This window comes from Sphingobium sp. C100, from assembly GCF_000508185.1.
Taxonomy (GTDB): domain Bacteria; phylum Pseudomonadota; class Alphaproteobacteria; order Sphingomonadales; family Sphingomonadaceae; genus Sphingobium.
In genome coordinates this window covers 1-42,415 of record NZ_AYOY01000153.1, presented here as the reverse complement: position 1 = coordinate 42,415, position 42,415 = coordinate 1, and the positions used below count along the sequence as shown (strand labels likewise).

General features: G+C 65.0%; 37 protein-coding genes and 1 tRNA gene. 20 read left to right on the top strand and 18 right to left on the bottom strand.

From position 1 onward, the window contains the following. Both C100_RS38100 and C100_RS38095 read left to right on the top strand, forming a co-directional pair. On the top strand, window positions 1-385 hold a 385-nt coding region (locus C100_RS38100), incomplete at its 5' end, for an OmpA family protein (RefSeq protein WP_037530613.1). Between the two features lie 917 nt (window positions 386-1,302). Continuing rightward, on the top strand, window positions 1,303-1,578 hold the full coding sequence (locus C100_RS38095; RefSeq protein WP_024020349.1) for a hypothetical protein: 276 nt from the start codon (window positions 1,303-1,305) through the stop codon (window positions 1,576-1,578). A gap of 153 nt (window positions 1,579-1,731) precedes the next feature. Here C100_RS38095 and C100_RS38090 read toward each other — a convergent pair whose 3' ends face one another. Next, window positions 1,732-3,036 carry a dicarboxylate/amino acid:cation symporter gene (locus C100_RS38090; protein WP_024020348.1) on the bottom strand — a complete coding sequence of 435 codons (1,305 nt, stop codon included), beginning with the start codon at window positions 3,034-3,036 and terminating at the stop codon, window positions 1,732-1,734. Between the two features lie 183 nt (window positions 3,037-3,219). Between C100_RS38090 and C100_RS38085 the strand changes: the two genes are divergently transcribed. Next, complete coding sequence (locus tag C100_RS38085) at window positions 3,220-4,587, top strand: M20/M25/M40 family metallo-hydrolase (RefSeq protein WP_031309654.1); 1,368 nt, start codon at window positions 3,220-3,222, stop codon at window positions 4,585-4,587. 86 nt (window positions 4,588-4,673) lie between these two features. On the opposite strand, the gene leuA is transcribed toward C100_RS38085, so the two are convergent. The 7 genes from leuA to miaA all read right to left on the bottom strand — a co-directional run bounded on the left by leuA (window position 4,674) and on the right by miaA (window position 12,204). Then, on the bottom strand, window positions 4,674-6,347 hold the full coding sequence (leuA, locus tag C100_RS38080) for a 2-isopropylmalate synthase (protein WP_024020346.1): 1,674 nt from the start codon (window positions 6,345-6,347) through the stop codon (window positions 4,674-4,676). 250 nt (window positions 6,348-6,597) lie between these two features. Then, on the bottom strand, window positions 6,598-7,221 hold the full coding sequence (locus C100_RS38075; protein ID WP_024020345.1) for a YceI family protein: 624 nt from the start codon (window positions 7,219-7,221) through the stop codon (window positions 6,598-6,600). 113 nt (window positions 7,222-7,334) lie between these two features. Further along, window positions 7,335-8,354: a ketol-acid reductoisomerase gene (gene ilvC / locus C100_RS38070; RefSeq protein ID WP_024020344.1), complete on the bottom strand. Its 1,020-nt coding sequence runs from the start codon at window positions 8,352-8,354 to the stop codon at window positions 7,335-7,337. Window positions 8,355-8,536: 182 nt separating this feature from the next. Continuing rightward, window positions 8,537-9,052, bottom strand: coding sequence for an acetolactate synthase small subunit (gene ilvN, locus C100_RS38065; RefSeq protein ID WP_024020343.1), 516 nt, complete (start codon window positions 9,050-9,052; stop codon window positions 8,537-8,539). Beyond that, entirely contained in the window at window positions 9,052-9,411 is a 360-nt protein-coding gene (locus tag C100_RS38060) for a hypothetical protein (protein WP_024020342.1), read from the bottom strand. Before C100_RS38060 ends, ilvN begins: the two co-directional genes overlap by 1 nt. Then, window positions 9,408-11,159: an acetolactate synthase 3 large subunit gene (locus C100_RS38055; RefSeq protein ID WP_031309653.1), complete on the bottom strand. Its 1,752-nt coding sequence runs from the start codon at window positions 11,157-11,159 to the stop codon at window positions 9,408-9,410. The genes C100_RS38060 and C100_RS38055 overlap by 4 nt, the downstream gene beginning before the upstream one ends. A gap of 100 nt (window positions 11,160-11,259) precedes the next feature. Continuing rightward, window positions 11,260-12,204 carry a tRNA (adenosine(37)-N6)-dimethylallyltransferase MiaA gene (gene miaA / locus C100_RS38050; protein ID WP_024020340.1) on the bottom strand — a complete coding sequence of 315 codons (945 nt, stop codon included), beginning with the start codon at window positions 12,202-12,204 and terminating at the stop codon, window positions 11,260-11,262. On the opposite strand from miaA, the gene serB reads away from it, so the two are divergent. The 3 genes from serB to C100_RS38035 all read left to right on the top strand — a co-directional run bounded on the left by serB (window position 12,203) and on the right by C100_RS38035 (window position 14,984). Then, window positions 12,203-13,081 (top strand): phosphoserine phosphatase SerB, encoded by an 879-nt coding sequence (serB, locus tag C100_RS38045; protein WP_024020339.1) that lies wholly within the window; start codon window positions 12,203-12,205, stop codon window positions 13,079-13,081. The genes miaA and serB overlap by 2 nt on opposite strands. 155 nt (window positions 13,082-13,236) lie before the next feature. Further along, window positions 13,237-13,491, top strand: a complete 255-nt coding sequence (locus tag C100_RS38040) for a hypothetical protein (RefSeq protein ID WP_024020338.1) — start codon at window positions 13,237-13,239, stop codon at window positions 13,489-13,491. A 23-nt stretch (window positions 13,492-13,514) separates the two neighbouring features. After that, window positions 13,515-14,984: a L,D-transpeptidase family protein gene (locus C100_RS38035; RefSeq protein WP_024020337.1), complete on the top strand. Its 1,470-nt coding sequence runs from the start codon at window positions 13,515-13,517 to the stop codon at window positions 14,982-14,984. A 28-nt stretch (window positions 14,985-15,012) separates the two neighbouring features. On the opposite strand, the gene C100_RS38030 is transcribed toward C100_RS38035, so the two are convergent. Then, on the bottom strand, window positions 15,013-15,765 hold the full coding sequence (locus C100_RS38030; protein ID WP_031309651.1) for a MauE/DoxX family redox-associated membrane protein: 753 nt from the start codon (window positions 15,763-15,765) through the stop codon (window positions 15,013-15,015). Window positions 15,766-15,863: 98 nt separating this feature from the next. On the opposite strand from C100_RS38030, the gene C100_RS38025 reads away from it, so the two are divergent. Then, window positions 15,864-16,247 (top strand): MerR family transcriptional regulator, encoded by a 384-nt coding sequence (locus tag C100_RS38025; RefSeq protein ID WP_024020335.1) that lies wholly within the window; start codon window positions 15,864-15,866, stop codon window positions 16,245-16,247. A 37-nt stretch (window positions 16,248-16,284) separates the two neighbouring features. Here the strand turns inward: C100_RS38025 and ruvX are convergent, their stop codons facing one another. Together ruvX and C100_RS38015 are read right to left on the bottom strand one after the other, a co-directional pair. Beyond that, entirely contained in the window at window positions 16,285-16,758 is a 474-nt protein-coding gene (gene ruvX / locus C100_RS38020; protein WP_024020334.1) for a Holliday junction resolvase RuvX, read from the bottom strand. Window positions 16,759-16,770: 12 nt separating this feature from the next. Further along, entirely contained in the window at window positions 16,771-17,889 is a 1,119-nt protein-coding gene (locus tag C100_RS38015; protein ID WP_024020333.1) for a DUF3089 domain-containing protein, read from the bottom strand. A gap of 125 nt (window positions 17,890-18,014) precedes the next feature. Between C100_RS38015 and gatC the strand changes: the two genes are divergently transcribed. The 7 genes from gatC to C100_RS37985 all read left to right on the top strand — a co-directional run bounded on the left by gatC (window position 18,015) and on the right by C100_RS37985 (window position 23,275). Then, complete coding sequence (gene gatC, locus C100_RS0124840) at window positions 18,015-18,302, top strand: Asp-tRNA(Asn)/Glu-tRNA(Gln) amidotransferase subunit GatC (protein ID WP_031309649.1); 288 nt, start codon at window positions 18,015-18,017, stop codon at window positions 18,300-18,302. A gap of 117 nt (window positions 18,303-18,419) precedes the next feature. Beyond that, window positions 18,420-19,904, top strand: coding sequence for an Asp-tRNA(Asn)/Glu-tRNA(Gln) amidotransferase subunit GatA (gatA, locus tag C100_RS38010; protein ID WP_024020332.1), 1,485 nt, complete (start codon window positions 18,420-18,422; stop codon window positions 19,902-19,904). A 43-nt stretch (window positions 19,905-19,947) separates the two neighbouring features. Then, the gene (locus C100_RS38005) at window positions 19,948-20,241 is read left to right on the top strand and encodes an AbrB/MazE/SpoVT family DNA-binding domain-containing protein (RefSeq protein ID WP_024020331.1); all 294 of its coding nucleotides are present in this window, start codon (window positions 19,948-19,950) and stop codon (window positions 20,239-20,241) included. Beyond that, entirely contained in the window at window positions 20,238-20,654 is a 417-nt protein-coding gene (locus C100_RS38000; protein ID WP_024020330.1) for a type II toxin-antitoxin system VapC family toxin, read from the top strand. Before C100_RS38005 ends, C100_RS38000 begins: the two co-directional genes overlap by 4 nt. After that, complete coding sequence (gatB, locus tag C100_RS37995) at window positions 20,654-22,156, top strand: Asp-tRNA(Asn)/Glu-tRNA(Gln) amidotransferase subunit GatB (protein ID WP_024020329.1); 1,503 nt, start codon at window positions 20,654-20,656, stop codon at window positions 22,154-22,156. The genes C100_RS38000 and gatB overlap by 1 nt, the downstream gene beginning before the upstream one ends. 99 nt (window positions 22,157-22,255) lie before the next feature. After that, window positions 22,256-22,798, top strand: coding sequence for a hypothetical protein (locus tag C100_RS37990; RefSeq protein ID WP_024020328.1), 543 nt, complete (start codon window positions 22,256-22,258; stop codon window positions 22,796-22,798). A 21-nt stretch (window positions 22,799-22,819) separates the two neighbouring features. Beyond that, on the top strand, window positions 22,820-23,275 hold the full coding sequence (locus C100_RS37985; RefSeq protein WP_024020327.1) for a DUF2846 domain-containing protein: 456 nt from the start codon (window positions 22,820-22,822) through the stop codon (window positions 23,273-23,275). Between the two features lie 162 nt (window positions 23,276-23,437). On the opposite strand, the gene C100_RS37980 is transcribed toward C100_RS37985, so the two are convergent. The 4 genes from C100_RS37980 to C100_RS37965 all read right to left on the bottom strand — a co-directional run bounded on the left by C100_RS37980 (window position 23,438) and on the right by C100_RS37965 (window position 30,692). Next, window positions 23,438-26,653 (bottom strand): autotransporter domain-containing protein, encoded by a 3,216-nt coding sequence (locus C100_RS37980; RefSeq protein ID WP_024020326.1) that lies wholly within the window; start codon window positions 26,651-26,653, stop codon window positions 23,438-23,440. 110 nt (window positions 26,654-26,763) lie between these two features. Next, a complete protein-coding gene (locus C100_RS37975; protein WP_024020325.1) occupies window positions 26,764-29,196 on the bottom strand; it encodes a TonB-dependent receptor domain-containing protein in 2,433 nt (810 codons plus the stop codon). After that, window positions 29,180-30,124 (bottom strand): FecR family protein, encoded by a 945-nt coding sequence (locus tag C100_RS37970; RefSeq protein WP_024020324.1) that lies wholly within the window; start codon window positions 30,122-30,124, stop codon window positions 29,180-29,182. The genes C100_RS37975 and C100_RS37970 overlap by 17 nt, the downstream gene beginning before the upstream one ends. Before the next feature lie 55 nt (window positions 30,125-30,179). Then, on the bottom strand, window positions 30,180-30,692 hold the full coding sequence (locus C100_RS37965; RefSeq protein WP_031309648.1) for an RNA polymerase sigma factor: 513 nt from the start codon (window positions 30,690-30,692) through the stop codon (window positions 30,180-30,182). 139 nt (window positions 30,693-30,831) lie between these two features. On the opposite strand from C100_RS37965, the gene C100_RS37960 reads away from it, so the two are divergent. The 6 genes from C100_RS37960 to glgX all read left to right on the top strand — a co-directional run bounded on the left by C100_RS37960 (window position 30,832) and on the right by glgX (window position 41,453). Further along, complete coding sequence (locus C100_RS37960) at window positions 30,832-32,028, top strand: serine hydrolase domain-containing protein (RefSeq protein WP_024020322.1); 1,197 nt, start codon at window positions 30,832-30,834, stop codon at window positions 32,026-32,028. A 110-nt stretch (window positions 32,029-32,138) separates the two neighbouring features. Beyond that, a complete protein-coding gene (locus tag C100_RS37955) occupies window positions 32,139-34,625 on the top strand; it encodes a glycogen/starch/alpha-glucan phosphorylase (RefSeq protein ID WP_024020321.1) in 2,487 nt (828 codons plus the stop codon). Window positions 34,626-34,645: 20 nt separating this feature from the next. Further along, window positions 34,646-36,805 (top strand): 1,4-alpha-glucan branching protein GlgB, encoded by a 2,160-nt coding sequence (gene glgB, locus C100_RS37950; RefSeq protein ID WP_024020320.1) that lies wholly within the window; start codon window positions 34,646-34,648, stop codon window positions 36,803-36,805. A gap of 51 nt (window positions 36,806-36,856) precedes the next feature. Continuing rightward, window positions 36,857-38,116, top strand: coding sequence for a glucose-1-phosphate adenylyltransferase (glgC, locus tag C100_RS37945; protein ID WP_024020319.1), 1,260 nt, complete (start codon window positions 36,857-36,859; stop codon window positions 38,114-38,116). A gap of 8 nt (window positions 38,117-38,124) precedes the next feature. Continuing rightward, the gene (glgA, locus tag C100_RS37940; protein WP_031309647.1) at window positions 38,125-39,576 is read left to right on the top strand and encodes a glycogen synthase GlgA; all 1,452 of its coding nucleotides are present in this window, start codon (window positions 38,125-38,127) and stop codon (window positions 39,574-39,576) included. Further along, window positions 39,573-41,453 (top strand): glycogen debranching protein GlgX, encoded by a 1,881-nt coding sequence (glgX, locus tag C100_RS37935; protein WP_024020317.1) that lies wholly within the window; start codon window positions 39,573-39,575, stop codon window positions 41,451-41,453. The genes glgA and glgX overlap by 4 nt, the downstream gene beginning before the upstream one ends. Here the strand turns inward: glgX and C100_RS37930 are convergent. From C100_RS37930 to C100_RS37920, 3 genes are all read right to left on the bottom strand, one after another. Then, on the bottom strand, window positions 41,434-42,003 hold the full coding sequence (locus C100_RS37930) for an NUDIX domain-containing protein (protein WP_024020316.1): 570 nt from the start codon (window positions 42,001-42,003) through the stop codon (window positions 41,434-41,436). The genes glgX and C100_RS37930 overlap by 20 nt on opposite strands. A gap of 50 nt (window positions 42,004-42,053) precedes the next feature. Next, a tRNA-Lys gene (locus C100_RS37925) sits at window positions 42,054-42,129 on the bottom strand. A gap of 42 nt (window positions 42,130-42,171) precedes the next feature. Continuing rightward, the coding region (locus tag C100_RS37920; RefSeq protein WP_024020315.1) for a 2-amino-4-hydroxy-6-hydroxymethyldihydropteridine diphosphokinase at window positions 42,172-42,415 on the bottom strand (244 nt) is incomplete at its 5' end.

Here is a 42,415-nt window from a genome sequence, read left to right as displayed (position 1 = left end):
GCCGCCGCCTCCGCCGCCCCCGCCGGCAGTGGAATGCTCGCCTGGGCCGTACATCGTGTTCTTTGAATGGGACAAGTCGGACATCACGCCTGACGCCGCCACCATTCTGGACAATGCGGTTTCGGCTTACAGCAGCTGCGGCAGCGCTCAGGTCATGCTTGCCGGTCACGCTGACCGTTCGGGCTCGGCCTCGTACAATGTCGGCCTCTCGCAGCGCCGCGCTGACGCCACCAAGGCTTATCTGGCTTCGAAGGGTATCCCCGACGGCGTCATGACGACCCAGGCCTTCGGTGAATCGCAGCCGCGCGTCGATACCGCTGACGGTGTTCGCGAAGTCCAGAACCGTCGGGTGGAAATCACCTACGGTCCGGGTTCGGGCATGTAATCAGATTGTCCCTCCCTCGGGATGGACGACATAAGAGGGGCCGGTCGCAAGACCGGCCCCTTTTTTATGGGTTTTGCGTCGCTTGGCGGCAGAGCCGTCGCGCCACCGGCGGCCGCGGGGCCGCGGGGCCGTCGCGCCACCGCGCCGACGGAGTTGGCAGGAAGGGATGAGGGCGGGGCAGGGACGAACCCAGCGCCGGTACGACTGGCAGGAGGGTGCGCTATCCCCCCATCTTCGGGCGGATCATGCGTGGGCGTGCCGCAGCGAAATCCTCAACCTATCGCGCCGATTGCCATGCGTTTTGTTGAAACCGCACGGCATCAGAAAGCCGGCGGGCGCCGTGGACAGATCCCGATGGTGTGACACAAGCGGAATCGGCCATAAGCGCATCGTCGCCCTGACCTGTTTCAGGGGTCGTTTCTTGACATGGAGCGGAGGGTCGGGCGGGCAGATGGAGGCTGACACAGGTTCGGCGTGACGCATGAAGCCGCTATTTTCGACCCGTGCAGGCCTATGGTCCCTTCCCGTTGACGGAAGGGGAGAAAATAGCGACGCGGCTGCTCTCTTCTCCCATCGCGGACAGGTGAGGCCTCGGACAGGTGAGGCTTCGGACAGGTGAGGCTTCGGACAGGCACGGCCTCGGACAGGGCCGTATCAACAGGGGAATTTGGCTATGCCCCCCGCCAGCTTGCCTTTCGGCAGCAACCATTCCACCTCAGTTGGGCCGAATGTTCAGATGAGGATGACTTGATCCGTAATCGCCCGTGCGCTCGCAATGGACGATGAAGGTCAATTCTGAATTAACCCGCTTCAAATCCTCTTTGCGCGTCCTCTTTCGCGACCTTTTTAATCTGATTTTGGTCATCACGTCGAAACCCTTGCTTGCTCACGTCGGTCCGTGATCCATATGATCGGGAATGAGCGAGGGCGGCTATAGAGGTGGATCGACGGTCGAGGGCCGATGGGGGTGTATTGCTTCCGTTATCCTGGGCGCTCCGGTCTTCCTGTTTCTGCTGATCTTTGACGCGATGGGCGATTGCGTGCCGGACACCGCGTGCAGGAAGGGCTTTTTGACCCAGGTTCTGCTGCCCTCCATGATCGTCGCGCTGTGCGTCGGCCTGCTGGTTAGATGGGCCGTTGGGGCTGCCAGGGACGCCGATCGCCAGCGTCGAGGGGAGGATGATCCGCCATAGTCGATAGCGTTTCGGCTCACTCCAACGCGGCGAGACGTCATCGCCCCGGGTTTTAGCCACGATCCTTCCTGCGCCGGATCGCACGCCGACTTGCCGGCCCAGTCTGGATACGCGCGCTCGATCCTTTCAGCCCATCATCCGGGATCGGCCGTTTCAGCCAGCGAGCACCGGCACGCCGTCGCCATTATAGGCGGCTTCGTCCAATATGCCTTCGCGCTTGGCGACGATGGTGGCCACCAGCACCTGGCCCGCGACATTGACGGCGGTGCGGCCCATGTCGAGGATCGGGTCGATGGCGAGCAGCAGGCCGGCGCCTTCGAGCGGGAGGCCGAGCGTGGACAGAGTGAGCGTCAGCATCACGATCGCGCCGGTCAGGCCCGCGGTCGCGGCCGATCCGATCACCGAGACGAAGACGATCAGCACATAGTCGATGAAATGCAGCGGGATGCCGTAGAAGCCGGCGACGAAGATCGCGGCCAGCGCGGGATAGATGGACGCGCAGCCATCCATTTTCGTCGTCGAGGCGAGCGGGATGGCGAAGGCGGCATAGGCTTTGTCCACGCCCATGCGCTCGGTCACGGCCTCCGTCATGGGCAGGGTGCCGACCGAGGAACGGGAGACGAAGCCAAGCTGGATCGCGGGCCATGCCTTGGCGAAGAAGGGGCCGGGTTTCAGGCCGTTCGCGATCAGCAAGGTCGGGTAGACGACCAGCAGCACCAGCGCGAGGCCGAGATAGATGGCGGCGGTGAAGGTGCCGAGCTGGGCCAGCGCGCTCCAGCCATAGGTCGCGATGGCGGTGCCGATGAGGGCGGCCGAGCCGATCGGGGTCAGGCGGATGATCCAGCCGAGAATGGCGCGGACGACCGCGAGCATCGAGCGCACGAAGGCAAGGAAGGGTTCGGCCTTGTCGCCGACCTTCAAGGTGGCGAGGCCGACCACGATCGAGATGACCAGTAATTGCAGGATGTTGAAGGAAACGCTGGTGGTTGCCGCGCCATCCGTAATGGTGGTGCTGCCCGACAGCGCCAGGCTGTTGCCGGGGACCAGCCCTTTCAGGAAATCGAGCCAGCCGCCATAGGAGTCCGGCTTGCCCACCGGCAGGGCGGCGCCGTGCAGACCCGTGCCGGGTTGAAGAACAAGGCCGATGGCAAGCCCGATGCTGACCGCGATCAGGGCGGTGATCGCGAACCAGAGCAGGGTCTGGCCGGCCAGCCGCGCGGCATTGTCCAGCGCGCGCAGATTGGCGATCGATGCGACGATGGCGGCGAAGACGAGCGGCGGCACCACCGCCTTGAGCAGGGAGACGAAGATCGCGCCCGTCGTCTTGAGCGCGGTTGCGAGCCAGTTCAGGTCGCCATCGGGCGTCGCACCGATCTGGCGCGCGACCAGGCCCAGCACCAGCCCGACGACCATGCCGGCAAGAACCTGAAATCCGAAACTGCGATAATGAAGGGCCATCTGCTTTTTCCCTGGGGCAACCGGTCGTCTATATCGGAGGCAATCCGTCCGATTGCGCGCAAGCAATTCTTTCAGGGGGTGGCAACCGAGATGAGGGCGCGCCGCCCGGTGAAGCTCCGCCAAAGCGATTGGCCCGGCCGATCGGCTATGCCACACAGGGCGTGAATGGCGCAGGGAGGATATATGGATTTTCGGGGTGCATGTCTGGGACTGGCGCTGCTGGCCGCGCCGCACGGCGCGCAGGCGGCGGCCGATGCGGGGGCGGCGAAGGCCATATTGATGCGATCGGTCGCCTATCGCACGGTACAGGGGGCGGGGCAGGTGCCCAGGCTGGCGGCCTATTATGCCGATGTGCTGAAAAGCGCGGGCTTTGCCGACGGGGACATCGTCATCACGCCGATGGGCGAGACGGCGACCTTCGCCGCGACGATCAAGGGGCGCGATCCGGCGCTGAAACCGCTGTTGATGATCGGGCATATGGACGTGGTGGCGGCCGACCCCAAGGACTGGACCCGCGACCCCTTCGTGCCGGTCGAGGAAAATGGCTATATTTTCGGGCGCGGCGCGGAGGATAATAAATATGACGTCGCGATGATGATCGCGACGATCGCCCAGATGAAGAAGGAGGGCTGGACCCCGCGTCGCACCATCATCCTGTTGCTGTCAGGCGACGAGGAAACCGACATGGTCACGACGCGGGCGCTGGCGGCCAGATATAAGGACGCGGAGTTGCTGCTGAACGGTGATGGCGGCGGCGGATTGCTGAACGAAGAGGGGGAGCCGGTCCTTTACCAGTTGCAGGCGGGCGAGAAGACCTATGCCGATTTCGAGATCGGCTTTACCGATCCGGGCGGTCATTCGAGCGCGCCGACGCCCGGCAATCCGATCTATCGGCTGGCCAGGGCGATCGACCGGATCGCGGCCTATGCATTTCCCGCGACCCGCAACGAATTGACCAAGGCGTCGCTGGCGCTGTCGGCCGAGCGGATCGGCGGGGATGTCGGGGCGGCGATGCGGCGCTTCGCCGAGACGGGGGACGCGAAAGCGGCCGAGCTGCTGTCGAGCAAGCCGGAATTTGTCGGGCAGGTCCGCACCACTTGCGTCGCGACGATGGCGCAGGCGGGCCATGCGCTCAACGCCCTGCCGCAAAGCGCCAAGGTGAACGTCAATTGCCGGATATTTCCCGGCGTGGAGATTGCAGCCGTGAAGGCGCAACTGATTGCGGTGGTGGATGATCCCGGCGCGACTGTGACGATGCTGGGCGATCCGACGGGCAGCGACGCATCGCCGTTGCGCGCCGACGTGATGGATGCCGTCAGGGACGCGGTGACGGCGCGGGCGCCCGATGCGGTGGTGATGCCCGGCATGTCGGCGGGCGCAACCGACAGCGTGCATTTCCGGGCGCTGGGGCTCCCGAGCTACGGCGTGTCGAGCCTGTTCATGAAGGCGCAGGACGGGTTCGCCCATGGCCTGAACGAGCGGGTGCCGGTGGCGGGCATCAGGGAATCGCTGGAACAGTGGGACCGGGTGATCCGGGCGCTGGCCAAGTAGATTTTTTTCCCGTTCAGTTCGAGCGTATCGAGAAGCGTTCTCGACACGCTCGAACCGAACGGGGGGACAGGCATAAGCGGGCGCTATTACCCCCGCACCGCGATGCCGTTGGCGGCCGATAGAATGGCCTTGACCGAAGCGGTGGCGACGTCGCTGTCAGTGCCGATGCCGAAGATGGTGCGGCCATCGGGCGTGCGACATTCGACATAGGCGGCGGCATTGACGTCGCTGCCCGCGCCGATGGCATGTTCGCTATAGTCGGCGATTTCGAGCTGCACGCCAAATTCGTCGCGCAGCGCGGCCAGCACCGAGGAGAGCAGGCCGTTGCCGCGCCCGGAAATGGAGCGCTCCCCGCCCTTGTGCGCGATTTTGCCGGTGAAGATGCGGTCGCCGGCCTGACCGGCTTCCTGATAATCGATCAGCGCATAGGGCTGGTCGTCGGTCAGGCAATAATGATCCTGGAACGCGCCCCAGATGTCGGCGGCGTTGAGTTCGCGGCTGCTGTCGTCGGCCAGCGCCTGCACTACCTTGGAAAATTCCGCCTGCATCCGCTTGGGCAGTTTCAGCCCCTTATCCTGTTGCAGCACCCAGGCGACGCCGCCCTTGCCCGACTGCGAATTGACGCGGATCACCGCTTCATAGTCGCGGCCCAGATCCTTGGGGTCGATCGGCAGATAGGGGACGTTCCAGACGAGATCGTTGCGGGCCTCCTGCGCGGCGAAGCCCTTCTTGATCGCGTCCTGATGGCTGCCGGAAAAGGCGGTGAACACCAGCTCGCCCGCATAGGGATGACGCGGGTGGACAGGCAACTGGTTGCAATATTCGACGGTCTGAATGACCTCATCAATGTCGCTGAAGTCCAAGCCGGGATGGATGCCCTGCGTGTAGAGATTGAGCGCGACCGTCACCAGATCGCAATTGCCGGTGCGCTCGCCATTGCCGAACAGACAGCCTTCGACGCGATCGGCCCCGGCCATGATGCCCAGTTCCGCCGCCGCCACGCCGGTGCCCCGGTCATTATGGGTGTGCAGCGAGATGACGACGCTGTCGCGCTTCGAGATATTGCGGCAGATCCATTCGATCTGGTCGGCATAGATGTTGGGGGTGGCGCACTCGACCGTGGCGGGCAGGTTTAGGATCAGCGGCCGCTCCGGCGTCGGCCGCAAAATCTCCATCACCGCCTCGCAACATTCCAGGCTGAAATCCAGCTCGGCGGTGGAAAAGGTTTCGGGCGAATATTCGAAATGCCAGTCGGTGTCGGGCTGCCTGGCGGCATGGTCGCGCAGCAGCTTGGCGGCGTTCACGGCGATTTCGCGCACCTGGGGCCGATCCATCTGGAACACGATGTCGCGCCAGGCGGGCGAGATGGCGTTATAGACATGGACGATCGCCTGGCGGGCGCCGCGCAGGCTTTCGAAGGTGGTGGCAATGAGGTCCGCGCGCGCCTGGGTCAGCGCCTGCGGCATGACGTCGTCGGGGATGGCCCCGTCGCGCACCAGGCCGGAGATGAAATCGAACTCGGTCGCGCCGGCCGACGGAAAGCCGACCTCGATCTCCTTGACGCCGACGCGCACCAGCAGGTCGAAGAAGCGGCGCTTCTTTTCCGCGTTCATCGGGTCGATCAGCGACTGGTTGCCGTCGCGCATGTCGGTCGACAGCCAGCGGGGCGGAGCGGTGATGACCCTGGACGGCCATTGGCGGTCGGGCAGATCGACTTGCGGGAAGGATCGGTATTTCAGCGAGGGATCGGTCAGCATCATGGGATCAAACTACTTCCTGGCCAGCGGGAACGCATCCGCATGCCCGTGGGTACGACTTGACTGTGATGGATGCCCTTAGGCGGATCGACGCTGCCCTTAGCCGGAAGGCAGCACAAAAGCCACGCCTAAGGGCGTGTAAGTCGTAGCAGGGGAAGAAGCGCGCGGCTCTGCATGATGCATGGTCCATAACGCAAAACGGGGCCGACATGCAAGCCGGCCCCGCATTTTGTAATTTTATGTCGAGACGTGGTTACTGCTTTTCAAAACCGGCGATGATCTTCAGTTCGATCGCGTCGCCGACCATCGGCACGCCATAGCCCATGCCGAAATCGCTGCGCTTGATCGTGGTGGTGGCGATGAAGCCGATATTTTCCTTCTTGTTCATCGGCTGGACGCCCGCGCCGTAAAATTCGGTGTCCAGCGTCACCGGCTTGGTCACGCCCTTGATGGTGAGATTGCCGCTGATTTCCGCGCCGGTAGCGCCGTCGGGCTTGACCCCGGTCGATACGAAGGTCGCGGTCGGGAATTTGGCGGCGTCGAAAAAGTCGGCCTTCATCAGATGTTCGTCGAGCTTGGCGACGCCGGTGCGCAGGTTGGCGATCGGGAATTCGACCGAAACCTTCGAGGCGGCGGGGTTCGCCTTGTCGAGGGTCAGCGTGCCGGTGGGTTCGGCGATCACGCCCATATTATTGGTGAAGCCCATATGATCATAGGCGAAGACCACCTGGGTATGGCCGGGATCGATCTTGTAGGAGCCGCCGGTGACATTGGCGACGTCCTTGGCGCCGGGCGCCGCGGTCGGCATCTGGGCGACGAGGGCGGTGCCGCCGGCAAAGGCGAGGAGAGCGGCGGCGGGGATCAGGAACTTGCGCATGAGAAATAGTCTCCGAAAAACGTTCAAGGGGCGCGGCAACAATATGCCGCGCCCCTGACAAGTTCCAGAGCCGAAACCGGAAACGGATCGTTCTGATGCCGATTTATAAAAGGTCAGTTCTTGTCCTTGTCCACCAGCTTGTTGGCGCCGATCCACGGCATCATGGCACGCAGTTGCTGGCCGGTCTTTTCGATCGGATGCTCGGCCTGGAGCTTGCGCTTCGCCTTCATTTCAGGATAGCCGGTCTTGATGTCGGTCAGGAAGCGCTGGACGAACTTGCCCTGCTGAATGTCGGTCAGCACGCGCTTCATTTCCGCCTTTGTCTCGTCGGTGATGAGGCGCGGGCCGGTATGATAATCACCATATTCGGCGGTGTTGCTGATCGAATAGCGCATGTTGGCGATGCCGCCTTCATACATCAGGTCGACGATCAGCTTGGTTTCGTGCAGCACTTCGAAATAGGCCATTTCGGGCGCGTAGCCGGCTTCCACCAGCGTTTCGAAACCCGCCATGATGAGGTGGGTCAACCCGCCGCACAGCACCGCCTGCTCGCCGAACAGGTCGGTTTCGCACTCTTCCTTGAAATCGGTTTCGATGATGCCGCTGCGGCCGCCGCCGACCGCCGAAGCATAGGACAGGGCGATGTCATGGGCGTTCCCGGTCGCGTCCTGATGGATGGCGATCAGGCAGGGCACGCCGCCGCCCTTCACATATTCGCCGCGCACGGTGTGGCCCGGCCCCTTGGGCGCGATCATGATGACATCGACATCGTTGCGCGGTTCGATCAGGCCGAAATGGACATTGAGACCGTGGGCGAAGGCGAGCGCGGCGCCCGGCTTCATGTTGGCGTGAATGTCGGCGGCATAGAGATCGGCCTGATTCTCGTCGGGCGCCAGGATCATGAGCACGTCGGCCCAGGCGGCGGCGTCGGCGTTGGACAGCACCTTGAAACCGGCGCCTTCGGCCTTCTTCGCGCTGCCCGAACCGGGGCGCAGGGCGATCGCGACTTCAGCGACGCCGGAATCGCGCAGATTCTGCGCATGGGCATGACCCTGCGAACCATAGCCCAGAATGGCGACCTTCTTGCCCTTGATCAGGCCGATGTCCGCGTCGCGATCGTAATAAACCTTCATGATGTCTCTTCCCGTCCAAATATCCTCCTCCCCTGGACAGGGGAGGATATGAAATCTTGGCTCGGCGCGGCCGGGCCTAGATGAAGTTGGAGAGGGGTTGAGTGGCGCCGCCCCCTCACCTAGCTGCGACCAGGCAGCAGGCTGCCAAGTCTCGCTACCTCTCCCCCGAGGGGAGAGGGAATTCAGTTCGCGTCCTTGCCCCGGATCAGGCCGACGACGCCGGTGCGCCCCACTTCGACCAGACCGATCTGGCGCATCAGCGCCACGAAATTGTCGATCTTTTCGGTGGTGCCGGTGATTTCGAAAATGAAGCTGCCGATCGTCGTGTCGACCACCTTGGCGCGGAACACGTCGGCCAGGCGCAGCGCCTCGATCCTGTCCTCGCCCGTGCCCGCGACCTTTACCAGCGCCAGTTCGCGCTCGACGAAGGGGCCGGCTTCGGTGAGGTCGGTCACCTTGTGCACCGGCACCAGCCGGTCGAGCTGGGCGATGATCTGGTCGATCACCTTGGGGGGGCCGCCGGTGACGATGGTGATGCGACTGATCGCATGATCGTCGGTGATGTCGGCCACGGTCAGGCTGTCGATATTATAGCCGCGCGCGGTGAACAGGCCCGCGATGCGCGCCAATATGCCCGCTTCGTTGGAAACGGTCAGCGACAGGACATGGCGCTGGCTATATTCTTCCTGGATATGCATCAGATGCTGGTCCCATTATCCTGGTCTTCGCGCCGGTGCGTGTCGTCGTGGCGCTGCGAAATCGTGGCGACGAAGGCGAAATGCCATTCGCCATCAACGCGGTGGGCGAGGCGGACCGGAAAGCCGGTGACCGTGTCGAACATCCGGTCGAGCCGTTCGCCGACATAGCGGGGACCGGCCAACAAGGTGCCGATATGTCGCTTGTCGAAGTCGAGCCCATGGTCCAGATGCACTTCCCATTCGCCGTTTTCAGGATCGACATGATCGATGGTCCAGCCGGTGAGTTCGGCCGTGCCCGCGATCCGTTCGAAATCCCATGGCTCCGTCACATGAATGCGGAGCTTCAGATGTTGCGTCACACCAGCGCTTTCGCTTCGTCCGACATGACGCCTTCGACCTGGCTGGGGTCGAGCAGCATTTCGGTATGGGCCGCGCCCGATGGGATCATCGGGAAGCAGTTGCTGAGTTTCGCCACGCGGCAATCGACGATCACCGGGCCGGGGGTTTCGATCATCTGGCGGATGCCGGCTTCCAGTTCCTGCGGCCCTTCGATGCGGATACCGGTCCAGCCATAGGCTTCGCCCAGCTTCACAAAGTCGGGCAGGCTGTCGGAATAGCTGTTGGAATAGCGGCTTTCATAGGTCAGTTCCTGCCACTGGCGCACCATGCCCATATATTCATTGTTGAGAATGAATATCTTGACCGGCAGGCGATATTGCGTGGCCGTCCCCATTTCCTGGATGTTCATCTGGACCGAGGCATCGCCCGCGACGCAGATGGTGAGGCTGTCGGGATTGCCCATCTGCGCGCCGATGGCCGCCGGAAAGCCATAGCCCATGGTGCCAAGCCCGCCCGAGGTCAGCCACTTGTTGGGCGCTTCGAACCCGAAATGCTGGGCCGCCCACATCTGGTGCTGGCCCACTTCGGTGGTGATGATGACATCCTTGCCGGTGGCGCGGCACGCCTTGTAGAGATCGGCAATCGCGCGCTGCGGCATGATCTCCGCGCCGTTTTCGGCGAAGTCCAGGCTCTTGCGCGCGCGCCAGCCGGCGATCCGCGCCCACCATTCGCCGAGGTCGGCCTGCTGGTGGCCGCGCTGTTTCCACAGCGCGATCATGTCATCGAGGGCGCTGGCGACATCGGCGACCACCGCGACATCGACATCGACGATCTTGTTGATCGAGCTGCGGTCGATGTCGATATGGACCTTCTTGCTGTTGGGCGCGAAGGCGTCGAGCCGGCCGGTGACCCGGTCGTCGAACCGGGCGCCGATGCACAGGATGAGGTCCGCCTGGTTCATCGCCCAATTGGCTTCATAGGTGCCGTGCATCCCCAGCATCCCCAGCCATTGGTCGGAGGAAGCGGGAAAAGCGCCCAGGCCCATCAGCGTCGAGGTGACCGGCGCGCCGGTCAGCGCCACGAGTTCGCGCAGCAGCGCGGACGCCTGCGGCCCCGAATTGATCACGCCGCCGCCGGTATAGAGGATCGGCCGTTCCGCCGCCGCCAGCATCTCGACCGCGGCGTCGATCGCGGCGGCATCCGCCTTTGTCTGCGGGTGATAGCTGGCATGGACCTTGAGTTCCGGCCGGGCATAGGGCGCGGTCGCGATCTGGACATTTTTGGGAATGTCCACGACGACGGGGCCGGGGCGGCCGGTGGTGGCGATATGGAAGGCTTCATGCACGACGCCGGCCAGTTTGCCGGGGTCTTTCACCAGATAATTATGCTTGGTGCAGTGGCGCGTGATGCCGACCGTGTCGGCTTCCTGAAAAGCGTCGGTGCCGATCAGTTGCGTGGGCACCTGGCCGGTGATGACGATCATCGGGATGGAATCGAGCAGCGCGTCGGTGATGCCGGTGACGGCATTGGTCGCGCCGGGGCCGGACGTGACCAGCACGACGCCGGGCTTGCCGGTGGAGCGGGCATAGCCCTCCGCCATGTGCGTCGCGCCCTGTTCGTGGCGCACGAGCACGTGGCGGATCGTGGGATGATTATAGAGCGCGTCATAAATGGGCAGCACGGCGCCGCCCGGATAGCCGAACACGACCTCAACGCCCAGATCGACCAGGCATTCGACCAAAATGTCCGCGCCGCTCTTTTCGGCCACGATGGAACTCCTCTTTTTCTGCAAGCCCGGTGCTTTGCGTCAGTGCGCCAGCAATGGCAAGGCGCCTGCCTCTAGTGGACATAAAATGGCTGGTCAAGCGCTAATGTTGTAACTTAATTGCTAATTCATCGGCTATTTTATCATCTATTTGTCGCGCTTCGCGCGGCCAGGACGCCGGCGGCTGGTTGGCGAACCAGGTATATTGGCGCTTGGCATATTGGCGGGTGGCGCGCTGGCCGCGCTCGATCATCGCCGCGCGATCGCTGTCCCCCGCCAGAAAGGCGGCGATGTCGGGGACGCCGATGGCGCGCATCACCGGCAGAGCGGGATCGAGCCGGCGGGCGAGCAGCGCCTCCACCTCGGCAATCGCGCCCTGATCGAGCATCTGGACGAAGCGCCGGTCGCACCGATCCACCAGCCAGTCGCGCGGCGGCAGGAGGATGAGCGGGGAGAGGGCGATGCGATCGCCGATCCCGCCTTCCTTATGCCGTTGCCAGTCCTTGAGCGGGCGGCCGGTCGAGCGGATCACTTCAAGCGCGCGGGCGACGCGGGTCGTGTCGGCCGGGGCGAGGCGGGCGGCGGCTTCGGGGTCTTCGCGGCGGAGCGCGTCGTGCGCGTGCGCCACTGGCAGAGCGCGGACGGCGGCGCGCACGTTCGGGTCGATGTCCGGCACCGGGGCGATGCCGTCGAGCAGGGTGCGGATATAAAGGCCAGTGCCGCCGACCAGCACGGGCAATCGGCCAGCCGCATGGGCGACGTCGATTTCCGCCTTCGCCTCGGCCGCCCAGCGCGCGGCGGTGCAGGCCTGCGCGCCGTCGACATGGCCGAAGAGGCGATGGGGCACGTCGCCCATCTCCTCGGCCGAAGGGCGGGCGGACAGCAGGCGCAGGTCGGCATAGACCTGGCTGGCGTCGGCGTTGATGACGATGCCGTCGGAGAGGCGGGCGAGGCGAATGGCGAGCGCGCTCTTGCCGCTGGCGGTCGGCCCGGCAATAAGCGCGACCGGTGGGCGGGATTCGCCCGGCTGATGTGCGGGAGTGTTCATGTTCGTCGCGACCTTAGTGGCAAGTGGATCGATGGGGCAGGGGGATATTGCGGCCGCCGCCGACCGGCTGCGCGAGGCGGGATGCCAGCCGGGCGATAAAGCCTGGCTGGACGCGGACAAGGCGGCGGACCTGTTTTTCGCCGCCGATCCGGTGGCGGCGCGGGCGGCGCTGGCCGATGTCGGGCAGGGCATCGACGTCATCGTCCAGCCCGCCGCGACGCGCGAGAAAAAGCTGCTGATCGCGGACATGGATTCGACCATGATCACGGTCGAGTGCATCGACGAACTGGCCGACTATGCCGGCATCAAGCCGCAGATTGCCGAGATCACCGAGCGGGCGATGCGCGGCGAACTCGACTTTGCCGGGGCGCTGCATGAGCGGGTGGCGCTGCTCAAGGGGCTGGAGGATGCGGCGATCGACCGTTGCCGCGCCGAACGCGTCGTCATCATGGGCGGGGCCAGGGCGCTGGTCCGCACGATGAAGGCGCGCGGCGCACGTACTTTGCTGGTGTCGGGCGGCTTCACCCGTTTCACCGGGCCGGTGGCGCAGGAGATCGGCTTCGACGCGGCGGTGGCCAATGTGCTGGAGATCGCCGACGGCGCGCTGCTGGGCAGCGTGACCGTGCCGATCGTCGATGCCGCGCGCAAGCGGGCCGAACTGGAGGCGGCGATCGCGGGCGGGATCGACCGTGCGCTGACCATGGCGGTGGGCGATGGGGCCAATGATATTCCGATGATCGAAGGCGCGGGACTGGGCGTTGCCTATCATGCCAAGCCCAAGACGCGCGCGGCGGCCGCGGCGGAGATCGTCCATGGCGACCTGTCGGTGCTGCTTTATGCGCAGGGCCTGGCGTCGGCCGCGTGGGCGGCGGCATAACGGCCTGACGCTGAAAAACAACGGTTGGCCGTCATTTCGATCGGGTAATGGATTCGTTCCGCCGTCTGGCACGTTGGGTCGAGGTCGCACGGGTCGCGGCGAAGAGGTCTAACGGCGCGAGGCGGCTCTGCCGCCGCTGCGTCTAGGGAGATGTTATGCAACTGAAATATATGGCTTTGGCCGCCGGTGGGCTGCTGGCCTTGAGCGCCTGTTCGAAGAATGAGGCGCCGGTCACGAGCGCGCCGCCCGTCGGCCCCGGCGCGATCGCCGGCACCGTCGCCGCCGATCGTGACGGCGACGGCTATGTCGACGGCTATTATACCGCCGATGGCATTTATCACGCAGTCCAGGGTCCGCCCTGTCCGCCGCCGCCCCCGCCGCCGCCGCCGCGCGCGGGAGAACGCGGCTGATCCCCTGCCTGCTGGTCGCCGCCATGATGCCCCAGGCGGTGAAAGCGCAGGTCGATGCCGCGCAGGCCGCAAGATCCAGCGTCGCGGCCGAAATTCGTGCGCAGGTGGGCGGGAAGTATAAGGATTTCTATGGCCGGCGCGGCTATTGGCCGCTCTGGGTGGAGAAGGACCGGATCGGCCCGCAGGCCGATGCGCTGATCGCCATCATCGAGGATAGCGAGGCCGATGGGCTGGACCCGCGCGATTATGACGCGCGCGATCTGAGACGCCGGATCGCGGAAGCCGATGTCGGTGGCGATCCCAAGCTGCTGGCGCGCGCCGATCTGGCGCTGTCGCGCGCATTTGCCGAACTGGTCGCCGACATGCGCCGGCCGTCGCGCAGCGTTAAGATGCGCTATCTCGACAAGGAGGTGGAGCCGCGCGACGCCGGGCCGACGGAGATATTGCGTTCCGCCGCGCTGGCGCCGTCGCTGGCCGACTATATCCAGACCGCCGGCTGGATGAGCCCGCTCTACATGCGGCTTCGCAATGCGCGGCGGACCTATGCCGACACATGGGCGGACCTGCCCGCGCTCACCATCCCCGATGCCCGGATGCGTCCGGGCGGCAAGGGGGCGGAGATCGCCATGTTGCGCGAGCGGTTGGGGCTGAAACCCGGCGGCGGCTATGACAAGGCGCTCGTCAACCGGGTGAAGGCGTTTCAGGGCGACCATGGGCTGAAACCCGACGGCATAGCCGGCGCGATGACGATCGCCGCGCTGAACCACGGGCCTGACTATTATCGCCGGCAACTGGCGATGAACATCGAACGCGCCCGGCTGCTGCCTGGCCCGTGGACGCGCAATGTGGTGGTCGACGCTGCGTCCGCGCGCCTGTGGTATTATAGCAAGGGATCGCTGGACGGCACGATGAAGGTCGTGGCCGGCACGAAGGAGACGCAGACTCCGTTCATGGCGGGCATGATCCGCTATGCGACGCTGAATCCCTATTGGAATATCCCCCCGGACCTGGTCGAGAACAAGGTGGCGCCCAAGATATTGAATGGCGGGTCGCTCAAGGGAATGCGCTATGAGGCGCTGGCCGACTGGAGCGCGAACCCCGCGCCGCTGGCGCAGAGCGCGATCGACTGGAACGCGGTGGCGGCCGGGAGGCAGGAAGTGCGCGTGCGCCAGTTGCCGGGGGGCGGCAACGCGATGGGGAAGATCAAGTTCATGTTCCCCAATGACCTGGGCATTTATCTGCACGACACGCCGCAGCGCAATTTGTTCGCCAAGGATGACCGGCATTTCAGCAATGGCTGCGTCCGGCTGGAGGATGCGCAGCGGCTGGGTCGCTGGTTCTTCGGCGAAACGCCCAAGGCGAAGAGCGACGCGCCGGAGCAGCATGTGCCGCTGCCGCAACCGGTGCCGGTCTACCTCACCTACCTGACCGCCGTGCCGACCGCGCATGGGGTGCAGTTCCTGCCCGATGTCTATGCGCGGGACGAGGAGTAGGGCTGGCTTTCCTCACCTCCATGCGTCTTCAGGGCGCGGCCCCGGCCAGCATCCAGAGCGCCATCGCCACCATCATGACATTTTCGGTCAGCGATACGAAGCCGAGCGGCAAGTTGCTGCCGCCGCCGACACAGGCGCATTTGAGTTCACGCTTGTCGATGTAGACGGCCTTGAACACCGACACCATGCCGACGCCGCCGATGAACAGGGCGATCGGAATCGACAGCCAGTCAAAGACGCGCGTCAGCATCAGCAGGCCGGCGGCCAGTTCCAGCACGGGATAGGCCTGGCCATAAGGCGGCAGGCGGCGGGCGAGCAGGTCGTAGTTCAGGAACATGGTCGAAAAACGATCGACATCCTGAAGCTTCAGCATCGCCAGCAGCATCATGGTGATGGCGATGAACCGTTCGATTGTGACGAGCGAGAGCAGCGGGAGGAAAGTGAGCCAGTTCAGCGCCAGCGCCAGCAGCGCCGCGACCGCAAAGACGGTGAGCACCGGGACATAGCTGGTCGCTTCGGGATTGCGCACCGAGAGGCCCAGATAGCGGCGCAGGTCGTCATGGCCGCCGATACGTTGCCCGTCGATGAAGGTCTGGGGCGTGGTCTTGACGTCATGTTCGGCCTTGAACGCGTCGGTTTCGGCGCGGCTTCCAAGCCAGTGATCGTCCACCGCGAAGCCATGACGTTTCAGCAGCCAGCGCGATTTGATGCCATAGGGGCAGATATGGTCGGGCATCACCATGCGATAGAGGCTGGCGCGTCTGGGGGCTGGACTGGTCATGGTCGCATCCTCGAAAATTGGCTTGGACATGGGCGGGCGCTTAAAAGATCAGCGGATGCAGCCCATATAGGTTCCGTACCATGGTACGGAGTCAAGGGATGGACATGACGATTTCCGGTCTGGCGCGGTCGGCGGGCGTGAATGTGGAAACGATACGCTATTATCAGCGGCGCGGGCTGCTCGACACGCCGCTGCGCGGCGCGGGCGTGCGGCGCTATGGTGCGGCCGATGCGCGGCGGCTGGGCTTCATCCGGTCGGCGCAGGCGGCGGGCTTTACCCTGGAACAGATTGACGAGTTGCTCAGGTTGGACGCCGGGCAAGACCGGGCGCGGGCGCGCGAACTGGCCGCCGAGCGGATCGCGGCGCTGGACGTCAAGATCGCGGAACTGGCAGGCGCAAGGGCTGCGCTGGCGCGGCTGGCGCGGCAATGTGATGCGTCAGAGGGCGGGCCATGCCCGATCATCGCTGCGTTCGAGGGATGAGGCGGGGCCGGGATGAAGGCCCCTGCGTCGTGCGCGGCTATTCCAGCCCTGCAACCAGCCCGTCGATCGCGCCCTGAAGGATGTAGCTGGCCGCCAGCTTGTCGACCAGTTCATCGCGGCGGGCGCGGCTGGCGTCGGCTTCCAGCAGGGTGCGCGTCACCGCTTGCGTTGACCAGCGTTCGTCCCACAGCAGGATAGGGAGATCGAGGTCGGCGAGATTATGGGCGAAGGCGCGGCTGGCCTGCGCGCGCGGCGACGAACTGCCATCGAGATTGAGCGGCAGGCCGATGACGATGCCCTTCACCTGCTGCTGCGCGATGAAGGCGGCGATCACAGGCTTGTCCTTGCTGAACTTGCCGCGGCTGATCGTATGGGCGGGGCTGGCGATCGACCATCCCGCGTCGCACAGGGCGAGGCCGATCGTCTTGGTGCCGACATCCATGCCGATCAGGCGGCCGCCCTGCGGCAGTGCGGTGCGAAAAACCACGCGATCCGTTGTTACCAATGTCATGGCGCCGCCCTGTCACGTCCCGACGAAGGCCGCCAATCTTTTCTGCGCATCGTCACGCACATTCGCCCAGAACAGGCTGTAGTCATAGACGTGGTAATTATTGCCGGGGAGGGTGAACGGCCCCATGTCGACCGGCTCCCCGATCATCAGCACGCCGCTGGTGTCACAGCGCGCCGGGACGATGCCGGGGACCAGCTTGGGCGGCTGGCCCTGTTCGCGCGCGTCGAGCGTGCCCTTGTTGGCGCTGGCCGGGGCGGCGCCGTTGAACGCGCCGGTGATGGGATTGGTGCACAGCATATGCGTGCCTTTGTGCGGCATTCCGGTGAAACCGGTCTTGCGTTCGAAACTTTCCACCACAGCGGACGGATCGGCCGGTTCGGCATAGCTTTGCCAACTGACGATGCAATGCGCCTGGTCACGGCGGGCGCAGGCGGGGAGGCCGAGCGCAGGCAGGTCCGCTTCCACCGATACGGGCCAGCCGACGGCATAGATGGCGGCGATCCGGTCGGCCACCGGCCTGCCCGCAACCTGTTCGCGCAGCAGCTGGAGCAGGTGGCGCGACCCCTGGCTATGGCCCGCCAGGATCAACGGGCCGGTCGGATTGGCCTTCAGGAAGGCGGCGAACGCCTGGGCGACGTCGCGATAAGCCGCTGCCAGCGCCTTGTCGCCTGCCGGTTCGCCGGTCAGGAAGGCGCCATAATTGGCCTGACGGTAACGCGGCGCCCACACCGCGCCGGCGGCGTTGAAGGCGCTCGCCTGGCTCATGACGAAGCGCCGGGCGGTGGCGTCGGTTTCCTTGTCGTCCAGTCGCGCATTCCAGTGCGCGTCGCCGAATGTGGTGATGTAGCTGGTGGGGTGGATGAAGAAGATCGCGGCCTTGGGCGAGGCCGCCGGCCTGGTCGCGCCGGCGGGCGTCCACAGGGCGGGATTGTCCTTCACGATGTCGGGGCGGGCGATCCACATCTTTGCGTCGACATAGGCATTGTCGGGCAGCGGTTGCAGCTGGGTGAATGGCTCGCGCGGCACCATCACCATGCGGATCAGCGCATTTCCCCATATCGCATATATGGCAAAAGCGGCGATCACCAGCACCACCAGCCCCGCCACCACATAGAGGAATTTGCGCGCCACCCTTGTCTCTCCGACCCACGGGAGCATCGGCCCCCTTTGCGCTCCTGTCTGGCGCAAGGGACGGATGCGCGCAAGGGGCGCGAAAGCCGCTTGAAGCGGACGGGCGCGGGTGGTAGCGGCGGCCCATGTCGATAGACCTTCAGACCGTGAAAAAAATCGCCAGCCTCTCGCGCATTTCGGTGAGCGATGCCGAGGCCGAGGCAATGGTGCCCGAACTCAACAACATCCTGGGCTGGGTGGAGCAACTGGGCGAAGTGGACGTGACCGGCGTCGAGCCGATGACCGCCGTCATCCCCAATCATCAACGGCTGCGCGACGATGTCGTGACCGACGGCAATGTCCGCGACAAGGTGCTGGCCAATGCGCCGCAGGCCGAACATGGCTTTTTCGCGGTGCCCAAAGTGATCGAGTGACGCCTGAGGCGTCTGTCGATCGTCCTGAACTTGTTTCAGGATCTCGCGCCCCACGGGGAAGGCCGGTTTGCCGGATCAAATGGATGCTGAAGCAATTGCAGCATGACGGGTTGGAAAATGACTGAACTGACCGATCTTACCGTAGCCGAAATCCGCGATGGCTTCCGCGCGGGCGATTTTTCCGCGCGCGACGTGGCGGAAGGCTTCAACGCCAATGTCGCCGCTGCCAAGGCGCTGAACGCCTTCATCGTCGAAACGCCGGACAAGGCGCTGGAAGCGGCCGACGCGGCCGACAAGGCGAAGGCCGCAGGCGTGCCGCTGGGTCCGCTGGCGGGCGTGCCGATCGGCATGAAGGATTTGTTCTGCACCCAGGGCGTGCAGACGACCGCCGCCAGCCATATGCTGGAAGGCTTTGTGCCGACCTATGAATCGACCGTATCGGGCAAGCTGTGGGCGGCGGGCGCGGGGATGCTGGGCAAGCTCAACCTCGACCAGTTCGCCATGGGCTCCTCCAACGAGACGAGCTATTTCGGCAATGTCATCAGCCCGTGGAAGCGGGGCGGCGGCGACAATGCCGCGCTGGCGCCGGGCGGATCGTCCGGCGGGTCGTCATCTGCCATCGCCGCGCGGCTGTGCCCGGCGGCGACCGGCACCGACACCGGCGGCTCGATCCGCCAGCCCGCCGCCTTCACCGGCATTAGCGGCATCAAGCCGACCTATGGCCGCTGCTCGCGCTGGGGCATCGTGGCGTTTGCGTCCTCGCTCGACCAGGCGGGGCCGATGGCGCGGACGGTGCGTGACAATGCGATCCTGCTGGAGGTGATGGCGGGCTTTGACTCCAAGGATTCGACCAGCCTCGATTTGCCCGTGCCGCAGTGGGAAGCCAGTTTGTCGAGCGATTTGCGTGGCAAGACGGTCGGTATTCCCAAGGAATATCGTCCCGATGGCCTGAACGCCGAAATCTCCGCCATGTGGGATCGCGGCGTTGCATGGCTGAAGGATGCGGGCGCTGATGTGGTGGAGGTGTCGCTGCCCCACACCAAATATGCGCTGCCGGCCTATTATATCATCGCCCCGGCCGAGGCTTCATCGAACCTCGCCCGCTATGACGGCGTGCGTTATGGCCAGCGCGACCTGCCCGATGGGGCGGGCTTGCAGGACATGTATGCCGCGACCCGCGCCGCCGGTTTCGGGCCGGAGGTCAAGCGTCGCATCATGATCGGCACCTATGTGCTGTCGGCGGGCTTCTACGACGCTTATTATACCCAGGCGCAGAAGGTGCGGGCGCTGATCGCGCGCGACTTCGAACTGGCGTTCGAACAATGCGACCTGCTGCTGACGCCGACTGCGCCGAGCGCATCCTTCGCCCTGGGCGAGAAGCAGGCCGATCCGCTGGCCATGTATCTGAACGACGTCTTCACCGTGCCGGCTTCGCTGGCCGGGCTGCCGGCGATGAGCGTGCCGGGTGGCCTCGACGCAGGCGGCCTGCCGCTCGGCCTTCAGATCATCGGCAACGCGCTGGACGAACAGACCGTGCTGAACGCGGGGCTGGCGCTGGAAGAGCGCGCGGGCTTTACTGCGCGCGCGGACAAGTGGTGGTAATGATTTGACCAAAGTGTTACCTTGGTAACACTGGAGAAGGCAGATGAACGCGCCGATCAAGATTGAAACCGGAACCATGACCAGCAAGGGTCAGATATTGATCCCCAAAGCCATGCGTGACCTGGCGGGATTGGCGCCTGGCCAGCCCTACAAGGTTCAGGTCAATGAGGCAGGACAGGTTGTGGTGGCGCCGTTGGGCTTTACCCCGGAAGAAGCGGCGGCGCGAAGCCGGCGTGTGCGCGAGGCCATCAATGCGATTGCCGGAAAATACCCCAATCCTGACGGCATGAGCACGGACGAGTATATGCGGGAGATACGGGGTAGTTACGAACCGTGATCCTTATCGACTCAAACGTGCTCATTGATGTTTTGGACCGTGATCCCCGCTGGTTTGAATGGTCTGCTGCCAATATCGATCGTGCCGCATTGGGCGCTTATCTATTCGTGAACCCGGTGGTGATCGGCGAAATGGCGCCCAGGTTCGAAGTTTTGGATGAGTTGCGCACCCTTCTTGCTGCCATGCTTATAGACGTCGAACCCCTGATGCCGGAGGGGGCATTCTTGGCTGGACAAGCCTTTGAGGCTCATCGCCGTAGAAAGCAGCCGGGGGCGGCCAAATCTATCCTAGCCGACTTTATGATCGGCGGCCACGCCCAATCCATCGGCGCAACCATCCTGACGCGCGACCCGCGTTTTTATCGTAGCTATTTTCCCGGCGTGACTTTGATTACGCCATCGAAGGACGACTGATGACCGAATCAACCTATCGCATCCAGGGCGCAACCGGCGAGTGGGAGGTCGTGATCGGCCTGGAAGTCCATGCGCAGGTGACGTCGAACGCCAAGCTGTTTTCGGGCGCCGCGACGGCGTTCGGCGCGGAGCCGAACACGCAGGTCAGCTTGGTCGATGCGGCCATGCCGGGCATGTTGCCCGTGCCCAATCGCGAATGCATTCGTCAGGCGGTGCGCACCGGCATGGCGATCGACGCGCAGATCAACAAATGGTCGCGCTTCGACCGCAAAAACTATTTCTACGCCGATCTGCCGCAGGGCTATCAGATCAGCCAGCTCTATCACCCGATCGTGGGTGAGGGACAGATCGAGATCGTGCTGGACGAGAAGAACCCGGAAACCAGCACCAAGGTGATCGGCGTCGAGCGCATCCATGTCGAACAGGACGCCGGCAAGCTGATGCACGACCAGCATCCGACCAGCTCCTATATCGACCTCAACCGGTCGGGCGTGGCGCTGATGGAAATCGTGTCGAAGCCGGACATGCGTTCGCCCGCCGAAGCCGGGGCTTACCTGTCGAAGCTGCGAACGATCCTGCGCTATGTCGGGTCGTGCGACGGCAATATGGATCAGGGGTCGATGCGCGCCGACGTGAACGTGTCGGTGCGCAAGCCCGGCGAGGAATTTGGCACCCGCACCGAGACGAAGAACGTCAATTCGGTCCGATTTGTCATGGCCGTGGTCGAGCATGAGGCCAGCCGACAGGTCGATGTGCTGGAGGCTGGCGGCAAGATCGTTCAGGAAACGCGCCTCTACGATCCCGACCGCAACGAAACCCGGTCGATGCGGTCGAAGGAGGATGCACATGACTATCGCTACTTCCCCGATCCCGACCTGCTGCCGCTGGAGCTGGACGACGCCTTTCTTGAGGCGTGTCGCCAGTCGCTGCCCGAGCTGCCCGACGCCAAGCGCAAGCGCTACGAGCAGGATCTGGGCCTGTCCGCCTATAATGCCGCGACCCTGACCGCCGACGCCGATACGGCCCGCTGGTTCGAAGCGCTGCTGGCCGAGGCTGCGCGCATCCAGAAGAAGAGCGAGGGCGAGGTGGCCAAGGCGTCGGCCAACTGGTTGTTGTCCGAGCTTTATGGTGCGCTCAACCGGATTGGCAAAAGCCTGGAAGATAGCCCGGTAAGCCCCGAAGAAGGCGCCGAATTGCTGGCGTTGGTGGCAGACGGCACGATCAGCGGAACGATCGCCAAGCAGGTGTTCGAGATCATGCTGGAAACCGGCGAGGGTGCGGCGAAGATCGTCGAGGAAAAGGGTCTGAAGCAGACCAGCGACACCGGCGCGATCGAAGCGGCGGTGGCCAAGGTGCTGGCCGACAATCAGGACAAGGTCGCCCAGTATAAGGGCGGCAAGGAAGCGCTGTTCGGCTTCTTCGTGGGCCAGACGATGAAGGCAATGCAGGGCAAGGCCAACCCGCAGGTGGTGAATGAAGCAGTGAAGAAGGGGCTGGCGTAAGCCGGTCCGCTTCTTCGCTCTATACGCCTGTAAAATCACGCGATAAACGCGTGTTCAGGTCCATGCGAATCGGGGGGATTCGGGGCCTGAGGGGGTAGGATGTCGCGCATCTGGCTGTGTGCCGCTGCGTTGTTTGGCGTGGGCCTTGGCACTGCCGTGCAGGCCGCCACTGATCCGGCCATGGCGCCATCATCGCCGATAGCGACCTACGTCCCGGCGGGGACTTATGTATATTTCGAGATATTGGACTCGCTCAATTCCAAGCTGTCCAAACCGGGCGATCGGTTTCGCATTCGCACGACGGTGCCTGTAGCGCTGGGCGGCGCCGCAGTTGTCCCGGTCGGTGCATTGGGTGAGGGCGAAGTGATCCACGCGGCGCGTGCGCGTGCCGCAGGCAAGGCCGGGGAACTGATTCTGGCGGCGCGTTTCATCGAGCATCAGGGTCGGAAGATTGCCCTACGGGGCTTTCACTTCGCGCAGACAGGGACGGGTCGCACGGATGAAGCAGCCCTGGTCGGCTTGATCGCGGTGCCGGTCGTGCTGTTCATAGGGGGCGGCGACGTCGATGTGCCGGTCGGTGCGAGAGGGCAGGCCAAACTGGTGGCCGATCTTCCATATGTGCTTCCAGCAGATGGCAACTGAATTTCAAGTGGAGGGTATAGAATGAAGAGCCATGTGATTCTGGCGCTAATGGCGCTCGGCTGCGCGACATCGGTTGCAGCGCAGGATGTCCCGGTTGAGGCGGCAGATGGTGCTGCGCCGGAGGCGCCGATCGCCGATATTCCCGAAGGCAAGGGAAAGATCATATTCTTCCGCAAGGGGGGCCTGGTGGGCGCCGCGATTTCCTGCGCAGTGCATGAAAAGGGCGAAAGGCTGACCAGCTTGCCGCCGGGCAGGTTTGCGATCGTCTATGCTGATCCGGGCATTCACGAATATTCGGTCAAAAGCGAGGCTACCGACATGTTGCGGCTGGAGGTTGAGCCGGGCGAAACCTATTATTCGAAGTGCAATATTTCGATGGGCATCATGGCCGGCCGTCCCAATTTGTCGCCATCCGACAAGGCCAATTTCGAGAGCGTGAGCGCCAAGTTGAAACCGGTCGAGGTGAAGGCCGATTAATTACGGCGTTTTTGCCACAAAAATAAGGGGCGCCGTCGGGGTCTAACCCTGACGACGCCCCTCTTTTATGCGCGGCGCCCTTGGGGAGGGATATATGCCGCGGCGGAACAGGCGGACCGGGAGGGTCTGTGGGGTGTGGCCCGCCTGTTCATGTTCAAGACGTCACAGGACGAAGTTAACCGTCGCCCTAAATGAGATGGCGACGTGATCCTGTTGTTCTTCCGCGCCGAACTCGCCGCCGATGCGGAATGTGTCCGTGCCGCCATAGAGGCGGGCGCGGCCGGTCCAGCCATTGGTCCGGTCTTCCGACACCAGGGTGAACTGGTCCCCATCCTTGAAATAGGCGGTGGTGTCGCCCAGCGATCCGCCGATGATCTGGCGACGACCGCCTTCCAGTTCCAGCCGGACCCAGCCATCGACCGGGTTCAGGCTGCCGAAGTCATAGCCGGCCGTGACGGTGCCGTTCGCGGTCGTTTCGTCGCTGGTGCGACCCAGCACCGTCAGGTTGAACGCGTCGCCGCCGCCCGCTTCGGCATAGCCGTCTTCCTTCAAGCGATAATAGTCGATGCCGACGGCCGGCCGCAGGCTGAAGCGGTTGAATTGCAACTGATAGGATGCGCCGGCTGTCGCCGAATAGAGCTTGCCGTCCCATTTGCCATTGGCGGTGCGCACGACATCGCCATTTTCGAAGTGGCGCGTGCCCGCGAAGTTGATCGTCGCGGCGGACAGGCGGGCAAAGGCGAGCAGCGGACCCCATTGGCCGCGCCAGTGCGCCGCCAGTTCATATTGGTCGGAATCGACCGCATTGTTGGAACTGCCGCTCGAATCGCTGCCGTGGATATAGGCGAGCGAACCGCCGAACGCGCCGAGATCGGTCAGATATTCGACGCCGCCACCCGCGCCCCAGCCATTAATGTCATAGGATGCGGTGCTGCCCACGCTCTTGGCGCTGCCGAAAGCGACCTGTTGCAGCCAGAAGCCCAGGCGCCCGTCCTTGGTGCGGTAAATGCCGTTGGGGTCCGACAGGATACGGGCTGTAGCGCGCGATCCGGCGGTGACCGCTTCGAACGTGCCGCCGGCATGATCAGGCAGCATCTGGCGCAGATTGGCGGTCAGGGTGCTGCCGTCATTGATACCCAGATAGGCGTTGGCGATGTCCGTATCATTGTCCAGCGCGTTGAAGATCGCCGAATAGGCGCGCGCCAGCGATCCGTTGAGGCCAAGGTCCGACACGCTTTTGGCGGCGATGGAGAGGGTCACGGTGCCGGCGGCGCCGTCGCCGGTCAGGCTGCCCTTGAACATGTAGGGGAGCAGCGTTTCGGTATCGAGCGTGGGCGCACCGGTGAGCGAACCGGCCTTCACGATGACATAGTCGCCGTCCGATCCGCCGACCTGGGTCAGGTGGACCTTGACCTGCGAGCCGGTGGCGAAGCTGGCGGCGCCGGCCACGTCATACAGGGTGTTGGTCTCGTTCGCCGCGTCGATGGTGACGCCGATGGTCGACGTGCCGCTGGCCGAGAGCGAGGCCAGCGCGACGCTGCCGGCGTTGCTGGCGTCGAGCGTGCCGCCGTTCAGCACGACATGCGTGCCGCCGGCATTGCTGATCGCGCCCGTCAGCGACGATGTGCCGCCCAGCGTCATCGTACCGCTGCCGCCGCCGAAATCAACGCCGCCAACGATCGCGGCACTGTCGGTCAGGGTCAGCGTGGCCGATCCCGTGCCGAAGGCTGTGTCGCCGGTCAGGGTCGATGTGCCGGACAGCGAGAGGCTGTCGTCGCCCGCGCCGAAGCTGACATCCCCCGCTATCGTGCCCGCAGATACGGTCATGACGTCATCGCCGGAACCCAGACGAATGTCGCCGATGATGCCCGGCGCGCTGGCGTCTTCGTCGGCCAGCGCCTGCGTCAGCGTGACGCCGCTGCTGTTGGCGCTGAGGTCGATCGCGGTGTTGGTGCCGCCGCCGCTCGCCGAAATGGCGCCGGTGTTGCTGAGGCTGGAAACAGTGCCCGAGGAATCGAGGATGGCGATGGCGGTGCCGTCTTCATCATCCAGCGCCGCCGCCGCGACCGTGCCGCTGATCTTGATGCTGTTCACGCTGGCGCCGGCGTCGATCACGATGCCGCGCGCGGCGGTGCCTTCCTTTGCCGATCCGGTCGCGCCGACCACGCCGCCGACCTCGATCGTCCCGGCGCTCGCGCCCGATCCCAGCCGCAGCGCGGTCGCGTTGCTGTCATAGGAAACGGCGGCGACCGTGCCATCGACCAATATGCCCTTGGCAATGTCGACATTGCCGCCAAGGCCGCCGATGACCAGGCCATTGGCATCGACGCCGTCATAGACACCATAGCCGGCAATGCCGCCATTGACGATCAGGCCATAGCCGGATTCGTCGGCGGCGACGGCGCCTATCACCGTGTCGGCATCGGCCGCGCCGACCTGCACGGCGGCGGACGAGCCATAGGTCACGACCGATGCGCTGCCTTCGCTGCTGTCGGTCAGGCCGTCATCGTCAATGTCGGTATCGTCTTCGTCATCATCGTCGCCCGCGACCGGGGGAATGTCGAAGATCACGCCGCCGCTGACATTGCCGGCGATCACGAGGGCGGAGCCGCCCTGGAGCAGATCGTCGTCGTCCAGAATGTCGGTGTCGCTGGGCCGGGTGGTGTAGCGATAGCCGTTGCTGACGATGCCGCCCTGAATCTTGACCGCGCCATCGACATCGCCCAGCAGCGCCGCGCCGACGCTGTTTTCGCCGGTGGCGGAAATGGCGCCGCGCAGCGTGACGTCGCCGGTCACATCATTGGCAAGAACGCCATAGCTGTTGTCGCCGATCACGGTGATGGTGCCGCTGGTGGCCAGGTCGCCGGTCAGCGCGCCGTCCAGGCGGATGCCTGCCGACTGATTGCCTTCGATGCTGATCGTGCCGCTATGGGTGATGTCGCCGCTATGGCCTGCGCCGGACTGCACCCAGATGGCGTTCTTGTTGCTGCCTTTGGCGAACGGGCCGTCGATGTCGCCGTCGTCATCCTCATCCTCGGCCGTATAATCCTCGGTCAGAGTGATGGTGCCGCTGTTGGTGATGTCGCCGGTGGCGCCGGGCGCGACCAGGATGCCGGTCACATTGTCGGCGTCGTTGATCGTGATGGCGCCGGCGTTGGACACGTCGTTGCTGCTGTCGGCCGTGACGGCCGCGCCACTGGACAGCGTGATCGAACCTGCCGAACTGATGGTGATGTCGTCGGCCGCGCCGCTGGCCACGGTCGAGGTCTTGACCGGCGCGGTGGTCGCGGTGCTGATCGTGGTTTCCGCCGCCGCGTCCGCAACCGTCAGGGCCGCCAGGACGGGAGCGATGGCCGTGCAGGCCAGTAGATGTCGCATGATGTCTCCTCTGCGTGTCGCGCTGCATATTTCAGGCGCGCGTCCGCATGGGACGACGCCGGGCGGTGCTTTCCGTCCGGCAATGCGATGAACAGATGTTCAGATTTGCGTCAGAAGGCGAAATCCATCCCGATCCGCACGGTGCGCGGGCGAAGCGGCGTGTAATAGTCGGAGCGCAGGTCGAACGGCGTGCCGAGCGAGAAGCGATTGCCGTTGCTGTCGAGCAGGTTGGTCAGCGACAGCGAATATTGCACGGGGCCGCGCGTCACGCTGGCGGTCAGGCTGGTGTCGACATAGTCGCCCTGGGTCTGGCCCAGGATCGGCCCCACGCCCAGGCGCGACTTGCCGACGTAGCGGGCCGCGCCGCTCAGATGGAGGTCCAGGTCGTTCGCCAGCGGCGCGCGATAGTCGAAAGCCAGCCGTCCGCCCAGATTGGCGACATTGGGCAGGGATAGCGATTGTCCTTCATAGGACAGGGCGCGCAGAAATTGCGCCGGCTGGCTGAGGCGGCTGTCATTGTAGATGAAGCTGCCGTCCAGCGTGAGCGCTGGCGTCGGCCGCACGACGATCCGTCCCTCGACCGTATAGATGCGTCCATCGCCGATATTGGCGGTGGTCGGCAGGCCGATCCGATCGGTCACGTCGGCCTGAATATCGCGCCAGTCGGTATAGGCGACATTGGCGCTGAGGGCGATCGCATCGCGGCCCGGCACGCCCTTGCGAAAGCCCAATTCGACCGTGGAGATACGGTCATTCTGATAGCGGCGCACCCGCTGGTCATCGACCGCCAGCCCGCCGGGACGGAAGCCCTGCTGGAATTTCGCATAGAGGGTGATGTCAGGAATGGCGTCGGTCAGGAGCGAGGCGGAGGGCAGGAAAATGGTCTCGTTGCGGTCGGCCTGGGCTTCGGCACGAGCGAGGTCGGCGGAGGAGAGGGCGGCGACAGGATCAAGCGCTTCGCCCGACAGGCGACTGTTGGTAAGGCGCCCGCCGACCGTCGCGATCAGCCCCTTGACCGGTTCGAACGATGCTTCCCCGAACAGCGTGGCTTCCCTGACTTCGTTGCGAACGCCGGTCGCGGCGGCGGCAAGGCCCATGCCATAGACCGGGACGCCGGGGATGACCTCCGGCTGGACGTTCGCCGTGCCGAAGGACGTCAGCGATCGGTGAATTTCGGATGTGCTCTGGAGATAGGACGCGCCCAATATCCAGCCCAGGCCATTGTCGAGGTCGCGCACCAGCCGGTTTTCGGTGGAGAAGATGTTGACCTTGTTATTCTGGCGGAACAGCGCGGGGGCGCCGTCGGGCTGGGTGGCGTCATAGCTTTCGGCCAGTTCGTTGCGGACAAGGCCGGTGGACGATATGAAGCGCAGGCTGTCCCATTGTCGCTCGATCCGCACATTGCCCAGCAGATAGTCGGAAAAATAAGGCTGCGACACGGCCGATGCGCGTTCCAGCCGGCCGACCGAGCGGGTCGCATATTGGGCGTCGTCACCGTCGATATGCTGGTAGACGCCGTTGAGGTCGATCGTCCAGTCCTCGTCCGGTGCGAAGCGCAGCGCGGCACGACCGCCCCAGGTGCGGACGCGGTTGACGTCATCCTTGCCGCGATAGACGTCGTCGATATAGCCGCCTTCCTGGACGCCATAGCCGACCAGGCGCAGCGCCAGCTTTTCCGCCACGATGGGCAGGTTGAGCGTGGCGGACAGGTCGCCGCCCGGATCGCCATGCTGGATCGCGGAGAGTCCCGCCGACACCTGCCCGCCAAATTGGCCCAGATTGGGGGCGTTGGGCATGATGCGGATGATGCCGCCCAGCGAGCCCGCCCCGTAAAGCGTGCCCTGCGGCCCTTCCAGCACCTCCACCCGTCCGACATCATAGAGTTTCAGGTCCGGGTCGGGGGCTGCATAGTTGAGGCGCATGTCGCCCAGATATTGCCCCGTCGTCGCCTGGGTCGGCCCGGCGACGCCGGAATCGGCGATGGCGCGGATGAACAGCTTGTTGCGGCCATTGCCGGCATGGGTGGAACTCAGGCTGGCGATGCGCGCGAGCAGGGTCGCGGTGCCGTTCGCCGCTTCGCCGCTGGTGAAGGCGCGATTGTCCAGCGCTTCCACCATGCCGGCATAGCGGGGCAGGGGCGTGTCGCGCTTGGAGGCGGTGACGATGATCTCGGCCGGTGGCTGGTCGGGCGCGGGTGCCACCGGGACGGGTCGTGGCCTCGTCGCCGTGGAGGGCCGGCGCCGGGCGCGTTCGATGCGCCAGGTCGCGGCATCGATCCGCCGCGCGGTGGCGCCGGTGCCCTTGAGCAGGCGCTTGAGCGCTGCATCGACGGACAATGTGCCGTCGACCCGACCGGTCGCAAGTCCCGCGAGCGACTGGTCGGACATGCCGATGCTGACGCCGGTTTGACGGCCGAGCGTGATCGCCGCCTCGCCCAGCCTGCCGGGGGCGATGCTGATAGCCTGTCTGTCCGCCGCTTGCGCGGGCGCTGCGCTCGCTATGACAAGGGCGGTGACGAGAAGAAGGTCAGCTTTGCGGCGCATTTCCTTCCTTGGGGGGGCTTTCCTGCAACAGCCATGCATCGCCCTGACGCACGGCGGAAAGGCCCATCAGCGGCGCGGCGCCGGCGAAGAAACGCGCCGGATCATCGTCAAGCCGGATCGTGCCGGTAAAGCGCGTCGCCCGCGCGGCGGGCGTGGCGTTGACCGTGATGCCCAGCGACCGGCCGATATCCTGGCTGACCTGACCGATCGTGGCGTTGAGATAGACCAGGCGGCCCTGGCGCCAGCTTGCCACGGCGGCGGGCGCCACATCCATGACGCGCAGCCCTTCGGCATCGTCCGTCAGAGCGCGGCCCGCTGGCAGGGCGATCGCCTCCGCCTCCGGATTATAGATCACCTTGCCTTCCGACACGCCGATGCGCGTCGCGCCGCCGACATGGACGATGTTGAATATCGTCCCGGCATCCTCGAACACGGCATCGCCCACGGTGACGCGGAAGGGATCGCCGGCATCATGGCGCACGGTGAAGGCCGCTTCGCCGCTGTCGAGCGCGGCGAAGCGCGCGTCCTTGCGGTCCAGGCGCAGGCTGGTGCCGCCATTGAGGTCAATCTTCGTGCCGTCCTGAAGCGCGATGCTGCGCGTTTCGCCCGGCCGGGTCGCGACGGTGTAGATGTCGGTGCGGTTCATCATGCCGATGGACACCACCGCGACCAGCGCCGCGGCGATCGCGCCGCCGCCCGCCCAGCGCCAGATGTGGCGTCCCGGCGTCCCCGCATCATTGGCGGCGACCGGCATGGCCACGGGTTCGGACGGGAGGATGGACGCCATATCCGCGTCCGCCATCATCAGCGCATCATAGGCGGTCGCGCGTTCAGGATCGCCCTCCAGCCAGATGGTGAAGGCCTCCCAGTCGTCAAATCGGGGATCCCGCGTGCGGATGACCCACGCGAGCGCCTCCTCTTTCATCATGGCTTCAGCCCTGTTCATATCTTGCCCCTTGCAGAGCCTGACGCCGCCGACCCGCTCATTCCGTATCCATTTTCTGCTTGAGCGCCATCATCGCGCGATAGGCTTTTTGCAGATCCTTCTCCACCGTGGTCAGGCTGACCCCCAGTTCCTCCGCAATGACTTTCTGGCCGACGCCTTCGATGCGGAAGCGGCGGAACACCATTTCGACGCGCGGCCCCAGCGTCCGCAGCACGCCGCGGGCTTCGTCCAGCCGCTGGTTCAGGATGATCCGTTCGTCCACGGCGATGTCCTCGTTCGGATCGGCCATGACCCCGCCCGCGCCGACGGCCCAATCCTGTTCGCGCCGCTCGCGCCGCGTGGACGAGCGATAGCGGTCGAGCATCAGGTTGTTGGCCATGCGGTAGAGATAGGGCAAAGGGTCGGAAACCGGGCCGAGATCCTTCGCCTCCAGCTTCATCCACATGTCCTGGAGCAGGTCTTCGGCCTCGTCGCCGGCGCCGCGCGCGCGCAGGAACCGCAGCAGGGCGGCGCGGTTCGTCATGAATATCGCGGATAGGCCGGTGGCCATGCCTGTCTTTGGTCCAATGCGTGCGATCAGGCCGGTTGCCATAGAGGGGAGGGTGGGGTCTTGGCAATCGTCAAGCTGTTTACCTGCGCGTGCGCCTGCTCTAGCGCTGGGCGAAACGGCAGCAGGAGCGGCAGTGCGGATGATCGAAGGGCTGGACAGGAAGGCGGCGGCGGTGGGCATGGACCCGGACCGGCTGGACGCGCTGGTCGCCTTTCTGGACGAGAGCTATGTCGCGAGCGGCAAGCTGGCGCATATGCATTTTCTGCTGTCGCGCGACGAAAAGCCGTTGCTTTCGGTCGCGCGGGGCGTAGCGCGGGCCGACGGAACGCCGTTGCGGCCGGATGCGCTCTACCGCATCGCGTCGATGACGAAGCCCGTCACCTCGGTCGCCTTCATGATGCTGGTCGAGCAGGGGCTGGTCTCGCTCGATACGCCGGTCGAGGCGGTCATTCCCGAATTTGCGGACCTGCGTGTCGGGCGCGCCAATCGGGCGAAGCCCAAACGGGCGATGTGTATGATCGACCTGCTGCGCCACACATCGGGCCTGACCTACGGGCTTCAGCGCCAGACGCCGATCGACGCGCGCTATCGCAAGCTCGGCCTCGACGAATTCCAGCAGAACCGCACATCGGACCAGTTCATTGCTGATCTGGCGACGCTGCCGCTGGAATTTTCGCCGGGCGAGCGCTGGAATTATTCGGTATCGACCGATGTCCTGGGCGTGGTGGTCGAACGGTTGACGGGCATGGACCTGGAAAGCCTGTTCCAGCGTCGGATCTTCGGCCCGCTGGGCATGGCGGACACGACTTTCATGCTGCCCGATGACAAGGCGGCGCGGATGACCGACGCCTGGCGGCTGGAGGAAGACGGCGATCGCGTGGTCGCCGATCTGGGCGCGCGCAGCGGCTGGCGGCGCAAGGGGCGCTTCCTGTCGGGCGGCGGTGGCCTGGTTTCCTCGGCCGGCGATTATCACCGCTTCGCCCGGATGCTGCTGCGCGGCGGCGAACTGGACGGAGTGCGCCTGCTCGCGGCCGACACCGTTGCGCAGATGCGCAGCAACCAATTGCCCGGCGGCCATGATCTTGCGGCCATGTCGAGCGCGATGTTCAGCGAAGCGGATTATCAGGGCGTGGGCTTCGGCCTGGGCTTCGCCATGGGCCTGCCGGGCGGCGAATATTATTGGGGCGGGGTGTTTTCGACCTATTTCTGGATCGATCCGGTCGAGCGGTTGATCGGCATCTTCATGACCCAACTCCTGCCGTCGAGCGCCTATCCCGTGCGGGCGCAACTGCGCCAGGGAGTCGCGGACGCGATCGTCGATTCGCGGCGGGCCTAAGGGATCGAATCCGCGCGCCGCAAGTTCTTGCTGCACCGCCGAAATGGCGATGGCGCGGGGCTTGAGCCTGTGTCATCATCGCCGGTGATTCAACAGGGGGACCGCGCGCCATGAACCTCAAGGGCCAGACCAAGCTTCCCAAACCGGCGCCGCGCCAGGTCACCCCGGAACTGCTGGCGCAGGAGATTGTCGAGCGGCTGACCTATCGCATCGGCAAGGATGCGGCGGCGGCCAAGCCGCATGACTGGCTGCACGCGGTGATCCTCGCCATTCGCGACCGGGTGATCGACGCCTGGATCGATTCCACCCATAAAACCTATGAGGAACAGGGGCGGCGGGTCTATTATCTGAGCCTGGAATTCCTGATCGGCCGGTTGATGCGCGACGCGGCGTCCAACATGGAAATGCTGGACGATGTGCAGGCGGCGCTGGCGTCGCTGGGCGTCGACATCGACATCATCGCCGCGCTGGAACCGGACGCGGCGCTGGGCAATGGCGGCCTGGGACGACTGGCGGCGTGCTTCATGGAAAGCATGGCGACGGTGGACGTGCCTGCTTATGGCTATGGCATCCGTTATGTGAACGGCATGTTCCGGCAGGAAATTTCGGACGGCTGGCAGGTCGAACTGCCCGAAAACTGGCTGGCGCACGGCAACCCCTGGGAATTTGAGCGGCGCGAGGCCAGCTATGAGGTCGGCTTTGGCGGCCGTGTGGACCCGGCGGAAGGCGAGGACGCCGGGCCGCACCAGATGCAGTGGAAGCCCAATGAACGGGTAATCGCGACCCCCTATGACACGCCGATCGCCGGTTGGCGGGGCAAGCGGGTCAACACGCTGCGCCTGTGGGAGGCGCAGCCGATCGATCCCATCCTGCTCGACAAGTTCAACGCCGGCGATCATCTCGGCGCGCTCGCCGAAAGCAACCGGGCCGAAGCATTGACCCGCGTCCTCTATCCCGCCGATTCCTCGGCCGCGGGGCAGGAATTGCGGCTGCGGCAGGAATATTTCTTCTCCTCCGCGTCGCTCCAGGACATTGTGCGGCGGCATATCCAATATTTCGGTGCGATTCAGACCTTGCCCGACAAGGCGGCGATCCAGCTCAACGATACCCACCCTGCGGTGGCGGTGGCGGAACTGATGCGCGTCCTGCTGGACGATCATGGGCTGGATTTCGACGAGGCGTGGGACATCACCCGGCGCACCTTCAGCTATACCAACCATACGCTGCTGCCCGAAGCGCTGGAAAGCTGGCCGGTGCCGCTGTTCGAACGGCTGCTGCCCCGCCACATGCAGATCGTCTATGCGGTCAACAGCCGCCTGCTGGCCGAGGCGCGGCGCCTGAAAAGCGAAGATGGGGCGCGGCAGTTCGACGATGCGGCGATCGGCGCGATTTCGCTGATCGACGAACATGGCGGGCGGCGCGTGCGCATGGGCAATCTGGCCTTCGCCGGATCGCACAGCGTCAATGGCGTGTCGGCGCTGCATACCGACCTGATGAAGGAAACGGTCTTCGCCGATTTCCACACACTCTATCCGACGCGGATCAACAACAAGACCAATGGCGTCACCTTCCGCCGCTGGCTGATGCAGTGCAATCACGGCCTGTTCGATCTGATCCGCGACGCGATCGGCGACCGGTTCACGGACGATCCCGAAGCGCTGCGCGAGCTGGATGGCTTTGCCGACGACAGCGGCTTCCAGGAGAAATTCCTCGCGATCAAGCGCGCCAACAAGGTCGCGCTCGCCGACCTGCTGCGCAAGCGCATCAACGCGCGGATCGACCCGGCCGCCCTGTTCGACATCCAGATCAAGCGTATCCACGAATATAAGCGGCAATTGCTTAACATCATTGAAGCGGTGTCGCTCTACGACCAGATCCGGTCGCACCCGGAACGGGACTGGGTGCCGCGCGTCAAGCTGTTCGGCGGCAAGGCCGCGTCCAGCTATCATAATGCCAAGCTCATCATCAAACTGGCCAATGACGTCGCGCGCGCGGTCAATCATGACCCGGCGGTGCAGGGGCTGCTCAAGGTGCAGTTCGTGCCCAATTATAATGTTTCCATGGCCGAGATGATGATCCCGGCGGCGGACCTGTCCGAACAGATTTCGACTGCGGGCATGGAAGCGTCGGGCACCGGCAACATGAAATTCGCGGTCAACGGCGCGCTCACCATCGGCACGCTGGACGGCGCCAATGTGGAGATGCGCGACCATGTCGGAGCCGACAATATCGTCATCTTCGGCCTCACCGCGCAGGAAGTGAACGAACGGCGGGCCAGCGGCTATGATCCGCGCGCCGTGATCGGCGAGAGCCGGGAATTGTGCCAGGCGCTCGACGCCATCGCCAGCGGCGTCTTCTCCCCCGACGATCCCGATCGCTACAAGGACTTGATCCAGGGGATTTACGATCATGACTGGTTCATGGTCGCGGCCGATTTCGACAGCTATTCGGCCGCGCAGCGCGATGTCGACCGGCTGTGGCGGGATCAGCCGCTCTGGACGAAGAAGGCGATCCACAATGTCGCACGGATGGGCTGGTTCTCGTCGGACCGGACCATCCGCGAATATGCGACCGACATCTGGAAAATCCCGGCATGAATGAAGGACGAGGATAGGCGATGCTGACGCCGGAGCAGATCGAGCGGCTGGCGCAGGGTCGGGAGGATGACCCGTTCGCCACGCTGGGTGTCCATCCGGCCGACCAGGGCTTCACCGCTTGCGTGATGCTGCCGGAGGCGTTGAGCGTTCGTGCGCAGACGCTGGAGGGCAAGCCTGTGGGCGAACTGGCGCAGGTGCATTCCGGCGGGCTGTTCTGCGGCAAGGTGTCGATCCGCAAGCGCCAGCCGCTGCGCTATGTGGCGCGCTATGCCGACGGCAGCGACTATGCGCTGGTCGATCCCTATGGCTATGGCCCGGTGCTGGGGCCGATGGACGATCATTATTTCGCCGAAGGCTCGCATGGCCGGCTGTTCGACAAGCTGGGCGCGCATGTGATCGAGCATGAGGGCATGACCGGCACGCATTTCGCGGTCTGGGCGCCCAATGCGCGGCGGGTGTCGGTAGTGGGCGACTTCAACCGCTGGGACGGGCGGCGCGGCCTGATGCGGCATCGCGCGGACGCGGGCGTGTGGGAGATTTTCCTGCCGGAGGTCGGCGCCGGCAGCACCTACAAGTTCGAGATTGTCGGCGCGGACGGCGTTTTGCTGCCGCTCAAGTCGGACCCCTATGCCTTTCAGTCCGAACTGCGCCCGTCCACCGCCTCCATCGTCGCGGCGCCGCCGAGTCATGAATGGGGCGATCAGCGGCACCAGGCGCATTGGCGTCAGGCCGATCCCCGGCGCGAACCCATCGCCATCTACGAAGTCCATGCCGGTTCCTGGCAGCGGGACGATCAGGGCGGTTTCCTGTGCTGGGACGACCTGGCCAACCGCCTGATCCCCTATGTCGTTGGCATGGGCTTTACCCATATCGAATTTCTGCCGATCAGCGAACATCCCTATGATCCAAGCTGGGGCTATCAGACGCTGGGCCTGTTTGCGCCGACGGCGCGCTTTGGCGACCCGGACGGGTTTGCGCGGTTCGTCGATGGCGCGCACCGGGCCGGGATCGGCGTGATCCTCGACTGGGTGCCGGCGCATTTCCCGACCGACGAGCATGGCCTGGCCCGGTTCGACGGCACCGCCCTTTACGAACATGCCGACCCGCGCAAGGGATTCCACCCGGACTGGAACACCGCCATTTATAATTATGGCCGGCGCGAAGTCGCGCAGTTCCTGGTCAACAACGCGCTGTTCTGGCCGGAGCGCTATCATGTCGACGGGCTGCGGGTCGATGCCGTCGCATCGATGCTCTATCTCGATTATTCGCGCGAGCCGGGGGAGTGGATTCCCAACGCGCAGGGCGGGCGCGAAAATGTGGAGGCGGTCGATTTCCTCCAACAGATGAACCGGGCGATCTACGGCGCCCATGACGGCGTCATGACCATTGCCGAGGAATCGACCAGCTGGCCCGCCGTGTCCCATCCGGTGGATGCGGGCGGGCTGGGCTTCGGCTTCAAATGGAATATGGGCTTCATGCACGACACGCTGCGCTATTTGCAGCGCGACCCGGTGCATCGCGCCCATCATCATGACGACATCACCTTCGGCCTGCTCTACGCCTTCACCGAAAATTTCGTCCTGCCGCTCAGCCATGACGAGGTGGTGCATGGCAAATCGTCGCTGCTGCACAAGATGGCGGGGGATGACGGGCAGAAATTCGCGACCCTGCGCGCCTATTACGCGATGATGTGGGGATATCCGGGCAAGAAGCTGTTGTTCATGGGGCAGGAATTCGCGCAGCGGGACGAATGGAACGAAGCGCGGGCGCTCGACTGGCATCTGCTGGACCATGCGCCGCATCGGGGGGTGCAGCGGCTGCTGTGCGACCTCAACCGTCTCTATCGCTCGCGCCCGGCGCTGCACGCCCGCGATTGCGAGCCGGAGGGGTTCGAATGGGTGCTGGTCGATGCCAGTGCCGACTCGATCTTCGCCTGGGTGCGCCGCGCGCCCGGCGCCATGCCGATCGTCGTCATCAGCCATTTCACGCAAATGACGCGCCACGGCTATCGGCTGCGCCTGCCGTCGGGCGGCCGCTGGCGCGAGATCATGAACAGCGACGCGCAGGATTATGGCGGCGGCGGCGCGGGCAATATGGGAATGGTCCGGGCCGACGAGGAAGGTTGGGCGAACATCACCATCGCCCCCTTTGCAACCTTGATGCTGGAACTGGATTATTGACCACCGACGGGCGCGTTCAGGCGGCTTGCGGGCGAAGGATGGAGAGGCCCAATGCAGACGAAATATCAGCCGATCGCGCGCGATGCCATGGCCTATGTGCTGGCGGGCGGACGCGGCAGTCGGCTGGCCGAACTGACCGACAAGCGCGCCAAGCCCGCGGTGCATTTCGGCGGCAAGGCGCGGATCATCGATTTCGCCCTGTCGAACGCGCTCAACAGCGGCATCCGGCGCATCGGGGTGGCGACCCAATATAAGGCGCATTCGCTGATCCGCCATTTGCAGCGCGGCTGGAACTTCCTGCGCCCCGAACGCAACGAAAGTTTCGACATATTGCCAGCCAGCCAGCGCATTTCGGAAAGCCAATGGTATGAAGGAACGGCCGACGCGGTCTTTCAGAATATCGACATCATCGAAAGCTATGCGCCCGAATATATGGTCATTCTGGCGGGCGACCATGTCTATAAGATGGACTATGAGCTGATGCTCCAGCAGCATGTCGATACGGGCGCCGACGTCACGGTCGGATGCATCGAGGTGCCGCGCGAGGAAGCTGTGGGCTTCGGCGTCATGCATGTGGACGCGGACGACCGGATCACCGCCTTCGTCGAAAAGCCCAAAGACCCGCCGCCCATTCCCGGCCAACCCGACATGGCGCTGGCGTCGATGGGCATCTATGTCTTTCGCACCCGATTCCTGATCGAGCAGCTTCGCCGCGACGCGGATGATCGGAACAGCAAGCGGGACTTTGGCGGCGACATCATCCCCCATATCGTCAAGCATGGGAAAGCGGTCGCGCACCGTTTCTCCAGCAGTTGCGTGCGCGCCGAAAGCGAACTCATGCCCTATTGGCGCGACGTGGGGACCATCGAGGCTTATTGGCAGGCCAATATCGACCTGACCGATGTGGTGCCCTCGCTCGACCTCTACGACCGCAGCTGGCCGCTATGGACCTATTCCGAAGTGACCCCGCCGGCCAAGTTCGTCCATAATGAGGATGGCCGGCGTGGATCGGCGACATGTTCGCTGGTGGCGGGCGGCTGCATCGTGTCCGGTTCATCCCTGCATCGCAGCCTGCTCTTTTCGGGCGTTCGCACCCATAGTTTTTCGGCCGTGACGGAAAGCATCATCATGCCCAATTGCGAGATCGGGCGGGGCGCGCGGCTGCACAAATGCGTGCTGGATTCAGGGATCATCATTCCGCCCGGCCTCGTCATCGGGGAAAACCCGGAACATGACGCCCAGCGATTCCGCCGCACCGAAAGCGGCATCTGCCTGGTGACCCAGCCGATGATCGAACGGCTGGCGGCCTGACGCGGGCCATGACCATGAAGCTGTTGTCGGTCGCATCCGAAATCTATCCGCTAATCAAGACCGGCGGACTTGCCGATGTCGTGGGCGCGCTGCCCGCCGCGCTGGCGGCGGAAGGGGTCGCCACCCGCACGCTCATCCCCGGCTATCCCGCCGTCATCGCCCGGCTGGGCAAGGCAAAGCCGGTGCGGCGCTATGACGCGCTGTTCGGCGAACCGGCGACGCTGCTGGCCGCCCAAGTCGACGGGCTGGACCTGCTGGTGCTGGACGCGCCGGGATTTTTCGCGCGCGAGGGCGGGCCTTATGGCGCGCCGGGCGGCAATGACTGGAGCGACAATTGGCGGCGCTTCGCGGCCCTGTCGCGCGCGGGCGCGGACATAGCCGAGGGCGCGCTGAAGGGATGGCGGCCCGACGTCGTCCATGTCCATGACTGGCAAGCGGCGATGACGGCCGCCTATATGCGCTTCGGCGCCGCTCATGCCGTGCCCAAGCTGGTGACGATCCACAATCTCGCTTTTCAGGGGCGCTATGGTGCGGAGATTTTCCCGGCGCTCGGTCTGCCGCCCGAAGCCTGGGGCGTGGATGGCGTCGAATATTATGGCGGCGTGGGATATCTCAAGGCGGGGCTGGTATCGGCCGATGCGATCACCACGGTCAGCCCGACCTATGCGGAGGAAATCCGGTCTCCGGTCCATGGCATGGGGCTGGACGGGCTGATCAACGGGCGCGTGGACCGGCTGCACGGCATATTGAACGGCATCGACACCGACATCTGGAACCCGGCCGAAGACCCCCTGATCGCGCGGCGTTTCAGCGCCCGCGCGCCCGGTGCGCGCGCCGCCAATCGCCGCGCGCTGGAAAAGGCGTTTGGGCTGGATCAGGATGATGCGCCTTTGTTCATCATCGTCAGCCGCCTGACCTGGCAGAAGGGGATGGACCTGATGATCCAGGCGCTCGACCATCTGGTCGGGCTGGGCGGCAAGCTGGCGCTGCTTGGATCGGGCGATCATCCGCTGGAGGGGGCGTTTCTGGGCGCGGCGGACCGGCATCGGGGGCGGATCGGCGTGCGGATCGGCTATGACGAACCCTTGTCGCACCTGATGCAGGCGGGCGGCGACGCGATCCTGATCCCGTCGCGGTTCGAACCGTGCGGCCTGACCCAGCTTTACGGCCTGCGCTATGGCTGCCTGCCGGTGGTGGCGCGGGCCGGCGGGCTGGCCGACACGGTGATCGACGCCAATGAAGCCGCCGTCAGCGCGGGCGCGGCGACCGGGATCATGTTCGCCCCGTCAGACGCACTGGCGCTGCATGGCGCGATTGCGCGTGCGGTGCGGCTGCATGGTGACAGGCCGGTCTGGCAGGCGATGCAGCGCGCGGCGATGCGCGCGGATATGTCCTGGCGGCACAGCGCGGCGCGTTATGCGGCGCTATACCGGGAATTGCTGGCCGAAGCGGCGGCATGAGCGACGGGCCGGGGTCGCCGCAACTGACGACCGCCGGCGCGCGCTTCGCCGTGCGGGCGCCCGATGCGCGCGCGCTGTGGCTGTGCCTGTTCGACGCCGATGACCGGGAAACGCGCCTGCCCATGGCCCGTGACGCGGACGGCCTGTGGCGCATCGACGCGCCCGATGTCCGCGCCGGCGCGCGCTATGGGCTGCGCGCGGACGGCCCCTATGACCCGGCGGCAGGATATTGGTTCGACCCCGACAAGCTGCTGCTTGACCCCTATGCGACGGCGATCGACCGGCCCTTCGCCTATCACCCGATGCTCGCCGCGCCGCGTGGGGAAGGGCAGGACACCGCGCCGTTGATGCCCAAGGGCGTCGTCGAGGCGCCCTTGCCGCCGCTGCCCCCTGAACAGCCGCGCTTTGCGCCGGGCGGCCTGATCTACGAACTCCATGTGCGCGGCTTCACCATGCTGCATCCCGATGTGCCCCCGGCGCAGCGCGGAACGATCGCGGCGCTGGCCCATCCGGCGGTGATCGCGCATCTCAAGGCGCTGCATGTGTCCGCCGTGGAACTGATGCCGGTCAACGCCTGGATCGACGAGCGCCATCTGGGACCGCTGGGCCTCAGCAACTACTGGGGCTATAATCCGGTCAACTGGTTCGCGCTCGATCCCCGGCTGGCGCCCGGCGGCCTCGCCGAACTGCGCGAAACGGTCGCGGCGCTGCACCGAGCCGGCATCGGCGTCATCCTCGACATGGTCTATAATCATGACGGCGAAAGCGACAGGGAGGGACCGACCTTGTCGCTGCGCGGCCTCGACGCGCGCGGGGCCTTCCGCCATGCGGACGACGGGCGGCTCATCAACGATACCGGCACGGGCAACAGCATCGCCTGCAACGCGCCCGACATGCGCCGCCTGATCCTGGCGTCGCTGCGGCATTTCGTGCGGCAAGCGGGCGTGGATGGCTTCCGGTTCGATCTTGGCCCGGCGCTGGGGCGGATGGCAGAGGGGTTCGATCCCGACGCGCCCCTGCTGCGGGACATGCGCGCCGATCCGATACTGGCCGACCGGGTGATGATCGCCGAACCTTGGGATATCGGGCCGGGCGGCTATCAGCTTGGCCGGTTCGGCGACGGGTGGATCGAATGGAATGACCGTTATCGCGACGATATGCGGCGTTTCTGGCGCGGCGACCCGGCCATGCTCGGCGCGCTGGCGACCCGGATCGCGGGTTCATCGGACATATTTCGCGAGCGTCGGACGCGAACGGTGAATTTCCTCGCCGCGCATGACGGCTTCACCCTGGCGGACCTCACCGCCTATGCGCAGCGCCATAATGACGCCAATGGCGAGCAGAATCGCGATGGCCATGGCGAAAATTTCAGCTGGAACAATGGCGTGGAGGGGCCAAGTCGCGATCCCGCCATCCAGTCCGCGCGGCGGCGCGACATCATGGCGCTGCTCGCCACGCTCTTCTGTTCGCGCGGGACGATCATGCTGACGGCCGGGGACGAATTCGGCCGATCGCAGCAGGGCAACAATAACGCCTATGCGCAGGATAACGCCATCGGCTGGATCGATTGGGCCGCGCGCGATCCCGTTTTGGAGGCCCATGCCTTCGCTCTGGCGGCGTTGCGCGCGGATGCGCCCGAATTGCGGGACACGGCGTTGCTGACCGATGCGGATGTGGCATGGCTGGATGAAGCGGGCGAGGCGCTGACGATCGCCCAGTGGGAAGATCCGGGGCGCCGCCGCCTCGTCCTGCGCTATCGGGCCAGCGGGCTGGCAATCTGCGTGAATGGCGCGGACGAAGCCTGCCGCTTCCGCCTGCCCGAAGCCGATGTGACGGTGCCGGGGCGCAGCGTTGCGATCAGTCCACCGGCACGCTGAACAGGTCGGGCCGCCGCAGCCGCAGCGCCATCAGCAGGATCGCCAGCTTACCGTCGGCAATCTCCTTGCGCGCCATCATCGTCCACAGCGCGTCCAGCGACAATTCGTGGACCGTGATATTCTCTTGCTCCTCGATCAGGCCGCCGCCATCGGCGATCCGGTCCGGGGCGCGATATGCGGCCAGAAAATAATCGATCTTTTCGGTCACGACGCTTGGAATGCTCCAGATTTGGCCCAGATGCGTCATGTCGCCCAACCGCACGCCCGCTTCCTCCATCGCCTCGCGTCGCGTGCATTCGGCCGGATCATCCTCCAATATCCCGGCGATCGCTTCCATCATGTCGGGCAGGCCGGCCAGCATGACGGGCGTGCGCGGCATGGACACGGTCAGCGCGACGCGCCGGTCGGGATCGAACGGCAGCACCGCGACCGCACGGCGCATTTCGACCACATGCCGTTCAAATTCCACGCCGTCCGCCGCGCGCAACCGCACCATCAGCAGGTTGAGCCAGCCTTCGTAAAGGGGGCGGGTGGACATGATCTGGATCAAGCGGCTTTTCCTTCGATGGGAGGAAAGAGCAGGGCGCCCCTTGGGCGACGTGGTGAGTCCAGCTGGGTTCGAACCAGCGACCTACTGATTAAAAGTCAGTTGCTCTACCGACTGAGCTATGGACCCCCGAAGTGGTGGACGACGCCCTAAAGGGGGCGGCGCGGATGGTCAACCTCTTGTCGCGCGCTTTGGTTTCGCTTTTGCGAGCCGCGCGCGCAAGTGGCGCACGGCCAGACCAGTGAGCGGGTCGCGCCAGCACGGCGCGATCGCCGCCAGCGGCGTCAGCACGAAGGCGCGCGCACGGAAGGCGGCATGGGGGATGGTCAGCGCCCGGCTGCGCCAGCGCCCGCCCGACCAGAGGATGATGTCGATGTCGATGCTGCGCGCGCCCCAGCGGCGATGGCGGCGGCGG

Excerpts from the sequence above, each read along its gene's own strand:
- leuA (WP_024020346.1), bottom strand. The coding sequence starts at position 6,347 with ATGATGCTGACCGATCCCTCGCTGAAATACCGATCCTTCCCGCAAGTC.
- C100_RS38035 (WP_024020337.1), top strand. The coding sequence starts at position 13,515 with ATGATGCCCCAGGCGGTGAAAGCGCAGGTCGATGCCGCGCAGGCCGCA.
- C100_RS38075 (WP_024020345.1), bottom strand. The coding sequence starts at position 7,221 with ATGCGCAAGTTCCTGATCCCCGCCGCCGCTCTCCTCGCCTTTGCCGGC.
- ruvX (WP_024020334.1), bottom strand. The coding sequence starts at position 16,758 with ATGACATTGGTAACAACGGATCGCGTGGTTTTTCGCACCGCACTGCCG.
- ilvN (WP_024020343.1), bottom strand. The coding sequence starts at position 9,052 with ATGCATATCCAGGAAGAATATAGCCAGCGCCATGTCCTGTCGCTGACC.
- C100_RS38005 (WP_024020331.1), top strand. The coding sequence starts at position 19,948 with ATGAACGCGCCGATCAAGATTGAAACCGGAACCATGACCAGCAAGGGT.
- C100_RS37975 (WP_024020325.1), bottom strand. The coding sequence starts at position 29,196 with ATGCGCCGCAAAGCTGACCTTCTTCTCGTCACCGCCCTTGTCATAGCG.
- glgA (WP_031309647.1), top strand. The coding sequence starts at position 38,125 with ATGACCATGAAGCTGTTGTCGGTCGCATCCGAAATCTATCCGCTAATC.
- C100_RS38085 (WP_031309654.1), top strand. The coding sequence starts at position 3,220 with ATGGATTTTCGGGGTGCATGTCTGGGACTGGCGCTGCTGGCCGCGCCG.
- C100_RS37985 (WP_024020327.1), top strand. The coding sequence starts at position 22,820 with ATGAAGAGCCATGTGATTCTGGCGCTAATGGCGCTCGGCTGCGCGACA.
- miaA (WP_024020340.1), bottom strand. The coding sequence starts at position 12,204 with ATGAACACTCCCGCACATCAGCCGGGCGAATCCCGCCCACCGGTCGCG.
- C100_RS38095 (WP_024020349.1), top strand. The coding sequence starts at position 1,303 with ATGAGCGAGGGCGGCTATAGAGGTGGATCGACGGTCGAGGGCCGATGG.
- C100_RS38030 (WP_031309651.1), bottom strand. The coding sequence starts at position 15,765 with ATGACCAGTCCAGCCCCCAGACGCGCCAGCCTCTATCGCATGGTGATG.
- ilvC (WP_024020344.1), bottom strand. The coding sequence starts at position 8,354 with ATGAAGGTTTATTACGATCGCGACGCGGACATCGGCCTGATCAAGGGC.
- C100_RS37980 (WP_024020326.1), bottom strand. The coding sequence starts at position 26,653 with ATGCGACATCTACTGGCCTGCACGGCCATCGCTCCCGTCCTGGCGGCC.
- gatB (WP_024020329.1), top strand. The coding sequence starts at position 20,654 with ATGACCGAATCAACCTATCGCATCCAGGGCGCAACCGGCGAGTGGGAG.
- C100_RS37965 (WP_031309648.1), bottom strand. The coding sequence starts at position 30,692 with ATGGCCACCGGCCTATCCGCGATATTCATGACGAACCGCGCCGCCCTG.
- C100_RS37990 (WP_024020328.1), top strand. The coding sequence starts at position 22,256 with ATGTCGCGCATCTGGCTGTGTGCCGCTGCGTTGTTTGGCGTGGGCCTT.
- serB (WP_024020339.1), top strand. The coding sequence starts at position 12,203 with ATGTTCGTCGCGACCTTAGTGGCAAGTGGATCGATGGGGCAGGGGGAT.
- C100_RS37955 (WP_024020321.1), top strand. The coding sequence starts at position 32,139 with ATGAACCTCAAGGGCCAGACCAAGCTTCCCAAACCGGCGCCGCGCCAG.
- C100_RS38090 (WP_024020348.1), bottom strand. The coding sequence starts at position 3,036 with ATGGCCCTTCATTATCGCAGTTTCGGATTTCAGGTTCTTGCCGGCATG.
- C100_RS37960 (WP_024020322.1), top strand. The coding sequence starts at position 30,832 with ATGATCGAAGGGCTGGACAGGAAGGCGGCGGCGGTGGGCATGGACCCG.
- C100_RS37970 (WP_024020324.1), bottom strand. The coding sequence starts at position 30,124 with ATGATGAAAGAGGAGGCGCTCGCGTGGGTCATCCGCACGCGGGATCCC.
- glgC (WP_024020319.1), top strand. The coding sequence starts at position 36,857 with ATGCAGACGAAATATCAGCCGATCGCGCGCGATGCCATGGCCTATGTG.
- gatA (WP_024020332.1), top strand. The coding sequence starts at position 18,420 with ATGACTGAACTGACCGATCTTACCGTAGCCGAAATCCGCGATGGCTTC.
- glgB (WP_024020320.1), top strand. The coding sequence starts at position 34,646 with ATGCTGACGCCGGAGCAGATCGAGCGGCTGGCGCAGGGTCGGGAGGAT.
- C100_RS38025 (WP_024020335.1), top strand. The coding sequence starts at position 15,864 with ATGGACATGACGATTTCCGGTCTGGCGCGGTCGGCGGGCGTGAATGTG.
- glgX (WP_024020317.1), top strand. The coding sequence starts at position 39,573 with ATGAGCGACGGGCCGGGGTCGCCGCAACTGACGACCGCCGGCGCGCGC.
- gatC (WP_031309649.1), top strand. The coding sequence starts at position 18,015 with ATGTCGATAGACCTTCAGACCGTGAAAAAAATCGCCAGCCTCTCGCGC.
- C100_RS38040 (WP_024020338.1), top strand. The coding sequence starts at position 13,237 with ATGCAACTGAAATATATGGCTTTGGCCGCCGGTGGGCTGCTGGCCTTG.